Genomic DNA, 57,671 nt, shown 5'->3' with positions numbered 1-57,671 from the left:
CGATGTTGTCGTGCGTCGCGACTTTTGCCATCCAGATTGAAATAGGCGTGGTTGGTCAGATTAATTGGGCAAGGCTGGTCGACCGAGGCCTGATAATCAATTTCCAGCCGATTGTCATCGGTTAACCGATAGTGAGTTTCGACGATCAAATTGCCAGGAAAACCCTGATCGCCATCAGGGGAATGCAATTGATAACAAACCTGACGTTTATCCTGATGAATAATCTGCCAGCGCCGGGCGTGGAACCCTTCCGGCCCGCCGTGTAACTGGTTTGGACCACTGTTGGCGACCAGAGGAAAAACCTGTCCGTTACGCTGCAATTGAGCCTGAGCAATGCGGTTGGCGTAGCGGCCCACGGTGGCACCCAAATAGGCACCTTGCCGCGGGTAATCTTCCGGATTCGGGCAGCCTAGCAGCAATTCACGTCGGCCCCCATCGTTAAGCGGAAAAACAGCCGAAAGCCAGGTTGCGCCCCAGTCCATCAGGCTCACCGACATGCCTGATTTGTTGCGTAATTCGGTTAACTGGAACGGCTGGCCGTCCGGCGCTAATGCATTTTTCAGCATATTCCGGCTCCTGCCGAAGCCTGACAAACATAGAATGTTTCCCGCATACCGCCGGTTTTTTGCGGATATTCCAGAGCGACGGTCGCACGTACTTGCTCGACTAAATCCTGAGGCATCAGCGCGACAATGCAGCCGCCGAAGCCGCCTCCGGTCATACGGACACCACCTCGCTCACCAATGACAGATTTCACAATATCGACCAACGTATCAATGGCTGGCACGGTAATTTCGAAATCATCACGCATGGAGATATGAGACTCCTGCATTAGCTGGCCCATTAATGTCAGATCGCCAAGAGCCAGAGCATCGGCGGCAGCCTGCGTGCGCGCATTCTCACTAATAATATGGCGTGCGCGTTTGGCAACTATCGGTTCCATTTCGCTCTGATTGGCCCGGAACTGTGCCGGAGTGACGTCGCGCAGGGCTTTTACACCAAAGAAGCGAGCGGCAGCTTCGCATTGTTGGCGACGAGTGTTGTACTCGCTATCGACCAGACCCCGCTTTACATTGGAATTGATTATGACTACGGCGACGTTTTTTGGCATAGCAACCGGGCGGGTTTCCAGCGAGCGGCAGTCGATCAGCAACGCCTGATCCTGCTTGCCCAATGCCGAGATTAATTGATCCATAATGCCGCAGTTACAACCGACAAACTGGTTTTCTGCTTCCTGACCGTTGAGCGCCAGTTCCACGCCGCTGAGCGGGAGCTGATAGAGTGCCTGGAATGCCTGACCTACCGCGACTTCCAACGATGCAGAGGAACTTAAACCGGCACCTTGAGGCACATTGCCGCTGATCGCCAGATCGGCACCGCCAAAATCACGGTTTCGCAGCAACAGATGTTTCACCACGCCGCGCACGTAGTTGGCCCAGCGCAGTTCAGGGTGGCTAACGATAGGTTCATCGAGAGAAAATATATCTTGCTGGTTATCATAATCTGCGGCAATCACACGAATCTGTCGATCATCACGTTTCGCCATGCTAATAACCGTGGCGTAATCGATCGCGCAGGGCAGCACGAATCCGTCATTGTAATCCGTGTGTTCGCCAATCAAGTTGACCCGACCGGGTGCCTGAATGGTCAGGGGGGGTTCTTTGGTAAAAAATTGGCGAAAAACGGCCTGGGTATGTTGTTTTAAAGACATTATTGAACTCCAGCTTCTCGATAATGAACATCACTGACTGCCCGCAGGTGCTCAGCCGCCTGTTCAGCCGTAAGATCGCGCTGGCTTTCCGCCAACATTTCGTAACCCACCATAAATTTTCGCACCGTAGCTGAACGCAGCAGCGGCGGATAAAAATGCGCATGTAATTGCCAGTGGCGATTGTCTGTATCGTTGTAGGGCGCCCCGTGCCAACCCATGGAATAGGGAAAGGAGCAGGAGAATAAATTATCGTAGCGGCTGGTCAGTTTTTTCAGCGCCAGTGCCAAGTCGGTCTGCTGTTCCGAGGTGAGCTCATCGATCCGCATGACCTGGGCTTTAGGTAGCAGTAAAGTTTCATAAGGCCAGGCGGCCCAATAAGGCACGACGGCCAGCCAGTGCTCGGTTTCTACCACGGTTCGGCTGCCGTCGGCGGCTTCCCGACGGACGTAATCCAGTAACAGTGGCGATGAATGCTGTTCAAAATAGTTTTTTTGCAGCCGATCTTCTCGTTCGGCCTCGTTGGGCAGGAAACTGTTGGCCCAGATTTGACCATGGGGGTGCGGGTTAGAGCAGCCCATCGCCGCGCCTTTATTCTCAAAAACCTGGACCCACGGATAGGATTGGCCTAATTCCGCGCTTTGCTCCTGCCAGCTTTTCACCACGCCGGCCAGTTCAGGCAGAGAAAGTAACGGCAGGGATTTACTGTGATCGGGGGAGAAACAAACCACCCGACTGGTACCGCGCGCGCTTTGGCAGCGAATCAGAGGATCGGCGGTTTCCGGCGCATCGGGTGTATCCGGCATCAATGCGGCGAAATCATTGGTAAATACATAAGTGCCGGAATAATTCGGGTTCGCATCACCGGTCACCCGTAAATTACCCGGACACAAAAAACAATCAGGATCGTGAGCGGGCTGTTCTCCCGTGGTCAATGGTTCTTGCTGCCCTTGCCACGGGCGCTTGGCCCGATGGGGAGAAACGAGAATCCATTGATCGCTCAATGGATTATAGCGACGGTGTGGATGATCCACGGGATTAAAGCCAGTCATTTTTCTTCCTTAATCAGGATAACCTTGAGGATTTTGTGATTGCCAGCGCCAGGTATCGATAGCCATTTCGTCCAGTGAGCGCTGTACGCGCCAATCCAGATCCTCGGCAGCTTTGGTTGGGTCTGCCCAATAAGCGGCAAGGTCGCCTTCTCGACGTGGAGCAAAATGGTACGTCAGCTGTCTACCGCAGGCTTTGCTGAAGGCATTCACCACGTCCAGCACGCTGTGGCCGCGACCGCCACCGAGGTTATAAATATGTACTCCAGCTCGGTTGTGGCATTTTTTCAGTGCTGCAACGTGACCATCGGCTAAATCTACAACGTGAATATAATCTCGCACAGCGGTGCCATCGGCGGTGGGATAGTCATTGCCGAAAACGGCCAGAGAATCGCGTCGGCCGACGGCGACCTGCGCAATAAACGGCATTAGATTATTGGGTACACCCTGCGGATCTTCGCCCATCAGCCCGGACGGATGGGCGCCAACCGGATTGAAATAGCGCAAAATAGTCATGTTCCATGCGGCATCGGCACGCTGGAGGTCTTGCAGAATATTTTCGACCATCAGTTTGCTTTTGCCGTAGGGACTAGAGGGAATGCCCGTGGGGAAGCTTTCGACATAAGGGATCTTGGGTTGATCGCCGTAAACCGTGGCGGAGGAGCTGAAAATAAAGTTTTTAACCCCGGCTGCAGCCATAGCTTCCAGCAATACCAGCGTGCCGCAGACGTTATTATCGTAGTAGGCCAAGGGTTTATTTACCGATTCGCCGACGGCTTTTAAACCGGCAAAGTGAATCACTGAACCGATAGTATGCTGGCTAAAGATATGATCCAGTAGTGCGCGGTCGCGAAGGTCACCCTGATAAAACAGTGGCGATTGCCCCGTTAATTGATGGATGCGTTTTAATACGCTGGATTTGCTGTTGCATAGGTTGTCGATAACGATTGGCGTATAGCCCGCTTCAATTAGCTGCACACAAGTGTGGCTGCCTATGTAACCGCTACCACCTGTCACTAAAACATACATACAAAGCTCCTGAATCGTACTTATGAGATGAAGATACCACGCCAATAACGGTAAAAAAGTGATCTAACATCAAAAATGGAATCGTTTACACTCATATTCAATAAGGCATTGAACAGCAGGCATACAGTCAGTCTGAAGGGCATAAGAGGGGAGGAATAAGTGTAGCATTATGGTAACGCTTTCATCCACCTAACCGACAGGAATGTCCTGCCGGTTGATGAATTCAGTGTGGCAGATCTGCCTAGTGATGCAGTGCCAACGGGTAGGTAAAGAACAGCAGATGAGTCAGATTCAGCGCGAAATGGAAGGCAACGGCGATCCACAGGCGGCCACTCCACATCCATGCCAGACCGTAAATCACGCCGGCTAGCGCTGCGAAGACCATCAACAGGGGGCCTCCGGGATAATGCGCTGCACCAAATAGTAATGAAGCAATAATCAGAGCGGGAAATGCACCAAGCCACTGGCTTAAACGCTGTTGCAGGTAGCAGCGGAACAGCGCTTCTTCAACCAGACAGACAAAGAACAGGTTGCCGATAACAAAAGTACCGAGCCATTCTGGCGTGTGCAGTTCGATTTTCAGGCCGCCTAAACCCACTGCCAGCAGCAACAGTGCTGGAACAGCCAGCACCAATACAGCCCAACCGACTTTCCCTACGGAAGGATGTTTTTTAGCAACAAATAAGCCCGGCAAGCAGCTTAACAGAACAAAGGGAATCAGAGCTTTGTCCAGATTGTAATACATTGAGAACGGGGCGCTGAGTGGCCCGATCTGCACTTTATCCAGTACTTTCAGATTGTTGAAACCCGGAATGTAATGGAAGAACAGCGCCACAGAAGCCGCTACCAATAGCAACTCTAATCCGCCCGCCAGCCAGGTTATCTGGCGGTATTTTTGCAATGCTAACGAGGCGAGCAGAATTAACAACAGTGCGGTGATGGCCGGTAAGGTCAGTACGCCGGTCGCAGTGGCAATACCTAAAGTAATAGCCAAAAGTAACAGGGCGATGATCCGGTTAAATGGCAAAAAGAGTAACGAAGCAGCAAGAACGCCCCACATAGACTAGTCCCTTTATGTGTTGAATTTAGTGATAGATTCAGCGCCGATAGCCCTGGCACTGAATGTAAATCCGATCGATGTCTATCGATCGGCATAAATAATAACATAATGAAATGGATTAAAAGGTCGGGTCAGTTGTCGACAAGCCGATTTGCCAGTCCGAACTGCGCCAATTGCCCTTAAGGTAACGCTCTAATCAGGCAGTTGGCTAAACTGGTAGCGATAAATATCGCCGTCGGCAATAAAACTTAAACGATGAGTTATGCACTCTGGCGCGTCTTCAGCGTGATGAGAGACAAATAACAGCTGGGTTTCTCCTTCGCCAATCATGACATCAATAAAACGCCGCACTAACAAACGGTTCAGCGGATCCAGCCCTTGCAACGGTTCATCTAATATCAACAGTGCCGGATGTTTTACCAAAGATCTGGCAATCAGCGCCAGCCGTTGCTGTCCCCATGACAGACTGTGAAACGGCTGGTCAGCTGCCGCGCCGGACAAACCGAGCAACGCCAACCATTTATCTGCCAACTGCCGCTGTCGATCGGAAACTGTCTGATAAATACCAATGGAATCAAAGAAACCGGAAATAATCACATTACGCAGGCTGGCGCTGACGCGATAATCCAAATGCAGGCTGCTGCTGACATAACCGATATGGCGTTTGATATCCCAGATGGTTTCCCCGCTGCCGCGACGACGACCAAATAGCGTCAGATCATTACTGTAGCCCTGCGGATGGTCGCCGGTAATCAGGCTCAGTAGCGTGGATTTTCCCGCTCCGTTTGGGCCAATAATCTGCCAGTGCTCGCCGCGATTTACCTGCCAGCTCAGATTGTGCAAAATGGGACGGTCGTTGTACTCCACCACGCCATTTCGCAGAATAATTAACGGATTATCTACTGCTAATGAAGGTTGTTGCTGCGGGTCTTCTGCTTCCGGCAGGGATAGTCCATCCAAGTTTTCACTGTGAGCCAGTTGGGCGACTAGGGCTTCGGCTAAAACCTGCTTACGTTCACCTAAACTGACTAAATGGCAATCGGCCAATACTCCCACTTTTTGAATAAAATCAGGAATATCATCGAATCGGTTGAGCACTAATATCAGCGTCACGCCTTCAGCGGACAGTTCCGCCAGATGTCGCGCCAGCTGTTCTCTAGCGGCGACATCCAATCCGTCAAAAGGCTCATCCAGCACTAACATATCAGGCTGCGGCATCAGAGCCTGACAGAGCAGGGTTTTGCGGGTTTCTCCGGTAGAAAGGTATTTAAAGCGGCGAGATAACAAATGACCGATACCAAACTGCTGCGCTAACCGCTGGCAGCGCTGCGGGTTGGTGACCTGATCCTGAATAATTTCCGCGGTGGTACGGCCGGTATCGTCTTCATCCTGACTGAGCATATCGGTATTGTTGCGTTGCCATTCTTCGCTGACTAACTGCTGAAGTTGCTCGAACGATAAACGCACAATATGCCGAAAATCGCTGCTGCGACTGCCGGTCAGGAGAATTAACTCATCGGAGAGCGCTCTGGCTAACGCTGATTTACCGCTGCCGTTAGCGCCGACAAAGGCCCAGCTATCACCAGAGTGAATATGCAGATCTGGAAGATTCAGCGTTCGGATATCGCTTAAACGAAAACAACCTTGCGCTATATGCAACTCTGACATCATTCCTCCCATTTTCCGCAACGTATTTACGTTAAGGGATAAGCGGATTAGTGGGGAAAGTCAAATGACAAATCTGCACGACTGCGCCGGTAACGCAGCGTACAGATAAGGAAACTGTGCTAACAAAGCGTGGCGATAATGACTCGATCGGCGTTGAACTGGGCGATAACTTGCGCGCCATTATGTAGATTCAGTTTATGTAACTCTTGATTGGATAAGGTGGCGCACAAACTGGCTCCGCCGTGAAGGGTAACAATCACTTCACTGTAGTCGCTTCCTGGCTCTATGCTGGCGACGATGCCGGGCAATGAGTTGTCTGCTGCTCCTGCCAGCGCTGGATCGGTGGCTAATTTCACCCAAGGGGCCTTAATCAGCGCCAGCACCTCTTTGCCTGTTGCCAGTTGCAGGCGATCGGCGCTTTGTTGAGTGACAGCGGCGGAAAGACGAGTTTTTCCATCTGCCAGGAGAATATTGATGTGTTGCTGAACCTGATGATGATCCCGCTCAGTGACCGTGCCAAAGAACTGATTGCGGGCGCTGGTTTGTAAGGAGAAGCGGGAGATTGCTGCTAGCAGGCTGTCCAGCGGCAGTGAATCATCTTTCAAGGTATCGAAAGCTTTTTGCTGAATTTGCTCGAGTAATTCGTAAAGTTGAATCAAGCGTTCGCCATAGCGGGTTAAACGCGCGCCGCCACCGCCTTTCCCTCCGGTTGCGCGATCCACCAGCGTTTCTTCGGCCAGAGTATTCATTTCATTGATGGCATCCCAGGCACTTTTATAGCTAATGCCCGCCAGCTTGGCTCCTTGACTGATGGAACCTGTCAACCTGACCTGCTTGAGTAGGGCGATGCGGCGCGGGTCAGCAAAAAGACGCTGCTGAAGCTTTAGCGTAAGAAGAATTTCGGCTTGCATGGTCATTTTGGCTCCGGCAGTAAAAGCGCCATTGTGACCGATTGGCGTGCGGGGGCGCAAATCGCACTTTTGGCTGGTTACATTTTTTTGTCAGTTGCTAAAATAATAGGGCTTATTCACTTCAAATATGGTTTAAAGTGAATTATTGAAAGTGGTGTAGTATACCGCTCAACGAGCAGTTAAATGAGGCTACCATCGTGGAATTATTGAAAAGTTTGGTCTTTGCCGTGGTTATGGTACCGGTGGTAATGGCCGTTATCCTGGGGCTGATTTATGGTTTAGGTGAGGTGTTTAACGTCATCTCCAAAACAGGCCACGGTAAAGAACGGGGCTAATGACATGCTCCTTCTGCGTTGAGTTTTTCTTCGCAGCGACCTGAAATTCAAGAATGCCCGGTTGATTTCCCCAATTGGTTTAGCTGTTGCACAAGTTGCGGCCGTTAAACGAAAGGGTTTCAACCGGGCGTTTTCGTTTCTGTTATCCCACGTTATTTCTGCCATTATTTCTGTCCTATCGCTAACAACTCAAGATCTGTCACAGCTTGCCGATAAACTGCATGACCCTGTTATTTGCTTACGTTATATTGTTCATTACATAACGATATATTCACTCGGAGCAGAAAATGAAAAAACAATGGGGTAAATGGGCACTAGGCGCGGTTGCGGCTGCAACTTTATCTGGGCAAGCCGCGGCGGCTGAAAATATCACCGTCTTCGCTGCCGCTTCTCTGACCAATGCGCTACAGGACATTTCCAGTCAGTATCATAAAGAGAAAGATGTCGACGTGGTGGCTTCTTATGCCTCTTCATCTACGTTGGCCCGCCAGATTGAGCAGGGCGCGCCCGCCGATCTGTTTATCTCTGCCGATCAGCAGTGGATGGATTATGCCATTGATAAAAAGCAAATTGTTGATAATACCCGCTACACTTTGCTCGGTAATAAATTGGTGCTGATTGCGCCAAAAGACAGCAAAATTGATAAAGTCTCCATCGATAAACAAACCGAATGGAAAAAACTGTTAGACGGCGGTCGTCTGGCCGTGGGCGATCCGGATCATGTACCCGCTGGGATTTATGCAAAAGAAGCATTGGAATATTTAGGTGCCTGGACAACTCTCTCTCCGGAAATGGCTCGTGCTAACAACGTGCGTAGCGCGATGGCACTGGTTGAGCGCGCAGAAGCGCCTTTGGGTATTGTTTACGGCTCTGACGCCATAGCCAGTAACAAAGTGAAAGTTGTGGGTGTATTCCCGGAGCAAAGTCATAAGCCGGTTGAATACCCAATGGCAATTGTCAAAGGCCATGAGAACGCCACGGTTAGCGCTTTTTATGATTATCTGAAAGGCCCAGAAGCGGCGGCTGTTTTCAAACGTTATGGATTTACCCCACGCTAATGATATTGAGTGAGTATGAATGGCAGGCGATAGTGCTTAGCCTGAAAGTTTCGGGCGTCGCTGTCGCCTGTAGTCTGCCGTTAGGCATTCTGATGGCATGGATTCTAGTCCGCTGCCGTTTCCCCGGTAAATCATTGTTAGACAGTATTATTCATTTGCCACTGGTGCTGCCGCCGGTGGTCATTGGCTATTTATTGCTGATCAGTATGGGGCGACGCGGTGTAATAGGCGAATGGCTATATAGCTGGTTTGGGATTAATTTCAGCTTTAGCTGGCGCGGAGCGGCACTGGCCTCGGCGGTGGTTGCCTTCCCGCTGATGGTGCGAGCCATTCGGCTGGCGTTGGAAGCGGTGGATACCCGATTGGAGCTGGCCGCCCGTACGTTAGGTGCCAATCCGTGGCGGGTGTTTTTCACTATAACTCTGCCACTTTCCCTACCCGGTGTGATTGCCGGTACGGTGCTGGCATTTGCTCGTTCACTGGGGGAATTCGGCGCCACTATCACCTTTGTATCCAATATTCCAGGGCAAACCCGAACTATCCCGCTGGCCATGTATACCTTGATCGAAACACCGGGTGCCGAAGCGGCTGCGGCGCGGCTGTGCGTGATCGCTATTTTGCTGTCGCTGGTTTCGCTGTTGCTCTCCGAATGGTTAGCGCGTTGGGGTAAAAAACGCATGGGGGCCGCATGTTAGTACTGGATTTTAGCCAGCAACTGGGCGACCTGAATCTGCAGGTCAACGCCGAACTGCCTGCGCAGGGCATTACGGCCATTTTTGGGCTGTCCGGCGCGGGGAAAACCTCGCTGATTAACGTGGTGGGTGGGTTAAGCAAGCCGCAGCAAGGCCGGGTTGTGCTGAACGGTCGGGTGTTGGTGGATGCGGAAAAACAGATCTATTTACCACCAGAGAAACGTAAAGTCGGTTATGTGTTTCAGGATGCACGCCTATTCCCGCATTATCGGGTACGCGGTAATTTGCAATACGGCATGGCGGCATCGATGCGTTCCCAGTTCGACACCATCGTGAATCTATTGGGAATCGCGCCGTTATTATCCCGCTTTCCCATGACGTTATCCGGCGGTGAAAAACAGCGGGTAGCGATTGGCCGCGCTTTGCTGACTGCGCCGGAGTTGCTGTTGATGGATGAGCCTTTAGCCTCGCTGGATTTACCGCGCAAGCGCGAGTTACTGCCTTATCTGGAGCGTTTGGCTCATGACGTCAATATTCCCATTCTGTACGTCAGCCATAGCATGGATGAGATTTTGCGGCTGGCGGATCGGGTGGTGGTCATGGATGCAGGAAAAGTGCGCGCAGTCGGCGGTTTAGAGGAAGTCTGGGCCAGTAGCGCTTTGCGCCCTTGGCTACAGCGAGAAGAACCGAGCAGCATTCTGCGAGTGGCGGTGATTGGCCATCATGAACGTTACGCTATGACCGCGCTGGCGTTGGGCGATCAGCGTTTGTGGGTAGGTCATGTGGACGCCGAGCTGGACAGTATGCTGCGGATTAAAATCAACGCTGCCGATGTGTCTTTGGTGTTACAACCGTCGCATAACAGCAGTATTCGCAATATTATTCCGGCGAAAGTGGCGGAATGTCTGGACGTAGACGGTCAGGTTGACGTGAAGCTAGCGATCGGGGAACAGTGGCTATGGGCGCGAATTACTCCGTGGGCGCGCGATGAACTGGCGCTAAAACCGGGTCAATGGGTGTACGCTCAGATCAAAAGCGTTTCGTTTAACCGCAAAGGGGAATGACGGGAAGTTTGTTGCCCGCGCGCGATTTTCCTCAGGTCTTTATCAGCGAAAAGGCTCCATAAGTGGAGCCTTTTGATGAATCAATTCTGGATTTCCGAACTCATCACGCTAATACATGCTGACGAATGGCGGCGGCGATACCCGGCTGCTCGTTATCCGCGATCACCAGATCGGCACGCTGTTTAATGGCATCGGCGCTGTTACCCATTGCCACGCCCAAACCGGCGGCTTCCAGCATACTCAAATCGTTAAAGTTATCGCCGAAGGCAATGACTTCCTTCATGCTCATTCCTTGAGATTCAACCCACTGCTGCAGACGCTTGCCTTTACTATTGCCTGCCTGTGCAACATCCACCTGATCGTGCCACGACCATTCGCAAGCCAGACCCAATTCGTCTTCCACCATAGTGGCGAAGGCTTGCAGTTTGTTGGTATCGGCGTGGGATGTGGCGAATTTCCAGATGGAACTGGCGCTGCGAGCCGCGTCGTGCAGGCTATTCACATGTACGATCGCCGGACGCTGATGTTCAGGTAAATTTCCGGCCCAGTTAATCGAGCGGCTAACGTGGCCGTTAAGATGTTGATACAGCATGGCGTCATCCACGTACATCAGGCCATGAATCTCGGCGTGATCCAGTAGCTGAATTACCTGAACCGCCTGTTGAGCTGATAGCGGATCGGAAGCTAATACCTGCTTCGCCTGATAATCGTAGAGATAGGTTCCGTTGCAGCAAATGGCTGGCGTATCTAGCGCTAAAGCCTGATAAAACGGGTGAATCGCCACGTGATGACGGCCGGTCACCACCACCACTTTCACTCCGGCGGCGCGGGCTTCAGCCAATGCTGACAGCGATTCTGGCAGGATACGTTTCTGGTGATCTAATAGGGTGCCGTCCAAATCCAGAGCAATTACGCGATAGGTCATAGCGGTCTCATCATTTATTCGATTATTAATACACATTGAACCGATGTTACACCGGATAGGTGAGGGATTAAACTGAACAGATTGATTCCCTGACCATTATGGCGAGAGCGCGCGCAGGTGCCGCAGCAGGGCAGGTAAGCCGTGGTATTGGCAGACAATCGTTAGTTGGCCTGAGTGATTATTCTGCTAAAACGAGAGCTATTTTGCCCAAAACGTTGTTCTGCTGCTGAAAGTTGTTATGCCAGCCCAGTCAGGTAAGCTAGGATTCAGTTAGCCGCGTCACGGCAATAATTTGACTAGCATGCATGATTAAGGAGTAGCGATGAATCAAGTGGTTTATGTGGCAAGCCCAGACAGCCAGCAGATCCACGTCTGGCAATTGGATACGGCAGGGGCTTTAACGCTGCTGCAAACCGTTGACGTACCGGGGCAGGTACAGCCAATGGCGATAAGCCCCGACCAGCGCCATTTGTACGTGGGTGTGCGGCCTGATTTTGGCATTGTCACTTATCGCATTGCTGCTGATGGTCAATTGCAGGAAGTGAGTATGGCACCGTTACCCGGTAGCCCGACGCATATTTTAACCGACTTACAAGGTCGTTTTCTGTTCTCGGCGTCCTACAGTTTCAACTGCGTTAGCGTCAGCCCTATTGATGAACACGGCCATGTGCAAGCACCGATTCAACAAATCGATGGCTTGACCGCGCCGCATTCAGCCAATATCGATCCTACTAACCAAATTCTGTTAGTCCCTTGCCTGAAAGAAGACCGCATCCGTCTGTTCGATCTGAGCTTAAACGGTAAATTGACCCCACACGATCAGGTGGGCGTTTCCACTGCAGCGGGCGCTGGCCCACGTCATATGGCATTCCACCCTAACCATAAAGTGGCTTACTGTGTAAATGAGCTAAACGGTACGGTTGATGTGTTCCAGATCGAAGATAACGGTCAGCAATACCGAATAGTTCAGACGCTGGATGCGATGCCAGCCGATTTTGCTGAGACTCGCTGGGCGGCAGATATTCATATCACGCCGGATGGCCGTTATTTATATATCAGCGACCGCACCGCCAGCCTGCTGGGTATTTTCAGCGTTTCTGAAGGTGGCAACGTGATTTCTCTGGTAGGTCATCATCTGACGGAAGCGCAGCCTCGCGGCTTTAATATCGATAATAGTGGCCAGTTCCTGATTGCATCTGGTCAAAAATCCGATCATATCGAAGTGTATCGGATTGACCCGGCAACGGGTCAGTTGACGACGCAGGGGCGCTATCCGGTGGGTAAAGGTCCGATGTGGGTGAGTATTCTGGCTTCTAAACATGGATAATCCATTTTTAGATTTCAGTCTGTTATCAGTGAGATAACGGGTTGAGGAACAAATAATAAAGCAGCGCTCTGTAAACCGGTCGCTGCTTTTTTAATGCCAATAAACCGGCTTATTCTGCGACGGCCGCGGTAATCGCCTGGGTCAGACGGGTGAGCTGTTCCGGCTGAATAATATACGGCGGCATCAGGTAAATCAGTTTGCCAAAGGGCCGAATCCATACGCCCCGTTCGACAAAGCCGCGCTGCAAAGATGCCACATTTACCGCGTTTTCCATTTCGACCACGCCTATCGCTCCTAGCACTCGTACATCGGCAACGCCAGGCATCGCGGCCAGCGGCACTAATTCACGCTGTAATTGTGTTTCGATGCTTTGCACCTGCTGTTGCCAGTGGTTGCCCGCCAACAAAGCCAGATTCGCCACCGCCACGGCGCAGGCCAGCGGATTACCCATAAAGGTTGGCCCATGCATAAAGCAACCGGCATCACCATTACTGATGGTTTCAGCGACCTGACGGGTGGTTAACGTAGCGGAAAGCGTCATATAGCCACCGGTGAGGGCTTTGCCGAGACAAAGAATATCCGGCACGATTTCCGCGTGTTCGCAGGCAAAGAGCTTGCCGGTGCGCCCAAAGCCGGTGGCGATTTCGTCAGCAATCAGCAGAATATTGTATCGATCGCACAACGCTCTAACTTCACGCAAATAAGCTGGATGATAAATCCGCATTCCGCCGGCGCCCTGCACGATGGGTTCGAGAATAACGGCGGCAATTTCGCCGTGATGCTGCTCGATTTTTTCGGCAAAATCGTGAATATCGTCTGGATTCCACTTTTCATCAAAACGGCACTGCGGTGCGTCGGCAAACAGATGATTAGCCAGATAACCCTCATATAGGCTATGCATTGAGTTTTGCGGATCGCACACTGACATCGCGCCAAAAGTATCGCCGTGATAACCGTGGCGCAGCGTCAAAATGCGCTGACGCTTCTCTCCTTTGGCCTGCCAATATTGCAACGCCATCTTCAAGGCCACTTCTACTGCCACCGAGCCTGAATCGGCTAAAAATACGCATTCCAGCGTATTGGGAGTCATGGCGACCAATTGTCTGCACAGCGCAACGGCCGCCGGATGAGTAATGCCGCCGAACATCACATGAGACATTTTCCCCAGTTGCTCAGTAACCGCCTGATTTAACACGGGATGGTTATAACCCTGTATGGCAGCCCACCACGACGACATGCCATCAATAAGCAGTCGGCCATCGGATAGTTGTAGCTCGACGCCGCTGGCAGAAACTACCGGATAACACGGCAGCGGCTGAGTCATTGAGGTGTAAGGATGCCAGATGTGGCGCTGGTCAAAGGCAAGGTCAGAAGGTGTCATAAGGATCTGTTGTAAACTAAATTAACCATGGAATGGTTGACAGTATATCGAGTTTACATAAACTGACGAGACTTTTCTCATTCTTTGGAGATGCCAATATGGCAGATCGCATTCACTGGACAGTAGGGCAAGCCCAGGCCCTGTTTGATAAACCGCTGTTAGAGTTATTGTTTGAAGCTCAACAAATTCATCGTCAGCATTTTGATCCGCGTCAGATTCAGGTCAGCACTTTGTTGTCGATTAAAACCGGTGCCTGTCCGGAGGACTGTAAATATTGCCCGCAAAGCTCCCGTTATAAAACCGGTTTGGAAAGTGAGCGTTTAATGCAGGTTGAGCAAGTGCTGGAATCGGCAAAGAAAGCCAAAGCCGCCGGTTCAACGCGCTTTTGTATGGGGGCCGCGTGGAAAAATCCCCATGAGAGGGACATGCCGTATCTCGAGCAAATGGTGCAGGGCGTGAAGGCGATGGGAATGGAAACCTGTATGACCTTGGGAACGCTGGATAAAAGTCAGGCGCACCGTCTGGCGGATGCGGGGCTGGATTACTACAACCACAATCTGGATACCTCGCCGGAGTTTTACGGCAGCATCATCACTACCCGTAGCTATCAAGAACGTTTGGATACGCTGGGGGAAGTGCGTGACGCGGGGATTAAAGTCTGTTCCGGCGGAATTGTCGGTCTGGGTGAAAGCATTAAAGATCGAGCCGGATTATTGGTGCAGTTGGCAAACTTGCCTAAGCCGCCGGAAAGCGTGCCGATCAATATGCTGGTGAAAGTCAAAGGCACGCCGATGGAAAATAACGAAGACGTGGATGCTTTTGATTTTATTCGCACTATTGCCGTTGCACGTATCATGATGCCGTCCTCTTACGTGCGCCTGTCCGCAGGTCGTGAACAAATGAGCGAGCAAACCCAGGCGATGTGCTTTATGGCCGGAGCCAACTCGATTTTCTACGGTTGCAAGCTGTTAACTACGCCAAATCCGGATGAAGACAAAGACTTACAGCTATTCCGCAAGCTGGGCTTGAATCCGCAGCAAACGTCTACTGAGCACGGCGATCGTCAGCAACAGCAGGTGCTGACTGACCGCATCAAATACAGCGATACGCCACAGTTTTATAATGCGGCGGTCTGATGAGTTGGCAGCATAAGATCGATCAAAGCTTGCAGCAGCGGTTAGCGCAGGCCGCCTACCGGCGCCGTCAGGTGAATCAGGGTTCCACTGGGCGCTTTCTGCGGGTGGAAAATCGCCAATATTTGAATTTTTCCGGGAATGATTATCTGGGATTAAGTCAGGATGCGACGGTGATTGCCGCTTGGCAGCAGGGCGCCGCTCGCTATGGCGTCGGCAGTGGCGGTTCCGGGCATGTCACGGGCTACACGCAGGCGCACGCCGATCTGGAACAACAACTTGCCGATTGGCTGGGGTGTCCTCGCGCGTTGTTATTTATTTCCGGTTATGCCGCCAATCAGGCGCTGCTAGCGGCTTTAACCGCCGCAGATGATCGGGTATTGGCCGATCGCCTTAGCCACGCTTCCTTACTGGAAGCGGCGGCGAGTTCACCGGCTCAGCTTCGCCGCTTTCAGCATAATCAGCCAGAATCCCTGCAAAATCTGCTGAATAAACCTTGCTCCGGCCAAACGTTGGTGGTGACCGAAGGGGTATTTAGTATGGATGGCGACAGTGCACCGCTGGCGGATTTGCACCAACGCGCGTCGGCGGCGGGAGCCTGGCTATTGGTAGATGACGCCCACGGCATTGGTGTCAGAGGTGATGAAGGACGCGGCAGTTGCTGGCAGCAAGGGGTAAAACCTGAGTTGCAGGTCGTGACTTTTGGTAAAGCTTTTGGGCTGAGCGGTGCCGCTGTGTTGTGTTCGCAGCCGGTCGCCGAGTATTTGCTGCAATTTGCCCGCCATCTGATTTACAGCACTTCCATGCCGCCTGCGCAGGCTTATGCCTTGCAGACGGCGCTAAAACGCATTCAACATGGTGATGATTTACGCCAGCGTCTACAGCAGAATCTACGGCAGTTCCGTCAGGGCGCGGCCAGCTTGCCATTGCAGTTAACTGCGTCAGATACCGCCATTCAGCCGTTAATTGTCGGTGATAATCAGCAAACCCTCTCTTTGGCGCAGCGCTTGCGGGATGAAGGGCTTTGGGTGACCGCCATTCGTCCACCGACCGTTCCTCCCGGCGGCGCTCGTCTGCGTATTACCTTGACCGCCGCTCATCAGCCGGCTGATATCGAAAGATTACTGGAGGTGCTACATGCCACTTGCCATTGATACTGTGAATAAACAGGCGATAGCCAGCGCTTTTAGCCGTGCGGCAGGTAGCTACGATGGTGCGGCCGCTTTACAGCGCGAAACCGGTGAAATTCTGCTGGAATTGGGTCAACGACACCCGGGTACTCAGGTGCTGGACGCGGGCTGTGGCACCGGTTATTTCAGCCGTCGTTGGCGGGATCTGGGCAAAAAAGTGGCCGCATTAGACCTGGCTCCCGGCATGCTGGAGTTTGCCAGACAGCAGCAGGCCGCCGATGAATACTTGTTAGGCGACATTGAACATATTCCTTTGTCGAATGAGTCGGTGGATATTTGTTTCAGCAATCTGGCGGTGCAATGGTGCGGCAATTTGCGCGCCGCGCTAAACGAGCTGTATCGGGTCACTCAGCCCGGCGGCATAATTTTATTTTCGACTTTGGCCGCGAGTTCTCTTGATGAATTAGGGCAAGCCTGGCAGCAGGTTGATGGCCAGCGCCATGTGAACGAATTTCTGCCGTTGGATGATATAACGGCCGCCTGCGGTGGTTTTCGTTATCAAATAACGCAACGTATTCATCATCAGTATTTCAACGATCTTATCCAGCTAATGCGCTCCTTGCAGGGAATTGGCGCCACCCATTTGCATCAGGGGCGAGCTAATGGGTTGACCGGGCGACGTCGACTGGCGGCGCTACAGGCGGCTTATCCTCAGCAAAATGGTATTTATCCGCTGAGTTACCAATTGGTTTATGGAGTGATTTATCGTGATTAAACGCTGGTTTGTAACCGGAACTGATACTGATGTAGGGAAAACCCTGGCTAGCTGCGCACTGTTACAGGCCGCCAATATTCAGGGTTATCGCACCGCGGGTTATAAGCCGGTGGCTTCCGGTAGCGAAATGACCGCCGAAGGGCTACGCAACGGCGATGCCCTCGCTTTGCAGGCCAGTAGTAACCAACCTCTCAGTTATCAACAGGTGAATCCACTGACTTTTCTGGAGCCAACCTCACCGCATATTGTGAGTGCGGAAGAAGGGCGTCCTATCGATTTTTCCGTTTTATCCAGAGGCTTGCGCGAGCTGGAACAGCAGGCTGATTGGGTGCTGGTGGAGGGGGCCGGCGGTTGGTTTACTCCATTGTCTGAGCAGCTTACTTTCGCCGATTGGGTTATACAGGAGAAATTACCGGTCATTTTGGTGGTTGGCGTGAAGCTGGGTTGCATCAATCATGCTTTGCTTACCGCTCAGGCGATTGCGTTTGCCGGGTTGCCGCTGGCAGGCTGGATAGCGAATGATGTCGTGCCCGCCGGGAAGCGACAGGAAGAGTATATGGCCAGCCTGACGACGATGATTGCTGCGCCGTTGCTGGGTGTGATTCCACATCTGCCCGAAGTGGCGGGACATCCGTTAGGTGAGTATCTGAATATTAGTCGGTTAAACGATTAAGAGCAGATATGATTCAGGGGCGGCATATCTGTAGGTTAGTCAGATAATTGGCTATTTTTTCTTAAATAATCGTGAGTATGGTATCGTTCTTTCAATAATTCTGCGATCGTAAATAGATTCTGAAAACTAATTCACAACATCTATTTATGGTCGTTATTTGAAAGAAAATAAAACTGGTTGTGATAATGTAAATCCACTTAATAAGGCTGATTAACGCTAGATTAGTTAGTCCTATGTTGTCAATTTATCTTTGTATTACCCCCCAGTGTTATTCAGGTATTGGATTGATGATTAATGCCCTTTGGGTTTCTGGCTCATTATTCATAACGCAGTTTTAGTGGTTAAAACAAGACCGTTCAATATTCGATTAATATTAGGAATGATATTAAGCATTATTTAAAAAGCCAATGCACGTCATCTGGTTTATTTCTCATCTGTTTTTAATTTACACCAGAGGTAATGGCATGACCTTTCCAGAACTATTAAAATTACTTTCTACTGGAACGAATCTGGATCTCGGTACTGCGGCAAAAAGCGGCGGATGCACGATTCAATTTGATAAAAACATTGATGTTACTTTTGAGAATCACGATAACAACCTATATTTATTTTCTCCGGTAATGAATATTACCTCGGTGTTGTCGGAAGATTTTTTTGCTTCACTATTACAAATTCAATTATTTGGCATTGCGACAAACCGCTGCTGGTTTGGCTATGATGCGGGTGGTCAGCGGGTGCTGTTATTCTGTTTATTCGATTTAAATAAAATGACGCCAGAAGATGCAATTGAACGTATTGAGGTTTTAGTCGATCAGGTTCAGTACTGGCAGCAGAATTTACCGCAGATTGCCAAATTATCTGACACCCATTCGGGAGCATATCGGGTTAATGACAGCTTTCAACGGCCGAGGTAAACATGAATAATATTTCTTTACCAAGATTCGGTATGCAGATTTTGGCCTACACGGCGCTTGATCGAAGTCATTTATTAAACAGTCTGGTGAGCCGTATTTCTGGTAGTTCGGATAAACGTGACGAGCTGGCCAATAAAATAATTTCAAACACGGTAACCCTTGGGCAGAATGCGCTTATTTCCAATAAGACGCTTGGGAAGCGTAGCGCCGAGATTGTAAATCAAGGGCGAAGCGTATTCTTTGGCAATACGCTGCAGCAGGTTGATAAAGGCGTCGGCCCGTTGGTCGAGCTTATTTTGCAATCTAAAGGTCAAGGCGGATTGGCGCAAAATATCGCTTCAGGTATTGCCCAGTGTCTTGGCCCGGTCTTATTACAAGATCATGCGGTAGAAAGAGTTCTGGTGGCCTTAACCGAGCAGAAAGGGGGAGAAAACGTCCTCAAATTGGCATTAGAGAATACCTTGTCTGGCTATACTGGCGGAAAAATAATTTCGGCCACGTTTATGTCGGCATTAAAACGCGCCATATTGGACAGGCCAGAATATAAACCAACGTCACCATTACATCATATGGCGGCCTGGAAATTACACCAATCCTTAACTTCTGATCCGGCATCACTGCCGCCAGCCCCGTTTGGTTTACCCACCATAGAAGCCATCGCGGGAACTGTCCCTAGTTTGGTCAGCACGGTTTGTAAGCAATTAGATAATATTCAGAATTTATTGCAGCTTCCTCTTAGCGAAAAAGAGCTATCGAGCGTATTTTCAGAATGCTGGCCAAGTGATTTGGCGGTTACAAAGGATATGACGAGCAAAAATTTCGCCAGTATTGTCATGATGGCTCATGCCACAAAACAAGAAAGTATTCTCGACGAGAAAATCGCGGAATTGCCGGATGGAATACGTCAATCATTCCAGCAGCAATGCAAAGAGATAAGAATATTTTTATCCAGAATACCTGATGCGCAAATCAAACTTGCCCAAAATTGGTCTGGGGGGACTGAGAGTATCTCGGTCAATCATTCTAAGGAGCACTCACCGCCTGCAAAATTGGTGGATTTTATGGATAATCAATTTCGCGCGCCGGTTCATCATCCAGAAGAAGTGGCTTCCTATTTTGCCGATGGCGCTTTCATCGACGCTTTTAAGGCCGGTATCGATCTTAAAGTGGATAATCGCCACCAAAGTTATGGTCGTTGGGCGATGGGAATGGGGAATCAGTTGTTCTCGCAGCTGCAAAATATAATTGGGAACGATCGACAAGAACTGACTCATGCACAAAGGGGGCAACTGGGGCAATTATCTGAAATGGTAGATAATAACCCAATGAGTTTAATGGCCATGAGCCGTTATCTGGTCCCTGAAAGTATTGTTTCGGCCGTTCAGGATCAGGTTCTCGGCCAATTTACTCGTCAGGGACCGGATCTGATTCTTGCCGATAATATCTGGATGAAAGTAGGTAAGCCTAGCGTCAGCTTTGCGGTGAGTAAAAATAATGGCGTGGATATTGATATTAAACTGACCTGGCCGATTAGCCAGTTTGGTAAAACCGCACAGACATTAGAAGCTGCGAAAGATCATCAAAGTCATATCAGCTCCCAGGTAAAAGTACATATGCTTTTCAATGAGAAAGGCGTTGAGAAGCAGGATATGAGCATCTCCGCGACCCAGATTTCGCTTAGAGATGAACTCACGTTAACCGCCGCAGAAGATTTGACTGAAAATACCCCGATCGCTTTCCTCAATCGAGGGGTATTAAAGCAGGCGTTCGAAACGGCGTCTAATTGCTAAGTCACGGTAATTTTTTAAACTTATTACATTAGACGATACTGTCCGCACAGCTTCGGAACAAACAGATTTCATCCTCAACGCCTGCGGCCATTAAACTGAATAATGCCGCAGGTGATGTACTCGCTCGAACTTCATATCAATGCTTATCTCGAATAACAGATTTATCAAACCGTTAAGTATTCGGTGATCAAATCGTCATCTAACAGCGCAAATTTTCCTTGAGCCACATTTCTTCCCTCATCAATCAAATAAAAGCGATCGGCCACTTGCTGAATGTTCTCCAACCGGTGTTCAACCAGTAAGACCGTCAGGCCAATATTTTGGCATAACTGGCGAATGACACTGCCAATTTCCGCATTTAGCGCGGGCTGATCACCGCAACCCGGTTCATCCAGAATCAGTAATTCCGGTTCGGGAACTAACGCGCGCGCGAATGCCAACAGTTGCTGTTGGTTACGCGTTAGCTCCCCGCCGCGTTGACGGCGCTGCTGATGTAAAAACGGAAAGAAATCATAGATCCAGTGGGGAATAACCCGATCTTTGTGACGCCCAGCCAGAAGCGCGACCAGCAAATTATCCTCCACGCTCAGTTGAGAGAAGATTGGCTGCCCTTGTGGGACATAGCCAATCCCCAGTGCGGTTCGTCGCTCTACCGGCTGGTGAAGCAGGTTTTCAGGCGGTTCCCCCCCGGGTTGCCAAACCATCGTGCCGCTTTCCACTGGAAGATGACCCATTATGCAATTGATCAGCGTGGTTTTTCCTACGCCATTACGACCTATCAGACAGGTACATTGGCCGGGAGGTAACTCAAGATTGATATCCCATAGAATATGGGTGCGACCATAAAATTGATTGACCGATTGTAAACGTAGCATCAGAAAATCTCCTCGCTTGGCTAGGTGCTGAGGGCGTAGGCTGGCTAAGTTCTGCGAGCAACTTTTGCTGCCGTTAGGCCAATCCTCAGCATAAAAATCTCAAGATATGAAAAAACGTGTTGGCATAAAGAAGTGATAAATAACCAGTTTCAGATATTAACTTGCGGCTAACGGTGATTTTTACTGCTAAACAGCCGTTTTCAGCACTCAGTCTGGCCTATTAACACTGGAACGTAACTCCCGCTATCACGCTTCTGTTACGCCGAATCACAGTGAAATAAGCAACTCTCGAGCCAGGTTGCTAACGCATAAGAAAAAACCATTATGTTAGGACGATGTAACGAAATTATTTGGCCACTTGCGTAAAATTTATTGGAAATGGCATAAACCGCCGGCAGCTACGGGATGGCGGTTGCACCTAGGCGGTGCCACTCTGAGGGGGCGTGGTGCAAAAAAGAAACAATTTGAATCGGTTGCGCGGTGGATGACTCGTGTAGGCGGCGAATAGCAAATTAGCAAGGGGGATATTTAGCACTAATTGAAATATATAGAGAAATAAAAATGTAAAAAAATGACTAAAAAATCCTATTTGGACCTGTTTTTACCTTAACCGGCGGTTTTCTCCAGCTCGCACCACAGACGGGATTGAGTGAGTTATCCACCATTCCTGTGGATAACCTTGTGTATTAGACACAAAAAACTAGTCGCAAGCGAGAGAGGACGCGGCTTATGCCCCGGTTGTCTGGATTCTCTTCTTTTTCTAAATATACATAAATTACAATAAGTTAATTAAAATCAAGACTTGAGTATTTAACACTGGTGGTTATGTGTGATCTTTAATCAATTTGTTTTACAGCGGTTAACAACTGCCTCTTTCTGGGGATAAATGGGGTATTGTCATGCAAATGGCAATATGGAATCGAGATAACGGAGGGGTCGTGCCAGAACCAGCGCTCTTTTCCCTATATTTATACTTGATGCTGGTTTTATATCCAGTATCATAGCAGTGGAAAAAATCTGGGAGGCTCGCATAATTAGCTTCCTAACCGCGCGTGATTCTCCATCGGGTAGCTAATTCATGAGTAAATTATTCAAACTGCATTCTGAGTTTAAGCCTGCTGGCGATCAGCCGGAGGCGATCCGTCAACTGGAAGAAGGTCTGGAAAATGGCCTGGCGCACCAAACGCTGCTAGGGGTTACCGGCTCGGGTAAGACTTTTACCGTGGCGAATGTGATCGCCGATCTGAATCGGCCAACCATGATTTTGGCACCCAATAAGACGCTGGCGGCACAGCTGTATGGCGAAATGAAAGAATTTTTTCCTGATAATGCGGTGGAATATTTCGTTTCCTACTACGATTATTACCAGCCAGAAGCCTACGTCCCCAGTTCTGATACTTTTATCGAGAAAGATGCATCGGTAAACGAGCATATCGAACAGATGCGGCTTTCAGCCACCAAAGCCCTGCTGGAGCGGCGTGATGTGGTGGTGGTGGCCTCGGTTTCTGCTATCTACGGTTTGGGCGATCCGGATTTGTATCTGAAAATGATGCTGCATCTGACCAAAGGAATGATTATCGATCAGCGGGCGATTTTACGTCGGCTAGCGGAGTTGCAATATGCCCGCAACGATCAGGCGTTCCAGCGCGGGACTTTTCGGGTGCGCGGTGAAGTGATTGATATTTTCCCTGCCGAATCTGATGAATTGGCGCTGAGAGTGGAGCTATTTGATGAGGAAGTGGAGCGATTATCGCTGTTTGATCCCCTGACGGGCCAGCTGCATCAGGAAGTTCCGCGTTTTACCGTGTATCCGAAAACTCACTATGTCACGCCGCGAGAACGTATTTTGCAAGCGATGGAAGACATTAAAGTCGAACTAGCGCAACGGCGTAAGGTACTACTGGAGAACAATAAACTGGTAGAAGAACAGCGTTTGACCCAGCGAACCCAGTTTGATTTGGAAATGATGAATGAATTGGGATACTGCTCCGGGATAGAAAACTATTCACGTTACTTATCCGGGCGCGGAGAGGGAGAGGCGCCGCCGACGCTGTTTGACTATTTGCCTGCCGACGGTTTGCTGATCGTGGATGAATCCCATGTGACTATTCCGCAAATCGGCGGTATGTACAAAGGGGACCGTTCGCGGAAAGAAACGCTGGTGGAATACGGCTTCCGTCTGCCGTCGGCGTTAGATAACCGCCCAATGCGCTTTGAAGAGTTCGAAGCGTTGGCTCCGCAAACCATCTACGTTTCGGCAACGCCGGGCAAATACGAGCTGGAGAAATCCGGCGGGGAAGTGGTTGAGCAGGTGGTGCGTCCAACCGGTCTATTGGACCCTATTATCGAAGTACGGCCTGTAGCAACCCAGGTGGATGATTTGCTGTCCGAAATTCGCAAGCGGGCGGCGATTAACGAACGGGTACTGGTCACTACGCTGACTAAACGTATGGCCGAGGATTTGACCGATTATCTGGTCGAGCATGGCGAACGGGTACGTTATCTGCATTCTGATATTGATACCGTCGAGCGGGTCGAAATTATTCGTGACTTGCGCCTCGGTGAGTTTGACGTGTTGGTAGGCATTAACTTGCTGCGAGAAGGTCTGGATATGCCGGAAGTCTCGCTAGTGGCAATCTTGGATGCGGATAAAGAAGGCTTCCTGCGCTCTGAGCGCTCATTGATTCAGACCATTGGCCGGGCGGCGCGTAACCTAAACGGTAAAGCGATCCTTTACGGTGACAAAATCACCGCCTCGATGGAGAAAGCCATCGGTGAAACCGAACGTCGTCGGGCGAAACAGCAGGCGCATAACGAAGCCTTGGGCATCGTTCCGCAGGGCCTGAATAAGAAAGTCGGTGATATATTGCAACTGGGTCAGCCTTCTCTACGTGGCAAAGGCAGAGGTAAAGGCGGTAAGGCGGCGGCAGAAAGTGCGGCCAACTATGATGCACTGACGCCGAAGGCGCTGGATCGCAAGATTAGCGAACTGGAAGCGCAAATGTATGTCCATGCGCAGAACCTTGAATTTGAGCAGGCGGCTGAATTGCGAGATCAGGTACATAAATTGCGGCAGCAGTTTATAGCTATTTCATGATGTCGGGTTGTTCAGAAAGTGAGCCGTTAGTGGTGGATGCTATAAATCGGGAATTTCTGCTTGTCGCATCCGTCATTCCTGATTAATGTGTGCGGCTGATAAATTCGTCACCTAATAACATGTGAGATATATAATGAGCGACCACTTGTCGAAAGATCCTCTCCACGGAATTACGCTGGAGCAATTATTGACCAAGCTGGTGGAGCATTATGGCTGGGAAGAACTGGCCTATCGCATTCGCATTAACTGCTTTATCAGCGATCCCAGCATTAAATCCAGTTTGAAGTTTTTACGCCGAACCCCTTGGGCGCGCACTAAAGTTGAAGAACTGTACATTCATATGACGCAAAAACCGGTGTGGATGAAAGACGCCAACTGAGCGTTTTTTATTCGGTTGACTTTAGCCCTTCAGGCTCGCGAAAGCGGGCCTGATTTGTTTTATGCTATGGGAGTCTGGTTTTATATATAAGCTGAACCTATGAAATAGCTTCCATAGTTGTGCAATGATGTATTTTTATTTCACTGTTTTTTCATTAGTTTTATTAACAGATAAAAGTTTTACTTTTTTATTTTTTTTGTTTGTTTCATGTTAATGATTTATCCTCTTAAGATATTGTGGATATTTAAGAAAATGCAAAAAATAAAAAGAATATTTTACCGCTGTATATAGGCATGCTTTCTGTGGTGAATTATTTATTCTTGACCGTAAATTACTTTGCCGATATTGTCTTGAAAAATTGATACATTATATCCTTAAATTAAATAATGGCTTTAGCCGTTTTTTTTGTTTTTATTATTTAGCGACGCTGTGGGTTTATCTTTTATTTTATATTGCAGTTATGGACGGTTCAAATGAATGGAATCTATAAACCCCATTTATTATTTTCTATTTTTATTTTAACGCCAGCCACATCATTACAGGCGAAACCTGTTGAAGATGAACACCAGTCTTACATGGAGGTTACAGGCCAGATTTTTTCGCCAGGAAACATGCTGCGCAGCTCTTATCAGCAGGAACAGGGCAAACTGGCCAAAATTGCCGGCGGAACAAATCTGATTACGCCAGAGGATGAGGGGCGTCTGGGGACTTTGCAGGACGCACTGGATTATCAGCCGGGTTTGGTGATACAGAATTTTTTTGGCGGGGTCGATCAACCGCGGTTGAATATTCGTGGCTCTGGCGTGCAAAGTGCGCCTTTGTCACGGGGTGTTACTTTATTACAGGATGGCCTACCGTTAAATGATGCCGACGGCGGTTTTCATATTAGCCTGTTGGAGCCTCGCGAAAGTAAAATTATCAGTGCGCGGCGAGGAGCAAATGCCACCAGTCCGGTGAGCAACGCGCTCGGCGGCGAAATTGATTTTATGTCTTATACCGGTGCCGATGAAAATGGGCGGGCACGCTACGAATACGGTAGCTTTGGTCGCCACGGATGGCAGGGCGCGCTGGGCGGTAGCGAAGGCAATCTGGACGGACGTATCAGCGTGAGCGGCGATCGTTTTAGTGGCTATCGGCAGCATTCGTCTTCACGGCGAAATGCGGTTAGAGCCAATATTGGCTATGAAGATGAGAACTTTGCCAGTCGAACTTGGTTCAGCTGGACCGATCTTGCTTTTGACGTGGCGGGTTCTTTGTCTCAAGAGAAAGTTCAGACCGATCCGCGTTCGGTTTTTCCAATGGTATGGACGCGCGATCCTCACCGTAACGTCGAACAGGCTCGAATCGCCAATCGCCTTAGCTGGCGGGGCGAAGATTGGAAAAATGAGCTGGGCGTTTGGGCACAGCACACCCATGATAACTTTGTGACGCCGGTGGTCTACGTGCTCAGCGCTGGTAACACTTACGGCGCGCAGTGGCGAACCGAGCTACAGCGGGGGGATTGGGATTATCGCCTTGGGGCCTCGGCAGAACGCTCCGATATGGAGCGAGATTTACGGCAAAATCGGCGCGGGACGCCCGATAATTTCAAGTTGCTCGGCGCGTACACCATGCTGGCAGAAAATCAGAATCTGGCTTTTGGTGCCGGCTGGCAGATAACAGAGCAATTACGCGTTGATACCGATTTGAAAGGTACGCATTCCGTTCGCAATGCCAAATCCCGCGATAAGCGCAATGGGCTGGATCAGGATTGGTATTTTCTCTCACCTAAATTGGGAGCCGTTTGGTTCACCGGCAGCGATCTGCGTTGGTTTACCAGCCTGAACTGGAGCCATGAAGCGCCGAGTTTTCGTGAGATTATCTCCAATAAAGGCGAGCTGACCCTGCTACGCCCGCAAAAAGCCGTGACGTGGGAAGTGGGAGGTGAAGGTGCGTTAACCCGCAGCCTAAAATGGGATGTGACGCTATATCGCAGCCTGATTGACGATGAGCTGATTACCACTTATGACAGCGAAGGTCATTCGATAGGCACTTTTAACTACGCGGATAAAACCCTCCATCAAGGGGCAGAGATTGGGCTGAAAGGGCATATTCCGATCAGTGATAACAGTATCGAATATCGTCTGGCATGGACTTATAACGATTTTCGTTTCCGTGGCGGAGAATATAGCGGAAAGCGAATTGGCGGTATTCCGAAGCAAATTATTGCCGCAGAGGTTTTATATAAATGGAATAACTGGAGTATTGGGCCAAATCTGCATTGGTTGCCGGAAATAACGCCGATTGATCATCTTAATCGCACGGACATACAGGCTCGCGATAAATATGCGGTATGGGGAATGAAAGTCGATTATCGCCATCCTGACGGCTGGTCTGCTTATCTCAGTATGGATAATTTGACCGACAAACTTTATGCCACTGCTTCGGCAACGGAGCGAGAAGTAACATCGAAAAAGAGTAATACACTATTTCCTGGCATGGGGAGATCAATTAATGGCGGAGTTACCTATAGTTTTTAGCGCTAGGCAACTTATCACGCCCATTTTTAATTTACTTTATTAATATTTTTAGGGCATGGGGTAAGTGCCATCACGACCTTACTCTTTATTTTAACGGCGCTATCTTAACAATGAGTATTCTAAAACTCGCGATTATTGAATAATGCATCGGATGCTGAGATGAATATAAAATTGCAGTTGTACAGTTTTTTTATTTTATTCGGATTTTTATGGTTTCCGACAATTTGTTTAGCGGAAAATAATAGTTTTATTGATATGAACCAACGTGCGGTTAGTTTACTTGAACCGGTCAAGCGTGCGGTGGTTATTCCAATACCGGCAGCGTCATTACTGGTTAGCCTTGACCGTAGCACTCAGCGTCTGGCCGGTATTCATCCTTTTGCCAAAGTTGCCGCGCAGGAAGGCATGCTGAGCCGCATGTTTCCTGAAATCGATCTTTTACCCAGTGACACAGTTGGTGCGGGTTTTACTCCCAATATTGAAACCTTACTGGCCGCGCAGCCTGATTTAGTCTGGCAATGGGGGCATTTGGGCGATGATATTGTTACGCCTATTGAGCTGGCGGGGCTAAAAGTGGCGTTAATTTTGTATCCGTATCACGACGATAGCCGGATGCAGCAGTGGATAACACTGATGGGACGCTCCATTGGTCAGAATGAAAGGGCGCAGCAAATAATTGCCTGGCGTCAGAGAACGTTAGCTGAAGTGACACAAAAAGTGGCGCAAATTCCGCAGCAACAAAAAGTCAGAGTACTTTATCTGTCGCGCTTCCTTTCAGAAATACACACCATCGGTAAAACCTCCCACACTAACAGCGATATTCAGCGCGCAGGTGGGCTGAGTATTACTGCGGATTTTGGCGGCGCTCGCACCATTAATCAGGAACAAATTATGGTGTGGAATCCAGACGTTATTTTATTGGGCAATTTTGAGCCTGGGCTTCTCCCTCGTCATATTTATCAAAGCCCGGCCTTAGCTGAAGTGGCTGCAGTGAAAAATAAGCGCGTCTATAAAATCCCTATCGGCGGTTTTATCTGGGATGCGCCTAATCAGGAAACGCCGCTGTATTGGCAGTGGCTTTCCATGGTGTTTTACCCCGATAAGATTTACTGGCCGCTGCGTTCGGAAATTGTTCGCCAGTATGATTTTCTTTATCGCTATCAGCCTACAGATAAGGAGTTGGATAGCATTCTGCAAATGGACGCTAATAACGTGACGAAAGAATATAGCCAACGTTTCAAGGACAGAGAATGAATATTTCCAGCCGTATATATGGACGAAATAAATTTTTCTGGTTAATAACTCCGGGTCTATTGCTGGCCGTCATGTTGCTTGCATTGTGCTCCGGACGTTATCCGTTATCCGCCGGGAAAGTCCTCGCTATTCTGGCATCATCCTTTATTTCAACAGAAAGTCTGGCGGAGTTTGTTCAATGGACACCTATTGAACAACGCGTGGTGGAGTTTATTCGTTTGCCGAGAATGCTTATTGCGTTGCTGACCGGCGCGGGTTTATCGGTTGCCGGAGCTGCGCTTCAGGGGATATTTCGTAACCCGTTGGTAGGGCCGCAAATTATCGGCGTATCCTCAGGTGCGGCTTTGGGAGGCGCATTAGGAATAGTTTTATTTTCCTCGCTGATGATGATTTCCGGCCTGGCTTTTATTGGCGGCTTTTTAGCTATTTTGCTGGTTTATTTTCTCAGTCGCAGTAGCGGAGCCTCCAGTATTTTGATGCTGATTCTGGCCGGCGTGGTGATTAGCGCCTTTTTCGCCGCGTTAATTTCTTTAGTGACCTATTTTGCCGATCCGAATAATACCTTGCCGGCGATTGTTTTCTGGCTGATGGGAAGCTTTGCCACCGTGACATACCACAAGCTAGCCTTGGCTACTTTACCGGTACTTTGCGGTTTAGCGCTGCTTTATGCTCTGCGGTTCCGTATTAACGTGCTATCGCTGGGGGATGAAAATGCCGCCGCGCTGGGCGTGCCGGTGGAGAAAGTGCGTTGGCTGGTGTTGATTTCTGTTGCGCTGATTACTTCTGCCACCGTAGCCGTGGCTGGCACTATTGGTTGGGTCGGATTAGTGGTACCGCATATTGCCAGAATGCTGGCTGGTCCTGATCATCGCCAGTTGCTGCCTGCCTCGGCAATCATTGGCGCAATTTATATGATGGCGATCGATACGCTTTCCCGCAGCGTGAGCAGTGCAGAAATTCCCTTAGGTATCATGACTGCCTTGATAGGAGCGCCGGTGTTTGTCTGGCTGCTGCGGCAAACTCAGCAGAAAGGATGGACTCATGATTAATATCGATCGGTTGACGTTAATCCGAGGAGAAAAAACGCTGTTTGAACGACTTTCCCTCCAGATAGAGCAAGGCAGCGTAACCGCTATTCTGGGCGCGAATGGACGAGGGAAAACTACGCTTTTACGCCTGATCATGGGCGCGATTAAGCCCACTTCGGGCCAGATTTCCGTTGCTGCGAATATTGGCTATGTTCCGCAGCAGGAAAATGCGGTTTTTCCTTATAGTGTCAGAACTATGGTGATGCTGGGGCGAGTGCGACACATGGGCTGGTTTGCTTCGCCAAACCGGCGCGATAGCGAAGTGACTCAGCAATGTCTGGATTGCTTCGGGCTGTCGCCGTTGGCGGATAAACCGGTGAATCAGCTAAGCGGAGGCGAGCGGCAGTTGGTGAGTATTGCTCGTGCGTTGGCCAGCGAGCCTGAGATTCTGATTCTGGATGAGCCTGCTTCGGCGCTGGATCTGGCAAATCAGGACAAAGTGCTCAGCGGGCTGCGGGATTTATCCGCCCGTTTGGGGATGACGGTGGTGTTGACTACTCATTCTCCGTTACACGCGCTGCATATTGCCGATCGGACTTTGTTGCTTTATCCGCAGACTGACGGGGAAGACACGCAGGTAGCAGAGCAAACGAAGGGCGTCGCCTTTGGCCTAACGCGGGAGGTGGTAACGGATAAGAATCTGACGCAGCTTTATCAGTTGCCGGTACACGTAGATAAGTTGGATTTTGCGGGAAAAACTCGGGATATATTTATGCCGTTGTTTAACTGATCCAGCGTGTTCTGTCGGACATAAGCCCGGTAAATACCGGGCTTGAGAGGTTTAACCGAGTTTTTGCAGCGTTTGCTCCAATGCCTGACGCAGTAATTCTCGATCGTGACGATAAGGAATATCCTTAGCTTCCAGCGGCTGCTGAGTCACGATACGATCTTGTACACCGCTAGTGTCTACCGTTGGGCTAACCACTACCGCATCAATCATTTTACGACCGATTTTGCTTTCCATCATCGCCAGCTTGTCCTGTAACGTCAGAGCGGCGGCGGCCACGCTGAGTTCCTTACCAAGATTACCAATGTAAATCATGCTGGCGGAGCTACGGCGCAACGCCTGAGTTAAATCATCCAGCAACAACAACGGCATCAGGCTGGTTAAAAAGCTGCCGGGGCCGATCAAAATCAAATCGGCCTGACTAATGGCTTCAATGGCTTCTCGCGTAGCGCTAACGTGGGGAGACAGCGTCATTTCCTGCGGCATATGGGTCAATTGGTCAATATTGACCTCTCCATAAACCGGGTGCCCTTCGTGATCTAACGCCTGTAAATCCACCGGCTGCTCGGACATCGGAATCAGCCAGGCGTCCACTTTTAGCAGGCTGCGCAGCAGATTGATGGCTTCCATCGGCCTGACGCTCAAGTGATCCAGCGCCTTTAACATCAGGTTTCCGAGATTATGGCCGGATAATTCACCATTACCGCTAAAACGGTACTCAAACATGGCAGAAGCAACGCTGGGTTCAGTAATCAACTGGTTCAGGCAATTTCGGGTATCACCCCAGGCAATACCGCCTTCAGAGCGGCGAATTCGGCCAGTAGAACCACCGTTATCGGTGGTAGTGACGATTCCTGTCAGGCGTGATCCTAATGGAGAAAGGGCTGACATAACCCGGCCTAAACCGTGGCCACCACCGAGTGCAACGACTCGATCCAGATCGGCTAATGTGCGATTTCGCATAAGTTTCCTATCGATTTGCCCCAACCCGGTTTATTTATCAACCAAAGGCATAAAAATTTGCCATAAGTTAACGGATTTATGGCAAAAACGCGATAAAAGCCGCAGTTTCCGTGATATTGGACAAGAATTTATCCCGCGAATGATTTAGCTTTCAAACCTCGTTTCATGGTCTGCTAAGTCGTTGTATATAAAAATATATAGCGCAAAGACCCGATTGGCTATCCCGACGTTTTAGCGCTAGAATCCTTGGGAAAACCACGGTTTCTCCTGACAGTCTTTGGGCCGTCGCTGAAATCAAACTCCTAGCCTCTGTGTCTACGTTGCTCACGCAATATGATGCTTTGGCCGTGGCATTGAGCCACCAGGGTGCGAGGTAGAAATGCCTGCATCTCCCGTATTTGGAAAGGTGTTATGGTACCGCAACTGACCGACGCATTTGCGCGCAAGTTCTATTACTTGCGCCTATCGATTACTGACGTGTGCAATTTTCGTTGCACCTACTGCTTGCCCGATGGTTATCAACCCAATGGGGTGAAAAGCTTTCTGACGCTGGATGAAATTCGGCGCGTCAGCCGCGCTTTTGCCGAATTGGGGACGGAAAAAATCCGTCTGACCGGCGGCGAACCTTCCATGCGACGCGATTTTACCGATATCATTGCTGCTATCCGTGAAAATCCGGCGATCCGCACGCTGGCGGTGACGACCAATGGTTATCGTCTGGCTCGCGACGTGGCGGCGTGGCGCGATGCGGGGCTGAGCGCTATCAACATTAGTGTCGATAGTCTCGATCCGCGCCAATTCCATGCCATTACCGGGCAAGATAAATTTCATCAGGTCATGCAGGGCATTGATAAAGCCTTCGAAGTCGGTTTTGAGAAAGTCAAAATCAACGCGGTATTGATGCGTGAAGTCAACGATCGCAGCCTGAAAGCCTTTCTGGACTGGATAAAACCGCGCCCGATTCAATTGCGTTTTATCGAACTGATGGAAACCGGTGAAGGGAGCGAGCTATTCCGTAAACACCATGTTTCCGGCGGAGTGATTCGCCAGCAGCTACTGGAGCAAGGTTGGGTGCAGCAAGACCGTGCACGAAGCGACGGCCCGGCGCAGGTTTATCGTCACCCGGAATATCAGGGTGAGGTCGGCTTGATTATGCCGTATGAAAAAGATTTCTGTGCCAGCTGTAACCGCCTGCGCGTATCTGCCATCGGCAATCTCCATTTATGTTTGTTCGGCGAGCAGGGGATTCCTCTGCGGGATTTATTATCCGGCGATCTGCAACAGGACGAACTGAAAGAACGTATTCAAAGCGCGTTGCAAACCAAAAAACAGACTCATTTTCTGCATCAAGGCAACAGCGGTATCACGCAGAATCTCTCTTTTATTGGCGGTTAACGCGTTGGCGCATTGCGCTATATCAGGAGTATTTATGACCCAATTAACTCATATTAACGCCGCCGGCGAAGCCCATATGGTGGATGTTTCTGCCAAAGCCGAAACCGTGCGTGAAGCCCGCGCGGAGGCGTTTGTAGAAATGCAGGCCACGACGCTGGCGATGATTATTGATGGTAGCCACCATAAAGGCGATGTGTTCGCCACGGCGCGCATTGCAGGTATTCAGGCGGCGAAGCGAACCTGGGAGTTGATTCCCCTGTGTCACCCATTGATGCTGAGTAAGGTGGAAGTCAATTTGCAGGCTCAGCCAGAGCACAATCGAGTCCGAATCGAATCTTGCTGTCGTTTGACCGGTAAAACCGGCGTAGAAATGGAAGCGTTGACGGCCGCTTCGGTCGCCGCATTAACCATCTACGATATGTGTAAAGCGGTGCAAAAAGACATGATTATCGGCCCTGTGCGTCTGCTGGCGAAAAGCGGCGGGAAATCCGGTGATTTCGAGGTAACAGTATGATTCAAATTCTCTTTTTTGCGCAGGTGCGCGAGCTGCTCGGCACCGAGAGTTTACAGCTGGTGGCGGAATATCCTACGGTGGAAGCGTTGCGCCAGGCTCTGTGTCAGCGTGGTGACCGCTGGCAGCTGGCTTTGGACGAAGGAAAATTGCTCACGGCGGTGAATCAATCGCTGGTCAGTTGGGATCATCCGCTGTCTGCTGGAGATGAAGTGGCCTTCTTCCCGCCGGTAACCGGAGGCTGAGGATGGAAAATACTCGCATTCGCGTCGGCGCGGAGCCATTTAACGTCGGTGATGAATATCAATGGTTGGCTCAGTGTGGCGAGGACGGCGCCGTCGTGACTTTCACCGGCAAAGTGCGTAACCATAATTTGGGCGATAATGTTAGCGCGCTGACGCTAGAGCACTATCCGGGGATGACGGAAAAAGCGCTGGGAGAAATTATCGCCGAAGCCCGTGAGCGCTGGCCGTTGCAGCGAGTTTCGGTGATTCATCGTGTGGGATCGCTGTATCCTGGCGAGGAAATTGTGTTCGTTGGCGTGACCAGTGCTCACCGCAGTGTGGCCTTTGAATCAGCAGAGTTCATCATGGATTACCTGAAAACTCGCGCGCCATTCTGGAAGCGCGAAGCGACTCCCGCGGGTGAGCGCTGGGTCGAATCTCGCGATTCTGACCATGAAGCGGCCAAACGCTGGTAAACTCATGTAAATAATGCCCTAAAATGCCTATTTTAACTCCTAGGGGGCGGGCTGTTTTGTGGTAATCTTAGGACCAGGTGGGCCGTCAAGGACGGTCTGTATCATTGTTCACATGCAGAAGGTAATTACCATGGGCCACTATCCACGCTCTAATGGTTCGATTGTCGAACGTGCTAACACAGGCATTCAGGCATATATGGCGCAGGTATATGGCTGGATGACCTGTGGTCTGTTATTAACCGCCTTTGTGGCTTGGTATGCGGCGAATACGCCGGCTATCCTCCACTTTGTTTTCTCTAGCCAGATTACGTTCTTTGGCTTGATTATTGCTCAGCTTGGTCTGGTATTTGTTATTTCCGGTATGGTTAACCGCCTGAGCGGCACCATGGCCACCAGCCTGTTTATGCTGTATTCAGCGCTTACCGGTTTAACGCTTTCCAGCATTTTGATCATGTATACCGGCGCTTCTATTGCTAGCACATTCATTATTTGTGCTGGGATGTTTGGTGCCATGAGCATTTACGGTTACACCACCAAACGTGATTTAAGCGGTATGGGCAGCATGCTGTTTATGGGGCTGATCGGTATCGTGTTGGCCTCACTGGTTAACATATGGCTGAAAAGCGACGCGTTAATGTGGGCCGTGACTTACATCGGTGTTGTGGTGTTCGTTGGCTTAACCGCTTACGACACGCAGAAATTGAAAAATATGGGCGCTCAGTTGGACGCTAACGATAAAGACGGTTTCCGTAAGTATGCCATCGTTGGTGCGTTGACCCTGTATCTTGATTTCATCAACCTGTTCCTGATGTTACTGCGTATTTTCGGCAACCGTCGTTAATTTGGGTGATTGAGGGCAGCGTCAAAACCATTCATACGTTACGCTGTGATTGAAAGACAAAAAGGCCACCTTATGAGGTGGCCTTTCTTTTGAATGACAACGGCCATTTGAATGACAACGGCGGTGATATTTTTTCGATGATTAGTGTTATCTATCAAATTGTAAATCAGAATAGTTCCGCTCTTTTCCCCTCATTTCAATAGCCACATCTTGCCCATCAGGCAATTTTACGTCTGAACATCCCGTAAGCGGCGCTGCCCGTTGTCGCGGTAATCACCAATAAGGGCCACAGGCTGTGCCAGATAATATCGAAGCTGGCATCCTTCAGGTAAATCTGTTTGGTGATATCAGTAAAGTGGCGGATAGGATTAATCCAGGTGATGTTTTGTAGCCACACCGGCATATTTTCCACCGGCGATACATAGCCGGAAAGTAGTATGGCAGGCATCATAAACACGAATACCCCGATAAATGCCTGTTGTTGAGTCGAGCACAGCGATGAGATCAGCAAGCCAAACCCGACCAGCGATAGCCCGTAAATCAGCATGGTGCCGTAGAATAGTGCCAGCGACCCGGCAAAGGGAATTTGGTAGAAGAAAATGCCGATAAATAGCACAATTGAGGCCTGAAAAGTCGCGACAATCAGCGCTGGCACCGCTTTACCGATAAATATCTGCCAGGTGGTAAGCGGTGATACCAACAGCTGATCTAGCGTTCCCTGTTCCCGCTCACGTGCTACCGACAGCGAAGTTACTATCAGCACGCCGATGGTGGTAATCATCGCAATCAATGACGGAACCACAAACCATTTATAATCCAGATTCGGGTTATACCAATTTCGTACTACCAGTGCGCTGTTATTCGGTTTTATCTGTCCCTGCGTCAGCTCGTCCTGATAATTTTGAATTATTTGCTGAATATAATTGGCCGCTATCTGGGCACTGTTGGAGTTACGTCCGTCCAGAACTAGCTGCAATGGCGTGGTGTGTCCGTTGGCTAAATCGGCGCTGAACTGCTCGGGAAAACGGATCAGTAATAGTGCGCGCTGGTTATCAATCGTTGGTTGGATTTCCTGCGGGCTATGGAGCAGCAAAACGTTAGAGAATGCCTTCGCCTTGGCGAAACGCTGCGTCAGTTCAATTGATGCTTTTCCGCTGTCTTCGCTATAAATAGCGATGGTAGCATTAGTCACTTCTAGCGTGGCGGCGTAGGGGAACAGCACCACCTGTAAAATAACCGGCATAATCAATATTGCCCGGGTTTGCGGCTCCCGCAGCAAAGACTGCAATTCTTTGATAATCAAAGTATAAAGACGATGAAACATCATAGCTCCTTGCTCAGTCGAGTCGGCGTTGGGTTTTCCACGCCGTCAGGCCGATAAACACAATGGCCGAAGCGATCAGGAATAACAGGTTAATCCACAGCACTGTGCCGATATTTCCGGCTAAAAACAGGGTTTGCAGGCTGCTGACGAAGTAACGAGCGGGGATGATATAAGTCACGGCCCGGACTATCGCAGGCATACTATCGATCTCAAAAATAAAACCGGACAACATAATTGATGGCAGAAATGCCGCATTCAGCGCCACCATGGCTGCGTTAAACTGGTTGCGAGTCACGGTAGAAATCAGCAGCCCCATGCCTAAAGTGCTGGCCAGAAACAGGCTGGTCATGACGAATAAAATCCACAGAGAGCCGCGATAAGGCACCCCGAGGATAAATACCGAGACCGCCATACACAGCACCATGGCGATCATACCGAGGAAGTAGTAGGGAATAAGCTTGGAAAGCAATAGCTCGCTACGCGTAACCTGCGTGGAGAGCAGGGCTTCCATGGTTCCGCGCTCCCATTCGCGGGCAATCACTAGCGAGGTCAAAATAGCCCCGATTACCGTCATAATAATGGTAATCGCACCGGGAATAATAAAGTGCTGGCTAATTGCCGCTGGGTTAAACCAATAGCGCAACTGCACATCAATCAGTGGTGCGTTGGTTTGCCCTAGATTTTGCGATTGTTGTTGCTGCCAGATTTGCCAAATTCCTTGCGCATAACCTTGCACAAAGTTGGCCGTATTAGGCTCGCTGCCGTCGGTAATCACCTGAATTGGAGACGTATCTAATGGGCGATCCAGCCGTTGGGCAAAATCATTGGGAATAACGATCAGCCCGCGAATTTTCCCTGCTTGCATTGCCTGAATCAGCGCCTGACGGTTATCGCTGATTTGGGCGGCAATATAAGGCGAGCCGGTAAAGGCGTTGGCCAAATCCTGTGCCGGCTTGCTTTGCTGCTCCATCAAAATGCCGACATGTAGTTTGCTGGAATCCAGATTGATACCGTAGCCGAATATAAAAAGCAGCATGATTGGGATGACAAAAGCGATCAGGCCACTACTGGGATCGCGTAAAATTTGTCGGGTTTCTTTGCGGCACAACGCTCGCAGGCGTCGCCAGGAAAAACCGGTATCCTGATAGGTTTCGCTGTTATCTATCGGAGCGGCAGGGTGCTCAGACATGGCTCTGCTCCTTATCGTAGTTTTGTACTAACTCGATAAATGCCTGTTCCATGGAAGGATTAGGGTTATCGTCGCGGGCGACCTGCTGTTTCAGCTCATCTGGCGTTCCGGCGGCGATGATTTTCCCACGATAAACCAGACCGATACGATCGCAATATTCTGCTTCATCCATAAAGTGCGTGGTGACCATGACGGTGACGCCTTTGTCAACCATGCCATTGATATGTAACCAGAATTCGCGGCGAGTCAGAGGGTCGACCCCGGACGTGGGTTCGTCCAGAAACAGAATGTCTGGTTCATGCATCAGTGCGCAAGCCAGTGCCAAACGCTGTTTAAACCCTAGCGGCAGAGAATCCGGCGTTTGATTGAGAATCGACGTAAAGTTAAAGGCTTCGGTCATATCACGGATTTTATCCCGCTGTACCTTGCCTTGCAGGCCATAAACACCGGAGAAAAACTTCAGATTCTGCGCGACGGTCAGGTTGCCATACAGCGAGAATTTTTGTGCCATATAGCCCAAATGCTGGCGTGCCTTGCCTGAACTGGTTTTCAAATCCATGCCCAGTACCAGCGCTTTACCTTCACTGGGAACCAATAGCCCACACATCATTTTAAATGTTGTAGATTTCCCCGCCCCGTTAGGGCCGAGCAGCCCAAAGATTTCACCGCGTTTTACCTGAAAATCAACGTGATCTGTTGCGGCAAAATCGCCAAATTTTTTCGTCAGCCTCTGAGCTTCAATCACGGTTTCAGTGTGATCGCCGCTGACCGTCGGCATGATTTTCGCTAAAGCGGATTCACTTTCTGGCCCACCGCCGAGCAGATCGATAAAAGCATCTTCAAAGCGCGGATCGGCCTCTTGAATCTCAGTGGTTGGCTGGTTTAACTGCTGCAAGAGCTGTTGGCGATCGGCATCGGGTTTAAGAATCAAACGGACATATTTACCCTGAATGACTCCGTCGCTGACCAGCGGTAGCGTTAATGCCCGCTGTAACAGTTTTCGGTTGGTGCCGTTTTGCGCCGACAGCAGAATAGTGCGGCCGCTCATACGTTGGGTAAGATCTTGAGGTGCACCGCTGTATAGCAATTTACCTTCGTTAAGCAGCAGCACCTCACGGCACTGTTCGGCTTCATCCAGATAGGAAGTACTCCAAAGAATCAGCATGCCGTCACTGGCCAGTTCGTGCACCATGCGCCACAGTTCTCGGCGGGAAATAGGATCAACCCCCACGCCCGGTTCATCCAGCAGTAAAACCTGAGGTTGGCCGACCAAAGTACAGGCTAAACCGAGTTTTTGCTTCATCCCTCCGGACAGTTTTCCGGCTAATCGATCGGTAAAGCGCGTCAGATCGGTAAAGCTGAGTAGACGATCAAAAGTCTGACGTCGTTGCTCGCCGGTGACACCGCGCAGGTCGGCGTACAGCGTCAGGTTCTCCATCACCGTCAAATCTTCGTATAACCCGAATTTTTGCGGCATATAACCAAGAATTGAATGCAACTGGCGATCGTTTTTAATTGGGTCCAGACCTACCACTGAAAGCTGGCCACTGCCGGGTTTCAACAGTCCGGCTAGCATTCTCAGCAGAGTGGTTTTCCCTGCGCCATCCGGGCCTACCAATCCGGTAACTGCACCGCTGCGTATTTCCGTGGTTAAACTGGCCACGGCCGGATGATCCAGTCCAGGGAAGGTTTTCTCTACCCCATCCAGAGTAATCAAATGCTGTACTTCAGCCATGACAATGCCTCTCGATTAAGGTTGTGAGAAGCGAATAGTCACCGGCATACCCTGACGCAATTCTTCATCGGCATCGGTAACAATAATGCGCAGGCGATAGACCAGATCGGTGCGTAAATCGGGCGTTTCAACGGTTTTCGGGGTGAATTCCGCGGTTGGAGAAACGAAACCTATCTTACCGTGATACGGCTTATTGGGCCGACTGTCGGTATACACTTCGATTTCCGCGCCCGGTATTGCCTGACCTAAATGGCGCTCATCCACATAGGCGCGAATCCAGACCGGAGTGGTTAACGACAGGGTGAATACGGTGTTGCTGGCAGACAAAATGGTGCCCGGTTCAACGGCCCGGGTCAAAATAGTCCCGGCAGAAGGTGAGGTTAGCGTGGTGTCATACAGGTTTAATTGAGCCTGCGCCAGCTCAGCTTCCGCCTGTGCGACATTGGCTTCAGCCTGAGCAATTTCCTGCGGGCGATTGCCGCTCAGGAATTGGGCCAGTTTATCTTTGGCCGCTTGCAGCGCAGCCTGCGCCTGATTACGTGACGTACGCGCATCTTCCAACTCGTTAGCGGAGGTGGCTTTTCTTGACCACAAACCCTGCTGACGTTTTAAATAGCTATCGGCGTAGTTAAAGGCTGCTACTTTTTGCGCCATTTCGGATTTTACCTGTGCGATTTCCTCCGCTCGATAACCGGCTTTCAACAGCGCGAGCTGCGCTTGCGCGCTGGCAAGATTAGCCTTCGCCTGATTTAACGCATTGTTATACGGGCCCTCATCCAACTGACCAAGACGTTGACCCGGCTGGATTTTATCGCCTTCATCGACATCCAGTGAGGCCAGACGACCGCCGACACGGAAGCCCAGATTCACCGTGCGAATATCAACGTTGCCATACAGAGTGAGCGTTCCATTTTGCTGTTGGCGATAGTAGCTCCATCCATATAGTGCCGCCGCAATGACGGCGATAACGACGACTATCACTGCAATACTCTTGCGATTCATAACATTCCCTACCTGCAAACATGTAATTATTGCTGCGCCGCCTGATGCCGCAGCCCGTTGAGAAGAAGGTCGATATGTTCGATAAGCACCTGATTTATTAACTTATTTTCGGCATTGCCAATGTCGTTCCAACCCGCCTGATAGCGTATGGTTTCCCGCGCCATGCGAAATGCCAATACTTCGCCCAATAATGCATGGGTATGAATGATGGTTTTGGTAGCAAGAGCGTCAGCGCCAATGTAATTCGCCAACAATAAATTAAGTTTATGGTGTAGTGGGGCAATCGCCTGTTGATGAATCAATGGATAGGCTTCGGTAGGGGAAAGCTGTTCCCGAGCCATAATTTTGCTCAGATTAATGGTTTCCGGCTGAGTCATTAAATGGCTGAATTGCAGCACACCCTGTCGCACATAATGTAACTGTCGTTCAGCGCATTGCTCGGATGGCGGCGTTTGCAAAAACTGGTCAATTTCGGCCGCCAGAGGCACGAAAGCCTGACGAATAAAATCCGCAATCTGCTGCGCTACCGCCAGATAGAGTTTTTCTTTGGAACCAAAGTAGTAGGTAATAGCAGCAATATTTTGGTCTGCTCGCTGGGCAATATCGCGAGTGGTCGCTCCTTTCAAACCCAATTCCCCAAACAGCTCGGTGGCGGCGCGCAGTAACTGTTGCCGTGCCTGTTCACCGCGCAACGTTACCGGAACGTTGGAATGGGGCATGATAAAGTCTCCCTTATGGATAGAATGAATTTACGCTAAAGCCTTATGGTTAGGCTGGAAATAAATTAATCAATCATATGATTAACTTTAGGCCATAAGTATAGGCCTGTAAAGATGGGGAATAGGAAAGGATCTTTGACTGGCGTAAGGCAATTTTTCTACAGTTTTTACCTATAAATTCATCTGATTGTTTAAATATCTCATGTTTTCACAAAAATCTGATATAATCCGCCTCAATGGTGCACTGCAGTTTGTGCCAATCCTCGTGGTAAAGCCTCATTTAATACCTCGTCTGATCATCTTCCCTTGAAACTGCACCTGACTGAATTGTTAGGATGGGGAAGATCTGGAGTTTCTCGTAATATGTCATTTGATACTCTCGGCTTAAACGCCGATATCCTGCGTGCAATTGAAGAGCAGGGCTACCTCGTGCCGACGCCAATTCAGCGTCAGGCGATCCCTGTAGTGCTGCAAGGCCGTGATTTAATGGCCAGCGCTCAAACCGGTACTGGTAAAACCGCTGGTTTCACCTTGCCGCTGTTGCAAATGCTCAATGATACCGCGCAGCCGATCAAAGGCCGCCGTCCGGTACGTGCCCTGATTTTAACCCCAACGCGTGAACTGGCTGCACAAATCGGCGAAAACGTCGAACAGTACAGCAAGTACCTTAAATTACGTTCGCTGGTGGTCTTTGGCGGTGTGAGCATTAACCCGCAGATGATGAAATTGCGCGGAGGCGTCGATATTCTGGTCGCTACTCCGGGCCGTTTACTGGATCTGGAACATCAGAACGCGGTTGATTTGTCTAAAATCGAAATTTTGGTGCTGGATGAAGCCGACCGTATGCTGGATATGGGCTTTATTCACGATATTCGTCGCGTGTTGGCTAAATTGCCTGCAAAACGCCAGAACCTGCTGTTCTCTGCGACCTTCTCCGACGAAATCAAAGGGCTGGCCAGTAAATTGCTGCACAACCCAGCTTCCGTTGAAGTGGCGCGTCGTAACACTGCCTCTGAGCAAATCACCCAAAGCGTTCATTTTGTGGATAAAAACCGCAAGCGGGAACTGCTTTCTCAGATGATTGGCAGCCAGGATTGGCAGCAGGTATTGGTGTTCACCCGAACCAAACACGGTGCTAACCATTTGGCAGAACAATTGAATAAAGACGGCATTACTGCCGCCGCTATTCATGGTAATAAGAGTCAAGGCGCTCGTACTCGCGCGCTGGCCGACTTTAAAGACGGTAAAATCCGCGTATTAGTAGCGACTGATATCGCCGCTCGTGGCTTGGATATCGATCAGTTACCGCACGTTGTTAACTATGAGCTGCCAAACGTACCGGAAGACTACGTGCACCGTATTGGTCGTACAGGCCGCGCGGAACGTACCGGTGAAGCGATCTCTCTGGTTTGCGTCGATGAGCATAAACTGCTGCGTGATATCGAGCGTCTGCTGAAACGTGAAATTCCACGTATCGCACTCGAAGGCTACGAGCCGGACCCAAGCATCAGAGCTGAGCCGATCCAAAACGGTCGTCAGGGACGCGGTGCTTCCCGTCCTGGTATGGGCCGTGGCAGTGCCACCCGCTCACAGGGCGGTGCAGTTGCCGGCCGTGGTGATAGCCGCGGCAACAGCAGCAAACCTCGCAGTCAGGGTGACGGTCAGCGCCGTTCAGCGCCACCTTCATCACGTCCGCGCAGCCGTAAACCGGGCGAGTAAATCGTTCGAGCTTAGGGAAAACCGCTCATTGCCGAGCGGTTTTTTTTGTCCTAAATTCGGCTATTCCGGGCTAAATTCGCGTTATTTCTTGTCTTGTCGCAAGGTTCGCTCGTATCATTGCCGGTCTTTTTTAGGGGGTATTTTGATGCAGATATTCCCACCTTATTTTTCAGCAGGCAGGTAATCAGGTCATGCGGGTACTTTTGGCACCGATGGAAGGCGTTCTGGATTCACTGGTTCGCGAATTATTAAGCGAAGTGAATGATTACGATCTCTGTATCACCGAGTTTTTGCGAGTGGTCGATCAGTTGCTGCCAGCCAAATCCTTCTATCGTTCATGCCCTGAGTTGCATCATCAAAGCCGCACTCCGTCTGGCACATTAGTTCGTATTCAATTATTAGGCCAATACCCAGAATGGCTGGCTGAAAATGCCGCACGCGCGGTCGAACTCGGTTCCTACGGCGTGGATCTGAACTGCGGTTGCCCGTCAAAGCTGGTCAACGGTAGCGGCGGTGGGGCGACTTTACTGAAAGATCCTGAGCTGATTTATCAAGGGGCTAAAGCGATGCGCGAAGCGGTGCCCGCTCATTTACCTGTGACGGTAAAAATCCGTTTAGGTTGGGACTCGAGCGATCGTCAGTTCGAAATTGCCGATGCTGTACAGCAGGCTGGAGCCACTGAACTGGCGGTTCATGGGCGAACCAAAGAAGAGGGCTATCAGGCCGATCGTATTAACTGGCAGGCGATAGGTGATATACGTCGCAGGCTCACTATTCCTGTTATTGCTAACGGCGAAATCTGGGATTACGCCAGCGCGCAGGAATGTATCAAAGTGACCGGCTGTGACGCGGTGATGCTAGGGCGCGGCGCGTTAAATGTCCCGAACCTGAGTCGGGTGGTGAAATATAACGAACCTCGAATGCCTTGGCCCGAGGTGGTGAAGCTGCTGCAAAAATATGTTCATCTGGAAAAGCAGGATGACACCGGTCTGTACCACGTAGCCCGAATTAAGCAGTGGCTAGGATATTTACGTAAAGAATATGACGAAGCTACCGAGCTATTTACTGAAATTCGCGCGCTGAAAACCTCGCAGGACATCGCGCAAGCTATATGCCGTTAACGGATTTTTGCTAACGGCATAACATTGACCCGAACAAAACCCCTGCTACGTGAAACGCCTCCTTCCAGCAAACAATATCAGATATGTACCAGACAGCCTCGTGCAATAAACGGCGCGAGTACTTCTGGCAATTCGGAGAAGTTATTCCAGCGTAAATCCAAGCGCTTTAACTGGCTCAATTCTGAGAAGCTTTCCGGCAGGGTGGAAAGTTTATTGGCGCGTAAATCCAGACTGTGCAGATTTTTCAGTGCGCCAAAGTTTTCTGGTAGCTGGGAGAGTTGATTAAAGCGAAAATTAGCATCAGTTAGCTGGGGCAGGACACAAAACTCATTAGGTAAATAATCCAGACAATTATCTGAAATATCCAGCACGTGTAGTTGCTTCAGGGCGGCAATTTCAGGAGCGATTGAAGCAATTTTATTCTTCATCAAATGCAACTCTTGTATCTGATGAAGGTGCCCTATGGCCGAAGGTATAGCTCTAATCGCATTGTTATACAGTCGAAGCTCTTTCAATGCTGAGAGAGAAAATATAGCTGAGGGAATTTCTTCCAGCTGATTATCGGTCACATTTAGATAGGTCAAATGCTGTAGCTCAGCCAAAGTTGCGGGCAAATCACTCAGATGATTATCGCTGATATAAAGATATTCCAGCTGTTTTAACCTCCCGAGTTCTTGAGGGAGGTTTTGTATACGGTTATGACCGAGATCTAACATGCAAAGCGACGATAATTCGCCGATACTGGCCGGTATCGATGGAATGTTGTTGCAGGATAAATTAAGTACCTGCAACTTCTGCAATGAGATAATCTCTTCGGGAAACGCTGTCAGGCAGTTATTGTACAGGCTGAGCTGTTGTAATCCTGACATTGTGCTTAGGTTCTCAGGGGCTGAACTTAGCTGTTTGTTATCCAGATTACTAACCTGAATGGCCCGTTTTTCCACCGTGGTAGCGATTTTCGGGTGCTGATGAAGCATCATTGTATTGTGCCTTTTCTTTATGCTTTGCCTGATGTGCCAAGCATAAGCTTTTTTGCCGCTAGCGATGACTTTTTCCCATGGTATAACCATGGGCTGAGTCAGTACGTATCCTTTATTGTGAAGATTGTTCTGCGGGCGAGACAAAAGCTAGGCACCACTTCATTTCTTTTCCCTGCCGGGTAACAAAAACATAGTCATTCATCTCGGAAATAGGCAAGCCTGGGAAGGAACGCAGAACATGCTGAAAATCAGCATCCTGACAGGAAGAATTCAGCGAACTCAGAAATAAACCACCGGCTTGGGAAATCTCTTTTTCTGAAATATTGGGGGTGTAGAGATTAGGTTTTTCATTATTAGACCATTTTTCCGCCATAAGGGGACGGTCTGGGGCGTAGAAAGTCAGCCACTGTGAGAAATAGCCACCGCCGACGTAGCGAAGTGGAACTTGATATTTATCTCGCCAGATTTGATTAATTTCGGCGCTTAGCGGTTGGATATAGTTAAATTTGCTGCCTGCGCCGCGAATATCTTTATACAACACTGTCGCGTAACCCAGACAAACCGCAGCCGCGACAATTAACAGAGATAGATTGATGCCTCGCCAGGATTTCACTCGTTCGACATTAAGGAAGCAAAGAGCGATAACTGGGGATAATACGGTAAAAGGCTGTAACCATTCGGTGATTCGTCCCCCGCTGTTAAACAGGAAATAGCCGAATATCAGTATAAGTGGCGGGGTAAACACGAAAAGAACGGCTTTCTTTTCGTCTGAGTCCGGCTGTACCAATGTGGCATTCAGCATTTTGAGTAGCAGAATGATGATGATAATGGGGTAGAAAACCACAAGAGCGGAAAACAGTACTTTACTGTTAAGTCCCGCGTTTATTTGTGAATCAACCCAATTGAAGGCGGCAAAGTCGTGCTGATAAAGCCAAAAAATATTGGGGGCGATAATAAGTAAAAATAGTAATAACGAAAGATAGAACTCTTTGCTATTGCAGGATTCTCGTCCTTTTTTCGTCGAGAAGGCATAAATAAGCATAAACGGAAAAAATGCAAAGCTGGAGTATTTTGACATGGCGGCTAACCCGCAAACGACAGCTAAGGCATACCAGTAAGCTTTATTATCATAAATAGATTTAACGAAAAATAAGAATAAGTACGGCCAAAACATCACAAGTAGATAATTGTCATTATAAGAAATTATATCAAAATTGATAACGCCAGATAAATTTAGCGCGAGCATAGAGAAAAATGCGATTTTGTAACTACCAAACAGTCTTCGGCTCAGAAGGAAAATACCCCATAAACCGACGGCAATAACGGTAAAATGCGAAACATACCAATATAACGCAAGGTTTATCAGTGGGTTGATGAGTAGACCTATAGCCGTAACTGCGCCAACGATATAGGGATTTTTCGGTGAGCCAAATTCGAGGCTATTCGCCCAATTCAGGGACTCTACGGCATCGTAGGGAACAGCCGGATCTAGATTAGATGAGATCGCAATCCATATTACGCTGTAAATTAATATAAATAATATTGCGCCGGTCTTGTAGTTATCGTCACTGCCATATGTCATTTAGAACTAACCTTACTCTTATAATTGCAAATCAATTTGTCATTATTATAATTACGCGTCTGTGTTCAAGTGCTTTCTCCTTTCTGTTTAGTGATTGTTTAAATGTGTTTTTTATAAATGGAAATAGTGACTTAATTTAACTTAGATTTGTTTTTTTGTTTAATGTTCATCTAGGAATAACTTAACTTTCAATAAGGCTATATCTTCTTTGCTATTAGAATAACTAATGGAAATTAACGATATTCAGACAACGTTTTTTTATGTTAGTCGCGCGATTGTCAATAATCGTAAGCGACCCTTTTAAATCTTTGTAACAATGATTTAAAGAATGTCTGATGCGCAGTTTATATGGGTAACTTATACTGCTTGGAGTCCAACCCACGTCACCTAAGCCAATCCATATGCATGTGAAAATACGTTTATCAATATTAAGTCTGTTTATTTTATCGGCTACGGCCTTGAGCGTTCCTGTGACGAGTTTCGCCACCACCAGTGCTGGCGTACAACAGGCAGCTCCGTTGGAGTTAGCCTCTGGCAGCGCGATGGTTGTCGATTTAAAAACCAACAAAGTTATTTATAGTAATAATCCTGACCACGTAGTACCCATTGCCTCAATCACTAAACTGATGACCGCGATGGTGGCTCTGGATGCCAAACAGCCGCTTGATGAGATTATTTCAGTTGATATTCATCAAACTAAAGAATTAAAAGGTGTATTTTCGCGAGTGAGAGTCAATAGCGAAATAAACCGTAAGGACATGTTATTACTGGCATTAATGTCATCCGAAAATCGCGCCGCGGCCAGTTTGGCTCACCATTATCGCGGTGGGTATAGTGCATTTATTGCTGCTATGAATGCTAAAGCCAAATCCTTAGGCATGACCCATACCCATTTTGTAGAACCGACAGGGCTATCAACCCAGAACGTTTCTACTGCGCGCGATCTCAGTAAGTTGCTGCTGGCCAGTAAGCAGTATCCGCTCATTGGTCAGTTGAGTACCTCTACTGAAAAAATGGCGACTTTCCGTAATCCGAATTACACCTTACCTTTCCGTAATACCAATCATCTGGTTTATAACGATAAGTGGAATATTCAGCTGACAAAAACGGGTTTTACTAATGAGGCGGGGCATTGTCTGGTGATGCGCACGGTCATTAATAATCGTCCGGTCGCTTTGGTGGTATTAGATGCTTTTGGTAAATATACGCATTTTGCTGATGCTAACCGATTACGCAGTTGGCTTGAAACCGGCAAAGCAGCGCCCATTCCAGGTGCGGCTAAAAGTTATCGACAGCAAAAAGATGCTCAGGGACGTTTAGCGAAAGTATCTGAATGATAGAAGATTAAGAGGCAGGAATACGCAGGATGCAGGTGTTTAACGGATTAAAATGAATTCGCGGTAGGATAACCGCGAATTCAACCAACTTTAAAAAATAAGCTTGAAGACACCGGTAATAGTCAGCAGGCCGACAATAAAAATTATCGCGATAATCCATAATATAATCTTCATTTGTTTCCCCTCAAAGAGAGTGAAAATAACGCCAACCCAGGCTGGCAATGTGATCTCACTATAGTTTATCTTTTTCCATTTCGCGGTACTTCTTACCAATCATACTGATTTTTAAGACTTGACTGAAAGATAGCTCAAACCTTACTAACGCCAGCACTTATGTTTTGAGGTTTTTCCTATCCCTGGATTAAAACTGTTGGTTGGATCTATTGCCTGATAAAAAGCCTTTAATTCAGGTTTAGCCAAATAGAGATGGCCAACATTATGTTCGGCGGGGTATTCAGCGCCTTTCGCCTGCAGAATTTCTAACATCTTATCTTTGATTTCCTGCGGACTCTCGCCTTTCTTGACAATATAATCCTGATGGAAAACGTGACACATAAAATGACCATAGTAGAGTTTTGCTACCAAACGGCGGTCTATTTCTTCAGGCAAGGTTTCAAACCACTGATCGTCATTGCGGCGCAGAGCAATATCCAAAGCCAATATATCTTCGACCTTATCGCTATGAACTGAATGGTAACGAACTGCTGCACCGGCGGCGGCAAAACGATGTAAAAAGGCCTTCTTTCCTTCGTCAGCGGTGCAAACCAGATAGTTACCTTCCGCCGTTGCGAAAAATCGACGTAAATGCTCGTTAGCTTCCGCTATTCCCTGACCGGACATTTTCAGCATCAGGTGATGTTCATATTTATCTCGGTAGCTTTTCAGGCGTTTAGGAAGATGGCTAGGCAAAATACGGCTGAAGCCCTGCATGACACGATCGGTGATATTGTTGATCAAAAAAGGAACTTTATTCAGTCGGGCATCGATCTTTCCTTTTAGGGTAAAGAAAGTCGGCATCTTATCCGTACCCATAGAATTGATCATGATAAAAGTGTCTTTGCCATAAATTTCGGCGATATCAAAAACGTCCCGGTGCATATATTCTCCTGCAACCGGTAAGTGTTTAAAATCACGTAAAATAGTACGACGTAATTCTGTCAGCACCTTGGTGTCATTGGTGCCAATATAAAATACCTGTTGCTGAGACTCCGCTGGGAAAGTATCTAAACGGACGGCAAAAACTGCGAGCTTTCCTGCGCAGCCGGAGGCTTCAAATAAGCGCCGTTTATCAGCATTAAAACGCGACGGCGTATCGGCATCCACATCTCGCACTCGTTCAACATAATCATGATCCGAGGCTTTCTGCTCGCCATGACCAATATCTTCCGGGCCATAATCGGCACGGGTTAAACGCCAAAGAATATCTTCCGGCGTGTCACCCAGATGGATACCAAGATGGTTAACTAATTGAAGTTCGCCATGCTCATTTATCTGAGCAAAAAGTGCCATTTCCGTATAAGCCGGGCCACGTTGTATTAGTGAACCGCCGGAATTATTGCAAACGCCGCCAATAACCGAAGCACCGATACAGGATGAGCCAATAACGGAGTGGGGTTCGCGACCAAAGGGTTTTAAGCGTTTATCCAGTTCATTCAACGTACTGCCGGGGAAAGCAATCACCTGTTCGGCATTATTCAATAACTGAATCTGATTGAGTCGCAGCGTGTTGATAATAACAATCTGGCGATCGTAATCATTTCCACTGGGAGTGGATCCTTCCGTCAGGCCTGTATTGGCTGCCTGCATAATAATGATTTTATCTGCGGCCAAGCAGGCTTGCAGTATTTGCCATTGCTGCATTAGCGTTGCGGGGAAAACAACGGCCAGAGCTTCCCCTTGACCCGAACGGAATCCGGTCCGGTAACGTTTGGTTTGTCGCTCTTTTGTCAGAAGGTAACTCTCACCAACAATATTTTTCAGTTGCTGCAATAATTCCTGATTGCTGTCACCATCGGTACGATTCATTTTTCTCACCTAGAGTACGAACATCCTGTTTTGCTGCGAAAGTAAATCTGAATAGCTTATTTGTTGAAATCGATGCTTTCTTTCGTTGCCATGAAGTAAACATGAGGCTGATGTTTCTTTCCCTACTGTGGGGCCGAGTTTGTGATCTATTTCACACACTGAAGGCTATTTATAACCACGGGTGTTAATCGCATCGGATTTGATCCAGCTTATATCAACCTGTGGCTAACAGACTTAAGGCATAATTGAGTAGATATAAGGTTTTCTTACGACTATTTTCCTATCAGGGCGGATTCAATGAGTGAGCATTTTGTTGGGAAATATGAGGTTGAATTAAAATTTCGAGTACAGAATATCCGTAACCTATTGAGGCGAATAGAAACGCAGGATGCAGAGATTTTTGCTCTCAATAATCATGAAAAAGATTGTTATCTGGATGCTTGTGATGGCGGTCTTGCACGGCAAAATATCAGTATGATATTGCGTGAAATGAACCCGTCGGGTATTCGGCTATGGATTGTCAAAGGGCCGGGAAGCGAGCGATGCGAAGCCAGCCGGGTCGAGGATTTGGGCAAGATTTCGAGTATGCTGGTGACTTTAGGCTATCAGCCGGTATTTACCCTGGAAAAGAACCGCAGTATCTATTTTATCGGCCAATTTCACATTACGGTCGACCATTTGGAGTCTGTGGGAAATTTTGCTGAAATTGCGGTGATGACAGATGATCCGAATGAATTGGCAGAATTAAAGCTGCAATGCAGTCTTTTTGCCTCAACCCTAGGATTAACCGCAGATATGCTGGAACCTCGTACTTATCGGCAATTACTGGGCTTCTAAGATCCCGGCATTGCAGTAAGGTACAAATTTGGCAATTGACCGGTGAAAATAACGATATAGGTATTCTCACCGGTAAACAGACCATTATTTTTTTAATAGAGTTTTGAGATTGGCAAAAGGGTTGTGAGTAGCGACACCCTGATCTTTCTGCGCGTCATCTCCGGCAATAACCGTCGATCCGTATTGATCGGCTTCGGTATATTTAGAATGCTCGTGATCGTGGCAAAACAGGCACAACATCTCCCAATTGCTGCCATCTTCCGGATTATTGCCGTGGTCGTGATCAATGTGGTGTACGGTCAACTCACGCAGATTAGAATACACAAACTCTCTGGAACACTTTCCGCAAACCCACGGGAAGAGTTTTAGCGCTTTCTCGCGGTAACCGCTTTCCAGCCGGGCATAGTTTTTAGGGATATAAGCCATGGGAACCTTCAATTCTGTCGTGTGATATCTGAACTTATTTTAGCGTGAAAGAAGATTCGTCACCATGATTAAGGTACTGGATAGGCTTTCCTCGTATGGAGTTTTAGTAAAATAACGATAGATTAACCCACTGAGTCAAGAGCCATAGACACGACTTGATACAAGAAAATTTTATTATATCGATTTGGGCGTATTTTATTTTTATCATTCGATTTTTCATGTAGCGAATGGGCATTAATCGAGCCATTTTTCTTTCATATAATGGTTTTTTGAGACTTTTTCCAATGATTTAAACGGCTAAGACGTTTTACACTGGTAGCATAATTAGGCTAATTTTATCTGGAGTAAGGGAATAATCCGCCCGTTGCCCGATAATTATTCTTTGCCGATAAAGTTGAGGCGATATGAAAGAATCAGAAGTGCTGGCCGAAGTCAGTAATGAAAACCAGACACTGGTGGCTGTGGTGCAACAAGATCAGCGTGTGGTTTATTTCTATATTTACCCGTTGGAGTCCGTTGAAGATCGTTTTCCGGTGCGTGCCTGCTGGGTAAGAAATCTGACTGCGGCTCCCCAGTTAGATGATAACGCGGCTATTGAGCAGGGGCTTGCCCCGCGTTTGGCTGCGGCCTATTGTCGAAATATTGCCGGTGAAGAAGCATTGGATGCGCAATATATTAAGATTATCTGGTCAGAAAGTGATGACGGCGCAGCGCTGTGGTATCAGGGGCAATTATTGGCGGTGATTCCCGGCTGGAGTTTGTATATCGATCACTCTGTCTGTTACTCCGCTAGCTGTATTAAAGAGAATCCACTCACTTTACCTTTGGGGTCTGCGTCTACTAATACGCAATATGCTCAGGCGGAACGTACTCGACAATTTTGGCGAGTCTGGCAGCAGGAGGAAGGTAATCCCTGGCCCAGTATGCAAGTGGAATATATTCGACGCTATGAGCAACATTTTGGTCCGGCGCAAAAGTATTATGCTATTGATCAGGGCAGATGGCCGCCAATGGCGATCTCTCAGCATGAAAAGGATGGAGTTTATTATTTTCTGACGCTGGGTGTCAGTATTCGTCCGCAGCCTTGGGTTGAGATTTTATTTAATGATGATGCCGGGAAATATCGTCGAATAGAATTAGCGATGGCAGTGGATAGTCAATATGTCAACGAAGACAACGCCGTTCGCATGGCGAGTGCTTTAGCCGGTTTTGCCCATGTTCCGTGGGGAAAAATAAGCTGGCTGGGAGAAGGCCATGCACTGGAGTCTGAAGTCGCCCCTCAGGGTTACGAAGGCTATGTATTATCGGCCAATCTATACTCTGAGCACGTCAGTCTGACGTTGCCGGAGCAGCAGGGCGATCCGGTAAACATTTATTGGGCCAGTCCGATATTTACCAGTGAGCGGGAGTTTGCGCATTCGCTACCAAACGGCGGCTACGATTTGTTAGCGAAAATGCGTCAGCGGCAGGTGAATCATATTTTCGCGCCAAGAGAACCGGTTATTTAATCGGTCGAGTAGTTGTGTTTTAGCGGGATAAAAAATTTATTTTTATTCTTGGATGAAGCGTACAGATTTGCGGATTTACCTAATAAGGTCTTAACTTAATACTGTAATGGACGCTGTGAATAGCTAATAATCACTCAGCTGATAAAGCACAGACCGTCAGGTTTATTCAATATTTGGAGGACGTATGGGGATTCTATCCTGGATTATCTTTGGTCTCATCGCCGGTATTCTGGCTAAGTGGATTATGCCAGGTAAAGACGGTGGCGGATTCTTTATGACCATCATTCTTGGTGTGGTCGGTGCTTTGGTCGGTGGCTATATCAGTACTTTCTTTGGGATGGGCAGAGTAGACGGCTTTAACATTGGTAGCTTTGTCGTCGCAGTTATCGGTGCCTTGGTTGTGCTGTTTATCTACCGTAAAATTCGTAGCTGATTTAACAAGAAAGACTCATCTTCTCTAAAGAAAGGTGGCAATCACATGTCACCTTTCTCTCATCAAACTATCATTTCTCTGTAATAAAAATATCCGTTAATGGCTCAAAGATAACCTGCAATCTGAGAGACATTCTATGGGCCAGGCATTACTTCAATATGCGCCAGATTATCCTGATACTGCACCGGAAACGAAAAAAAAGGTTCTGGCGGTTAAAGGATTGATGAAAGCCTATGCATCGCAGCATAAGGTGTTGGATAACATCAATTTTGAACTCCATGCTGGAGAATTTGTAGCGATTATTGGCCGCTCAGGCGCAGGAAAATCAACGTTACTTCATATATTGAATGGCACCATTTCTTCCAGCGGTGGAGAGATTCTTAACTATCAGGAGAGTGGGGAAACGCAAAATATTGCCTCGCTGACGGCCAAACAAATGCGTAAATGGCGTGCCAAGTGTGGAATGATTTTTCAGGATTTCTGTCTGGTTCCTCGCCTCGATGTTATGACCAATGTGTTACTCGGAAGATTAAGTCATACCTCAACGCTTAAATCATTTTTTAAAATATTTGCCGAGCGTGACCGAGCCAGAGCCGTCGAGCTCTTGCAGTGGTTGAATATGTTGCCACATGCGTTGCAGCGCGCCGAAAATTTATCCGGAGGGCAAATGCAACGCGTGGCTATTTGTCGCGCGATGATGCAAAACCCTAAAATTCTATTGGCCGATGAGCCTGTAGCCTCCCTCGACCCAAAAAATACCACCCGAATAATGAATACGCTGCAAAAAATCAGTGAAAACGATATTGCGGTGGTGGTGAACTTACATTCGGTGGCATTAGTTAAAGATTACTGCACGCGAGTGATTGGTATTGCGCAAGGAAAAATTATATTTGACGGTCATCCTGATCAACTAAGTGACAGTATTATTCATGATATTTACAACGATGAAGCAACAGATGTTTTGCATTAATTTCCATTAATCCTCTACGGACATAGGTTATTTTAATGAAAAAAGTAATGAGTGTTACTTCGTTAGTGGCAGGTGCGATGATGGTATTTAACGCCACGGCGGCAGATGCACCGAAAGAAATCAATTTGGGTATTCTCGGTGGCCAAAATGCAACACAGCAGATTGGCGATAATATGTGTGTAAAAGAATTTTTGGACAAAGAATTAAAAGTAAAAACCAATTTGCATAATGCTTCGGATTATTCTGGGGTCATTCAAGGATTACTCGGTGGAAAGATTGATATGGTGCTGAGTATGTCACCGTCATCTTTCGCCTCGGTTTATATTAAAGACCCTAAGGCCGTCGATTTGGTCGGTATTGTCGTCGATGATACCGATCAGTCTCGCGGCTATCACTCTGTGGTCGTGGTGAAGGCAGACAGCCCTTACCAGAAAATGGAGGATTTAAAGGGGCAAGCCTTTGGTTTTGCCGACCCGGATTCAACTTCGGGTTTCCTGATCCCTAATCAGAGCTTTAAACAGAAATTCGGCGGAACGCCGGACAATAAATATAACAATTTCTTCTCCAGCGTGACGTTCTCCGGTGGTCATGAGCAAGACATCCTTGGCGTTATTAATGGTCAGTTTGCCGGCGCGGTAACCTGGGCATCAATGATCGGCGATTATAATACCGGTTATACTAGCGGAGCTTTCACTCGCATGATTCGTATGGATCATCCCGATTTAATGAAACAGATTAGGATTATCTGGCAGTCTCCGTTAATTCCTAATGGCCCAATTCTTGTTCGCAGTGCTTTACCGCCAGCATTCAAAGCGCAGTTGGTTGAGGCTATCAAAAAACTGGATAAAGAAGACCATGCCTGTTTTATCAAAGCGGTAGGGGGCAAGCAGCATATTGAGGAAACCTCATTGAGCGAATACCAAACCGTCATTGATTTGAAGCGCGATCTAACTAAAGGCGACCGTTAAGTCGGTTGATATAATGAATAGGATAGCTCAGGAACGGAATACCGGAGCTATCGGTTTTCAGGCGGTAAGTTATTTTGAATACTGATTTCAATCATTATTACCAGCAGGTTCGCAGTAAGCAAAAACGCGAAACCTTAATATGGTCTTTAGCTCTGGTTGTACTCTATTTGGGTGCAGGCAGTATTGCTGAATTTAATCTTCACACCGTTCTAGTTTCATTCCCACATTTTTTTGACTATCTGGCTGAAACAATTCCTGTACTTCACTGGCCGGTTTTATTTGCCGATGGGCGTACCGAAGGTTCATTGGCATATTGGGGCTATCGCCTGAATATTCAGCTACCGCTAATTTGGGAGACGCTACAGCTTGCCATTGCCGCAACCATTCTCTCGGTTATTGTCGCCTGTATTTTGGCTTTTCTGGCGGCTAATAACACCCACAGCCCAGCACCAGTCAGATTAGCGATTCGTACCTTTGTTGCATTTTTACGTACCATGCCAGAATTAGCTTGGGCAGTCATGTTTGTTATGGCTTTTGGTATTGGCGCGATTCCCGGTTTTTTGGCTCTGGCGTTACATACGATAGGTAGCCTGACCAAATTATTCTATGAGTCTATTGAAACTGCCTCAAATAAACCTGTTCGCGGTTTGACAGCTTGTGGTGCTAGTAAATTGCAACGTATGCGTTTTGGTCTTTGGCCGCAGGTGAAACCTATCTTTCTGTCTTACAGCTTTATGCGATTGGAAATTAATTTTCGCCAGTCAACCATACTGGGTTTGGTCGGCGCGGGCGGAATAGGACAAGAGCTAATGACGTCTATTAAGTTGGATCGTTATGATCAGGTCAGCATCACGCTGTTGCTGATTATTACCGTGGTTTCATTACTAGATTACGCCTCCGGAAAATTACGTAAACGTGTTGTGGAAGGAGCCGCTTAATGATGACGAATACGCTTTCGCCAGCCGATGTGATTTCTCTGAAGCAGCAACATCCGACCCTTTTCTCGCAGCAGCGGCGCTATCTTCGCTTGGTCGTTGGCATCGGCGTGGCCATTGTTTTCTATTATATTTTCTTCTTTAATTTCTTTGGTATTCCCTGGTCTGCCTTCGTTCACGGCAGCCAGCAAATAGGGCGCTATTTCCTGAGAATGTTTGTCTGGCATGATTTTATCAACTGGCCGTTTAAATATTACTTTGGTCAGATTTTTATTACTTTAGCCATTGTATTCGCCGGTACGCTTACAGCGACGTTTATTGCGTTGCCACTGTCCTTTCTTGCTGCCCGTAATGTCATGGATACGCCGGTATTACGAGTTACCTCTTTTGTTGTGCGCCGTTTTCTCGATGTTTTTCGCGGTATCGATATGGCGATTTGGGGGCTGATTTTTGTTCGTGCCGTAGGAATGGGGCCGTTAGCGGGGGTTCTGGCCATTTTTATGCAGGATATGGGCTTACTGGGTAAACTCTATGCTGAGGGACACGAGGCAGTCGATAAATCCCCTAGCCGTGGATTAACTGCAATGGGGGCCAACCCATTACAAAAACACCGCTTTGGTATTTTCACCCAGTCGTTTCCAACTTTTCTGGCGCTTAGCCTGTATCAGATAGAGTCTAATACCCGTTCTGCGGCAGTGTTAGGTTTTGTCGGTGCTGGCGGTATCGGTTTGGTTTACGCAGAGAATATGCGTTTATGGAACTGGGATGTGGTGATGTTTATTACGTTGATTATGGTGGTTATTGTGATGGTGATGGATAAAATATCTGCCATGTTGCGCAATAAATACATTATTGGCGAAGAGATTAGCCCGTATAAATCAGACTCAAGAGATCTGTGCGTTATCACTAACGATAAGTAATTTCTGTTTTTATACCAGAGCCCAATCAGGCGCATTTTTGTGTGGTTGGGTTCTGATATGTTATTTTACTAATCAGTTGTCAATTTATATTTGTTTTTGTTTAACGTTTATTTGTGATTTTGAATAATGTCGTTATTTTGTATTTAATAATTACTTGCTTTTTTCACGATTATATCAAATTAAATTTACATTGAGAAAAAAGGATTATCTCTATATAATACTGCCCGCCAGACGTTAAAGAAGCTTTTTTGTTATTCTTGCGACATTCGCACACGTCTATTAAATTAATTGGAATAGGGCAGTAATATGATCAACAACGATGTGCTCCGCAGTGTTCGCTATATGCTTAATGTTAACGATGCTAAAATCGTAGAAATCATCAAGTTAACTGATTTTGAAGTGAACAGCGCGGATGTCGTTAATTTCCTTAAGAAAGAAGACGAAGCTGGTTACCAGAATTGTCCTGATGAGGTCATGGCTCATTTTCTTAACGGTCTGATCTTCTTTAAGCGTGGTAAGGATGACAAATTCCCAGCTCCGTCTATTGAAGCACGTATCACTAATAATATTGTGCTGAAAAAGCTGCGCGTAGCCTTCGAGTTGAAAGATACCGATATGCACGATATCTTCACCTCCGTTGATTTTCCGGTGTCCAAACCTGAATTGAACGCGTTGTTCCGTAAGGACGACAGCAAAAACTTCCGTCCTTGTGGCGATCAGGTGCTGCGTTACTTCCTGAAGGGCCTGACTCTGCGGGTGCGCGGTCCTAAAAAATAGTCGTTTTAATATGACATAATGATAATGGCGGGCATTGGTTCGCCGTTATTGTATTTTTCACTTTTTCACTTTTTCACTTTTTCACTTTTTCACTTTTTCACTTTTTCACTTTTTCACTTTTTCACTTTTTCACTGTTTAAAGAATAAATTAATGAATGATGAATTAAATGGATTTTTTATGATTATTATTATT

At 48.4% G+C, this 57,671-nt stretch carries 53 protein-coding genes and 1 riboswitch (1 of these 54 running past the window's edge); of the genes, 33 read left to right on the top strand and 20 right to left on the bottom strand.

What is annotated here, in order from left to right:
• The 7 genes from galM to modE all read right to left on the bottom strand — a co-directional run.
• On the bottom strand, positions 1-566 hold the 5' portion of the coding sequence (galM, locus tag DBA33_RS16385) for a galactose-1-epimerase (protein ID WP_064512558.1). Its footprint begins 472 nt before the window's first position; only the first 566 of its 1,038 coding nucleotides appear in the window; the start codon lies at positions 564-566; its stop codon lies beyond the left edge, outside the window.
• Positions 560-1,711, bottom strand: coding sequence for a galactokinase (gene galK / locus DBA33_RS16380; RefSeq protein WP_120806831.1), 1,152 nt, complete (start codon positions 1,709-1,711; stop codon positions 560-562). Before galK ends, galM begins: the two co-directional genes overlap by 7 nt.
• Positions 1,711-2,760: a galactose-1-phosphate uridylyltransferase gene (galT, locus tag DBA33_RS16375; RefSeq protein ID WP_064512563.1), complete on the bottom strand. Its 1,050-nt coding sequence runs from the start codon at positions 2,758-2,760 to the stop codon at positions 1,711-1,713. The genes galK and galT overlap by 1 nt, the downstream gene beginning before the upstream one ends.
• Before the next feature lie 9 nt (positions 2,761-2,769).
• Positions 2,770-3,786 carry a UDP-glucose 4-epimerase GalE gene (gene galE / locus DBA33_RS16370; RefSeq protein WP_064512565.1) on the bottom strand — a complete coding sequence of 339 codons (1,017 nt, stop codon included), beginning with the start codon at positions 3,784-3,786 and terminating at the stop codon, positions 2,770-2,772.
• 241 nt (positions 3,787-4,027) lie between these two features.
• Entirely contained in the window at positions 4,028-4,846 is an 819-nt protein-coding gene (locus DBA33_RS16365; protein ID WP_064512567.1) for a CPBP family intramembrane glutamic endopeptidase, read from the bottom strand.
• Between the two features lie 192 nt (positions 4,847-5,038).
• Positions 5,039-6,514, bottom strand: a complete 1,476-nt coding sequence (modF, locus tag DBA33_RS16360) for a molybdate ABC transporter ATP-binding protein ModF (protein ID WP_120806830.1) — start codon at positions 6,512-6,514, stop codon at positions 5,039-5,041.
• A 119-nt stretch (positions 6,515-6,633) separates the two neighbouring features.
• Positions 6,634-7,425 carry a molybdenum-dependent transcriptional regulator gene (modE, locus tag DBA33_RS16355; protein ID WP_064518197.1) on the bottom strand — a complete coding sequence of 264 codons (792 nt, stop codon included), beginning with the start codon at positions 7,423-7,425 and terminating at the stop codon, positions 6,634-6,636.
• Between the two features lie 194 nt (positions 7,426-7,619).
• Here modE and DBA33_RS16350 point away from each other — a divergent pair, with 194 nt between their 5' ends.
• The 4 genes from DBA33_RS16350 to modC all read left to right on the top strand — a co-directional run bounded on the left by DBA33_RS16350 (position 7,620) and on the right by modC (position 10,574).
• Positions 7,620-7,760 (top strand): AcrZ family multidrug efflux pump-associated protein, encoded by a 141-nt coding sequence (locus DBA33_RS16350; protein ID WP_064512572.1) that lies wholly within the window; start codon positions 7,620-7,622, stop codon positions 7,758-7,760.
• Positions 7,761-8,047: 287 nt separating this feature from the next.
• The gene (modA, locus tag DBA33_RS16345; protein ID WP_120806829.1) at positions 8,048-8,818 is read left to right on the top strand and encodes a molybdate ABC transporter substrate-binding protein; all 771 of its coding nucleotides are present in this window, start codon (positions 8,048-8,050) and stop codon (positions 8,816-8,818) included.
• Positions 8,818-9,513, top strand: coding sequence for a molybdate ABC transporter permease subunit (modB, locus tag DBA33_RS16340; RefSeq protein WP_049596699.1), 696 nt, complete (start codon positions 8,818-8,820; stop codon positions 9,511-9,513). Before modA ends, modB begins: the two co-directional genes overlap by 1 nt.
• Complete coding sequence (gene modC, locus DBA33_RS16335; RefSeq protein WP_064512576.1) at positions 9,507-10,574, top strand: molybdenum ABC transporter ATP-binding protein ModC; 1,068 nt, start codon at positions 9,507-9,509, stop codon at positions 10,572-10,574. Before modB ends, modC begins: the two co-directional genes overlap by 7 nt.
• 103 nt (positions 10,575-10,677) lie before the next feature.
• On the opposite strand, the gene DBA33_RS16330 is transcribed toward modC, so the two are convergent.
• Positions 10,678-11,499 (bottom strand): pyridoxal phosphatase, encoded by an 822-nt coding sequence (locus tag DBA33_RS16330; protein WP_064512578.1) that lies wholly within the window; start codon positions 11,497-11,499, stop codon positions 10,678-10,680.
• A gap of 322 nt (positions 11,500-11,821) precedes the next feature.
• On the opposite strand from DBA33_RS16330, the gene pgl reads away from it, so the two are divergent.
• Positions 11,822-12,826 carry a 6-phosphogluconolactonase gene (pgl, locus tag DBA33_RS16325; protein WP_120806828.1) on the top strand — a complete coding sequence of 335 codons (1,005 nt, stop codon included), beginning with the start codon at positions 11,822-11,824 and terminating at the stop codon, positions 12,824-12,826.
• A 109-nt stretch (positions 12,827-12,935) separates the two neighbouring features.
• Here the strand turns inward: pgl and bioA are convergent, their stop codons facing one another.
• Positions 12,936-14,207, bottom strand: a complete 1,272-nt coding sequence (gene bioA, locus DBA33_RS16320; RefSeq protein WP_120806827.1) for an adenosylmethionine--8-amino-7-oxononanoate transaminase — start codon at positions 14,205-14,207, stop codon at positions 12,936-12,938.
• Positions 14,208-14,305: 98 nt separating this feature from the next.
• Between bioA and bioB the strand changes: the two genes are divergently transcribed.
• From bioB to DBA33_RS16290, 6 genes are all read left to right on the top strand, one after another.
• On the top strand, positions 14,306-15,343 hold the full coding sequence (gene bioB / locus DBA33_RS16315; RefSeq protein ID WP_064512584.1) for a biotin synthase BioB: 1,038 nt from the start codon (positions 14,306-14,308) through the stop codon (positions 15,341-15,343).
• Complete coding sequence (gene bioF / locus DBA33_RS16310) at positions 15,343-16,494, top strand: 8-amino-7-oxononanoate synthase (RefSeq protein ID WP_064512587.1); 1,152 nt, start codon at positions 15,343-15,345, stop codon at positions 16,492-16,494. Before bioB ends, bioF begins: the two co-directional genes overlap by 1 nt.
• Positions 16,478-17,245, top strand: a complete 768-nt coding sequence (bioC, locus tag DBA33_RS16305; RefSeq protein ID WP_120806826.1) for a malonyl-ACP O-methyltransferase BioC — start codon at positions 16,478-16,480, stop codon at positions 17,243-17,245. Before bioF ends, bioC begins: the two co-directional genes overlap by 17 nt.
• A complete protein-coding gene (bioD, locus tag DBA33_RS16300) occupies positions 17,238-17,918 on the top strand; it encodes a dethiobiotin synthase (RefSeq protein ID WP_064512591.1) in 681 nt (226 codons plus the stop codon). The genes bioC and bioD overlap by 8 nt, the downstream gene beginning before the upstream one ends.
• 464 nt (positions 17,919-18,382) lie before the next feature.
• Positions 18,383-18,832: a type III secretion system chaperone gene (locus tag DBA33_RS16295; protein ID WP_162975227.1), complete on the top strand. Its 450-nt coding sequence runs from the start codon at positions 18,383-18,385 to the stop codon at positions 18,830-18,832.
• Positions 18,833-18,834: 2 nt separating this feature from the next.
• Positions 18,835-20,622, top strand: a complete 1,788-nt coding sequence (locus tag DBA33_RS16290; protein ID WP_064512595.1) for a hypothetical protein — start codon at positions 18,835-18,837, stop codon at positions 20,620-20,622.
• Positions 20,623-20,786: 164 nt separating this feature from the next.
• Here DBA33_RS16290 and DBA33_RS16285 read toward each other — a convergent pair whose 3' ends face one another.
• Positions 20,787-21,497, bottom strand: a complete 711-nt coding sequence (locus DBA33_RS16285; RefSeq protein ID WP_064512597.1) for an ABC transporter ATP-binding protein — start codon at positions 21,495-21,497, stop codon at positions 20,787-20,789.
• A gap of 1,078 nt (positions 21,498-22,575) precedes the next feature.
• On the opposite strand from DBA33_RS16285, the gene uvrB reads away from it, so the two are divergent.
• The 6 genes from uvrB to DBA33_RS16255 all read left to right on the top strand — a co-directional run bounded on the left by uvrB (position 22,576) and on the right by DBA33_RS16255 (position 30,564).
• Positions 22,576-24,594 carry an excinuclease ABC subunit UvrB gene (gene uvrB, locus DBA33_RS16280; protein ID WP_064512598.1) on the top strand — a complete coding sequence of 673 codons (2,019 nt, stop codon included), beginning with the start codon at positions 22,576-22,578 and terminating at the stop codon, positions 24,592-24,594.
• 133 nt (positions 24,595-24,727) lie between these two features.
• Positions 24,728-24,973, top strand: a complete 246-nt coding sequence (locus DBA33_RS16275; protein WP_049596686.1) for a VF530 family protein — start codon at positions 24,728-24,730, stop codon at positions 24,971-24,973.
• A gap of 473 nt (positions 24,974-25,446) precedes the next feature.
• Positions 25,447-27,492 carry a TonB-dependent receptor gene (locus DBA33_RS16270; protein WP_120806824.1) on the top strand — a complete coding sequence of 682 codons (2,046 nt, stop codon included), beginning with the start codon at positions 25,447-25,449 and terminating at the stop codon, positions 27,490-27,492.
• Positions 27,493-27,747: 255 nt separating this feature from the next.
• Entirely contained in the window at positions 27,748-28,746 is a 999-nt protein-coding gene (locus DBA33_RS16265) for an ABC transporter substrate-binding protein (protein WP_120806833.1), read from the top strand.
• Complete coding sequence (locus DBA33_RS16260; protein ID WP_064512602.1) at positions 28,743-29,795, top strand: iron ABC transporter permease; 1,053 nt, start codon at positions 28,743-28,745, stop codon at positions 29,793-29,795. Before DBA33_RS16265 ends, DBA33_RS16260 begins: the two co-directional genes overlap by 4 nt.
• On the top strand, positions 29,788-30,564 hold the full coding sequence (locus DBA33_RS16255; protein ID WP_120806823.1) for an ABC transporter ATP-binding protein: 777 nt from the start codon (positions 29,788-29,790) through the stop codon (positions 30,562-30,564). Before DBA33_RS16260 ends, DBA33_RS16255 begins: the two co-directional genes overlap by 8 nt.
• A gap of 51 nt (positions 30,565-30,615) precedes the next feature.
• Here the strand turns inward: DBA33_RS16255 and yvcK are convergent, their stop codons facing one another.
• A complete protein-coding gene (gene yvcK / locus DBA33_RS16250) occupies positions 30,616-31,524 on the bottom strand; it encodes a uridine diphosphate-N-acetylglucosamine-binding protein YvcK (protein WP_064512606.1) in 909 nt (302 codons plus the stop codon).
• Positions 31,525-31,811: 287 nt separating this feature from the next.
• Positions 31,812-31,949: riboswitch (molybdenum cofactor riboswitch) on the top strand.
• Here yvcK and moaA point away from each other — a divergent pair.
• From moaA to DBA33_RS16225, 5 genes are all read left to right on the top strand, one after another.
• On the top strand, positions 31,936-32,919 hold the full coding sequence (gene moaA, locus DBA33_RS16245) for a GTP 3',8-cyclase MoaA (protein ID WP_120806822.1): 984 nt from the start codon (positions 31,936-31,938) through the stop codon (positions 32,917-32,919). (Overlaps the previous riboswitch by 14 nt.)
• A gap of 34 nt (positions 32,920-32,953) precedes the next feature.
• The gene (gene moaC / locus DBA33_RS16240; RefSeq protein ID WP_064512609.1) at positions 32,954-33,433 is read left to right on the top strand and encodes a cyclic pyranopterin monophosphate synthase MoaC; all 480 of its coding nucleotides are present in this window, start codon (positions 32,954-32,956) and stop codon (positions 33,431-33,433) included.
• Positions 33,430-33,675 carry a molybdopterin synthase sulfur carrier subunit gene (gene moaD / locus DBA33_RS16235; RefSeq protein WP_064512611.1) on the top strand — a complete coding sequence of 82 codons (246 nt, stop codon included), beginning with the start codon at positions 33,430-33,432 and terminating at the stop codon, positions 33,673-33,675. Before moaC ends, moaD begins: the two co-directional genes overlap by 4 nt.
• A gap of 2 nt (positions 33,676-33,677) precedes the next feature.
• Entirely contained in the window at positions 33,678-34,130 is a 453-nt protein-coding gene (gene moaE, locus DBA33_RS16230; RefSeq protein ID WP_064512613.1) for a molybdopterin synthase catalytic subunit MoaE, read from the top strand.
• A 130-nt stretch (positions 34,131-34,260) separates the two neighbouring features.
• Positions 34,261-34,971 carry a Bax inhibitor-1/YccA family protein gene (locus DBA33_RS16225; RefSeq protein ID WP_064512615.1) on the top strand — a complete coding sequence of 237 codons (711 nt, stop codon included), beginning with the start codon at positions 34,261-34,263 and terminating at the stop codon, positions 34,969-34,971.
• A 217-nt stretch (positions 34,972-35,188) separates the two neighbouring features.
• Here the strand turns inward: DBA33_RS16225 and DBA33_RS16220 are convergent, their stop codons facing one another.
• The 5 genes from DBA33_RS16220 to cecR are packed head-to-tail and all read right to left on the bottom strand — an operon-like array spanning position 35,189 to position 40,940.
• Positions 35,189-36,295, bottom strand: a complete 1,107-nt coding sequence (locus DBA33_RS16220; protein ID WP_064512616.1) for an ABC transporter permease — start codon at positions 36,293-36,295, stop codon at positions 35,189-35,191.
• A gap of 13 nt (positions 36,296-36,308) precedes the next feature.
• Positions 36,309-37,484, bottom strand: a complete 1,176-nt coding sequence (locus DBA33_RS16215) for an ABC transporter permease (RefSeq protein ID WP_064512617.1) — start codon at positions 37,482-37,484, stop codon at positions 36,309-36,311.
• Complete coding sequence (locus DBA33_RS16210) at positions 37,477-39,219, bottom strand: ATP-binding cassette domain-containing protein (RefSeq protein WP_064512619.1); 1,743 nt, start codon at positions 39,217-39,219, stop codon at positions 37,477-37,479. The genes DBA33_RS16215 and DBA33_RS16210 overlap by 8 nt, the downstream gene beginning before the upstream one ends.
• A 15-nt stretch (positions 39,220-39,234) precedes the next feature.
• A complete protein-coding gene (hlyD, locus tag DBA33_RS16205; RefSeq protein WP_120806821.1) occupies positions 39,235-40,221 on the bottom strand; it encodes a secretion protein HlyD in 987 nt (328 codons plus the stop codon).
• A 26-nt stretch (positions 40,222-40,247) separates the two neighbouring features.
• Positions 40,248-40,940, bottom strand: coding sequence for a transcriptional regulator CecR (cecR, locus tag DBA33_RS16200; protein WP_064512622.1), 693 nt, complete (start codon positions 40,938-40,940; stop codon positions 40,248-40,250).
• 363 nt (positions 40,941-41,303) lie between these two features.
• On the opposite strand from cecR, the gene rhlE reads away from it, so the two are divergent.
• Positions 41,304-42,659 carry an ATP-dependent RNA helicase RhlE gene (rhlE, locus tag DBA33_RS16195; RefSeq protein ID WP_120806820.1) on the top strand — a complete coding sequence of 452 codons (1,356 nt, stop codon included), beginning with the start codon at positions 41,304-41,306 and terminating at the stop codon, positions 42,657-42,659.
• Between the two features lie 191 nt (positions 42,660-42,850).
• Entirely contained in the window at positions 42,851-43,780 is a 930-nt protein-coding gene (gene dusC, locus DBA33_RS16190) for a tRNA dihydrouridine(16) synthase DusC (protein ID WP_120806819.1), read from the top strand.
• A 77-nt stretch (positions 43,781-43,857) separates the two neighbouring features.
• Here the strand turns inward: dusC and DBA33_RS16185 are convergent, their stop codons facing one another.
• Both DBA33_RS16185 and DBA33_RS16180 read right to left on the bottom strand, forming a co-directional pair.
• Positions 43,858-44,760 (bottom strand): leucine-rich repeat domain-containing protein, encoded by a 903-nt coding sequence (locus tag DBA33_RS16185; protein WP_064512628.1) that lies wholly within the window; start codon positions 44,758-44,760, stop codon positions 43,858-43,860.
• Positions 44,761-44,872: 112 nt separating this feature from the next.
• Complete coding sequence (locus tag DBA33_RS16180) at positions 44,873-46,342, bottom strand: glycosyltransferase family 39 protein (protein WP_120806818.1); 1,470 nt, start codon at positions 46,340-46,342, stop codon at positions 44,873-44,875.
• Positions 46,343-46,743: 401 nt separating this feature from the next.
• Here DBA33_RS16180 and pbpG point away from each other — a divergent pair, with 401 nt between their 5' ends.
• Entirely contained in the window at positions 46,744-47,679 is a 936-nt protein-coding gene (pbpG, locus tag DBA33_RS16175) for a D-alanyl-D-alanine endopeptidase (protein ID WP_064512630.1), read from the top strand.
• Positions 47,680-47,997: 318 nt separating this feature from the next.
• Here pbpG and dld read toward each other — a convergent pair whose 3' ends face one another.
• Positions 47,998-49,704 (bottom strand): D-lactate dehydrogenase, encoded by a 1,707-nt coding sequence (dld, locus tag DBA33_RS16170; RefSeq protein WP_120806817.1) that lies wholly within the window; start codon positions 49,702-49,704, stop codon positions 47,998-48,000.
• Between the two features lie 297 nt (positions 49,705-50,001).
• Between dld and DBA33_RS16165 the strand changes: the two genes are divergently transcribed.
• Positions 50,002-50,541: a class IV adenylate cyclase gene (locus tag DBA33_RS16165; RefSeq protein ID WP_064512633.1), complete on the top strand. Its 540-nt coding sequence runs from the start codon at positions 50,002-50,004 to the stop codon at positions 50,539-50,541.
• Between the two features lie 84 nt (positions 50,542-50,625).
• Here the strand turns inward: DBA33_RS16165 and yajD are convergent, their stop codons facing one another.
• A complete protein-coding gene (gene yajD, locus DBA33_RS16160) occupies positions 50,626-50,967 on the bottom strand; it encodes an HNH nuclease YajD (protein WP_064512635.1) in 342 nt (113 codons plus the stop codon).
• A 404-nt stretch (positions 50,968-51,371) separates the two neighbouring features.
• Here yajD and DBA33_RS16155 point away from each other — a divergent pair, with 404 nt between their 5' ends.
• The 7 genes from DBA33_RS16155 (at position 51,372) to DBA33_RS16125 (ending at position 57,478) form a co-directional block, all read left to right on the top strand.
• Positions 51,372-52,475, top strand: a complete 1,104-nt coding sequence (locus DBA33_RS16155) for a suppressor of fused domain protein (RefSeq protein ID WP_064512636.1) — start codon at positions 51,372-51,374, stop codon at positions 52,473-52,475.
• A 184-nt stretch (positions 52,476-52,659) separates the two neighbouring features.
• The gene (locus DBA33_RS16150; protein WP_049596664.1) at positions 52,660-52,908 is read left to right on the top strand and encodes a GlsB/YeaQ/YmgE family stress response membrane protein; all 249 of its coding nucleotides are present in this window, start codon (positions 52,660-52,662) and stop codon (positions 52,906-52,908) included.
• Between the two features lie 136 nt (positions 52,909-53,044).
• Positions 53,045-53,878: a phosphonate ABC transporter ATP-binding protein gene (phnC, locus tag DBA33_RS16145; RefSeq protein ID WP_064512638.1), complete on the top strand. Its 834-nt coding sequence runs from the start codon at positions 53,045-53,047 to the stop codon at positions 53,876-53,878.
• A 35-nt stretch (positions 53,879-53,913) separates the two neighbouring features.
• Complete coding sequence (gene phnD, locus DBA33_RS16140; RefSeq protein WP_120806816.1) at positions 53,914-54,846, top strand: phosphonate ABC transporter substrate-binding protein; 933 nt, start codon at positions 53,914-53,916, stop codon at positions 54,844-54,846.
• 74 nt (positions 54,847-54,920) lie between these two features.
• Complete coding sequence (gene phnE / locus DBA33_RS16135) at positions 54,921-55,784, top strand: phosphonate ABC transporter, permease protein PhnE (protein WP_120806815.1); 864 nt, start codon at positions 54,921-54,923, stop codon at positions 55,782-55,784.
• Positions 55,784-56,701, top strand: a complete 918-nt coding sequence (phnE, locus tag DBA33_RS16130) for a phosphonate ABC transporter, permease protein PhnE (protein WP_064512641.1) — start codon at positions 55,784-55,786, stop codon at positions 56,699-56,701. The genes phnE (DBA33_RS16135) and phnE (DBA33_RS16130) overlap by 1 nt, the downstream gene beginning before the upstream one ends.
• Positions 56,702-57,007: 306 nt before the next feature.
• Positions 57,008-57,478, top strand: coding sequence for a DUF1456 family protein (locus tag DBA33_RS16125; protein WP_064512643.1), 471 nt, complete (start codon positions 57,008-57,010; stop codon positions 57,476-57,478).
• Positions 57,479-57,671: the final 193 nt, after the last annotated feature.

It is taken from the genome of Yersinia sp. IP36721 (assembly GCF_003634395.1).
Lineage (GTDB): Bacteria > Pseudomonadota > Gammaproteobacteria > Enterobacterales > Enterobacteriaceae > Yersinia > Yersinia entomophaga.
This window is presented reverse-complemented; position numbering and strand designations above follow the sequence as displayed.

What these genes read in the sequence shown, in the direction of transcription:
- galK (WP_120806831.1), bottom strand. Translation starts at nt 1,711, where the DNA reads ATGTCTTTAAAACAACATACCCAGGCCGTTTTTCGCCAATTTTTTACC.
- galT (WP_064512563.1), bottom strand. Translation starts at nt 2,760, where the DNA reads ATGACTGGCTTTAATCCCGTGGATCATCCACACCGTCGCTATAATCCA.
- galE (WP_064512565.1), bottom strand. Translation starts at nt 3,786, where the DNA reads ATGTATGTTTTAGTGACAGGTGGTAGCGGTTACATAGGCAGCCACACT.
- DBA33_RS16365 (WP_064512567.1), bottom strand. Translation starts at nt 4,846, where the DNA reads ATGTGGGGCGTTCTTGCTGCTTCGTTACTCTTTTTGCCATTTAACCGG.
- modF (WP_120806830.1), bottom strand. Translation starts at nt 6,514, where the DNA reads ATGTCAGAGTTGCATATAGCGCAAGGTTGTTTTCGTTTAAGCGATATC.
- modE (WP_064518197.1), bottom strand. Translation starts at nt 7,425, where the DNA reads ATGCAAGCCGAAATTCTTCTTACGCTAAAGCTTCAGCAGCGTCTTTTT.
- modA (WP_120806829.1), top strand. Translation starts at nt 8,048, where the DNA reads ATGAAAAAACAATGGGGTAAATGGGCACTAGGCGCGGTTGCGGCTGCA.
- modB (WP_049596699.1), top strand. Translation starts at nt 8,818, where the DNA reads ATGATATTGAGTGAGTATGAATGGCAGGCGATAGTGCTTAGCCTGAAA.
- modC (WP_064512576.1), top strand. Translation starts at nt 9,507, where the DNA reads ATGTTAGTACTGGATTTTAGCCAGCAACTGGGCGACCTGAATCTGCAG.
- DBA33_RS16330 (WP_064512578.1), bottom strand. Translation starts at nt 11,499, where the DNA reads ATGACCTATCGCGTAATTGCTCTGGATTTGGACGGCACCCTATTAGAT.
- pgl (WP_120806828.1), top strand. Translation starts at nt 11,822, where the DNA reads ATGAATCAAGTGGTTTATGTGGCAAGCCCAGACAGCCAGCAGATCCAC.
- bioA (WP_120806827.1), bottom strand. Translation starts at nt 14,207, where the DNA reads ATGACACCTTCTGACCTTGCCTTTGACCAGCGCCACATCTGGCATCCT.
- bioB (WP_064512584.1), top strand. Translation starts at nt 14,306, where the DNA reads ATGGCAGATCGCATTCACTGGACAGTAGGGCAAGCCCAGGCCCTGTTT.
- bioF (WP_064512587.1), top strand. Translation starts at nt 15,343, where the DNA reads ATGAGTTGGCAGCATAAGATCGATCAAAGCTTGCAGCAGCGGTTAGCG.
- bioC (WP_120806826.1), top strand. Translation starts at nt 16,478, where the DNA reads ATGCCACTTGCCATTGATACTGTGAATAAACAGGCGATAGCCAGCGCT.
- DBA33_RS16295 (WP_162975227.1), top strand. Translation starts at nt 18,383, where the DNA reads ATGACCTTTCCAGAACTATTAAAATTACTTTCTACTGGAACGAATCTG.
- DBA33_RS16290 (WP_064512595.1), top strand. Translation starts at nt 18,835, where the DNA reads ATGAATAATATTTCTTTACCAAGATTCGGTATGCAGATTTTGGCCTAC.
- DBA33_RS16285 (WP_064512597.1), bottom strand. Translation starts at nt 21,497, where the DNA reads ATGCTACGTTTACAATCGGTCAATCAATTTTATGGTCGCACCCATATT.
- uvrB (WP_064512598.1), top strand. Translation starts at nt 22,576, where the DNA reads ATGAGTAAATTATTCAAACTGCATTCTGAGTTTAAGCCTGCTGGCGAT.
- DBA33_RS16275 (WP_049596686.1), top strand. Translation starts at nt 24,728, where the DNA reads ATGAGCGACCACTTGTCGAAAGATCCTCTCCACGGAATTACGCTGGAG.
- DBA33_RS16270 (WP_120806824.1), top strand. Translation starts at nt 25,447, where the DNA reads ATGAATGGAATCTATAAACCCCATTTATTATTTTCTATTTTTATTTTA.
- DBA33_RS16265 (WP_120806833.1), top strand. Translation starts at nt 27,748, where the DNA reads ATGAACCAACGTGCGGTTAGTTTACTTGAACCGGTCAAGCGTGCGGTG.
- DBA33_RS16260 (WP_064512602.1), top strand. Translation starts at nt 28,743, where the DNA reads ATGAATATTTCCAGCCGTATATATGGACGAAATAAATTTTTCTGGTTA.
- DBA33_RS16255 (WP_120806823.1), top strand. Translation starts at nt 29,788, where the DNA reads ATGATTAATATCGATCGGTTGACGTTAATCCGAGGAGAAAAAACGCTG.
- yvcK (WP_064512606.1), bottom strand. Translation starts at nt 31,524, where the DNA reads ATGCGAAATCGCACATTAGCCGATCTGGATCGAGTCGTTGCACTCGGT.
- moaA (WP_120806822.1), top strand. Translation starts at nt 31,936, where the DNA reads ATGGTACCGCAACTGACCGACGCATTTGCGCGCAAGTTCTATTACTTG.
- moaC (WP_064512609.1), top strand. Translation starts at nt 32,954, where the DNA reads ATGACCCAATTAACTCATATTAACGCCGCCGGCGAAGCCCATATGGTG.
- moaD (WP_064512611.1), top strand. Translation starts at nt 33,430, where the DNA reads ATGATTCAAATTCTCTTTTTTGCGCAGGTGCGCGAGCTGCTCGGCACC.
- moaE (WP_064512613.1), top strand. Translation starts at nt 33,678, where the DNA reads ATGGAAAATACTCGCATTCGCGTCGGCGCGGAGCCATTTAACGTCGGT.
- DBA33_RS16225 (WP_064512615.1), top strand. Translation starts at nt 34,261, where the DNA reads ATGGGCCACTATCCACGCTCTAATGGTTCGATTGTCGAACGTGCTAAC.
- DBA33_RS16220 (WP_064512616.1), bottom strand. Translation starts at nt 36,295, where the DNA reads ATGTTTCATCGTCTTTATACTTTGATTATCAAAGAATTGCAGTCTTTG.
- DBA33_RS16215 (WP_064512617.1), bottom strand. Translation starts at nt 37,484, where the DNA reads ATGTCTGAGCACCCTGCCGCTCCGATAGATAACAGCGAAACCTATCAG.
- DBA33_RS16210 (WP_064512619.1), bottom strand. Translation starts at nt 39,219, where the DNA reads ATGGCTGAAGTACAGCATTTGATTACTCTGGATGGGGTAGAGAAAACC.
- hlyD (WP_120806821.1), bottom strand. Translation starts at nt 40,221, where the DNA reads ATGAATCGCAAGAGTATTGCAGTGATAGTCGTCGTTATCGCCGTCATT.
- cecR (WP_064512622.1), bottom strand. Translation starts at nt 40,940, where the DNA reads ATGCCCCATTCCAACGTTCCGGTAACGTTGCGCGGTGAACAGGCACGG.
- rhlE (WP_120806820.1), top strand. Translation starts at nt 41,304, where the DNA reads ATGTCATTTGATACTCTCGGCTTAAACGCCGATATCCTGCGTGCAATT.
- dusC (WP_120806819.1), top strand. Translation starts at nt 42,851, where the DNA reads ATGCGGGTACTTTTGGCACCGATGGAAGGCGTTCTGGATTCACTGGTT.
- DBA33_RS16185 (WP_064512628.1), bottom strand. Translation starts at nt 44,760, where the DNA reads ATGATGCTTCATCAGCACCCGAAAATCGCTACCACGGTGGAAAAACGG.
- DBA33_RS16180 (WP_120806818.1), bottom strand. Translation starts at nt 46,342, where the DNA reads ATGACATATGGCAGTGACGATAACTACAAGACCGGCGCAATATTATTT.
- pbpG (WP_064512630.1), top strand. Translation starts at nt 46,744, where the DNA reads ATGCATGTGAAAATACGTTTATCAATATTAAGTCTGTTTATTTTATCG.
- dld (WP_120806817.1), bottom strand. Translation starts at nt 49,704, where the DNA reads ATGAATCGTACCGATGGTGACAGCAATCAGGAATTATTGCAGCAACTG.
- DBA33_RS16165 (WP_064512633.1), top strand. Translation starts at nt 50,002, where the DNA reads ATGAGTGAGCATTTTGTTGGGAAATATGAGGTTGAATTAAAATTTCGA.
- yajD (WP_064512635.1), bottom strand. Translation starts at nt 50,967, where the DNA reads ATGGCTTATATCCCTAAAAACTATGCCCGGCTGGAAAGCGGTTACCGC.
- DBA33_RS16155 (WP_064512636.1), top strand. Translation starts at nt 51,372, where the DNA reads ATGAAAGAATCAGAAGTGCTGGCCGAAGTCAGTAATGAAAACCAGACA.
- DBA33_RS16150 (WP_049596664.1), top strand. Translation starts at nt 52,660, where the DNA reads ATGGGGATTCTATCCTGGATTATCTTTGGTCTCATCGCCGGTATTCTG.
- phnC (WP_064512638.1), top strand. Translation starts at nt 53,045, where the DNA reads ATGGGCCAGGCATTACTTCAATATGCGCCAGATTATCCTGATACTGCA.
- phnD (WP_120806816.1), top strand. Translation starts at nt 53,914, where the DNA reads ATGAAAAAAGTAATGAGTGTTACTTCGTTAGTGGCAGGTGCGATGATG.
- phnE (WP_064512641.1), top strand. Translation starts at nt 55,784, where the DNA reads ATGATGACGAATACGCTTTCGCCAGCCGATGTGATTTCTCTGAAGCAG.
- DBA33_RS16125 (WP_064512643.1), top strand. Translation starts at nt 57,008, where the DNA reads ATGATCAACAACGATGTGCTCCGCAGTGTTCGCTATATGCTTAATGTT.